We start from the raw sequence: 46,134 nt of genomic DNA on the forward strand, positions 1-46,134 counted from the left end.
ACGACAGCCTCACTGGCGGCTACGGTAATGACACCTACTTGTTTGCCAAAGGAGATGGCCAGGACCTGGTAGCCGATGCAGGCGGCAACGACACCCTTCTCTTCAGCGAAGGCATTTCCGCCAACGACATCTGGCTCCAACGCAACGGCAGCAACCTGGAACTGACCCTGCGTGACTCCCCCGACAAGGTCACCATCAGCAACTGGTACTCCAGCACCTCGAACCACATCGAGACCATCAAGTCCGGCGACGGCAAGACCCTGCTCGACAGCCAGGTGCAGAACCTGGTCAACTCCATGGCGGCCTTCGCGCCGCCTGCGGGTGGCAATTCCAACCTGACGCCCGAGCAGAGGGCGCAGCTGGAGGTGGTGATCGCCGCGAACTGGCAGTAACCGCTGAGTAAATGAACAAGGCCCCTCACGGGGCCTTGTTCATTTCCGGGGTTTGGAATTGTTCAGCGCACCATCCACCCATCCCCTCACCTGCTCGGCACTGGGGGCCTGTGGAGCGAAGAGGATGCGGTAGATCATCGGGGCGACCACGGCGTCGACCAGCTGATCAGCACTGGGGGCCGCTTCGCCGCGTTGGGCGGCGCGGTCGAGGATGAGTTGCAGCTGGCAGCGGACGAGGTCGGCGCATTGGCCGGGGTAGTCGCCGGCCAGATCTGAGACGACATCTCGAATCAGGGTGCGGCCGAGCTCGGAGCTCATCTCGTCGAGGTATTGCTCGGCCCAGGCGTGCAGGTCGCCGGCGAGGGTGCCGGTGTCCTGGGGCTCGCCAGGGAGCATGCGCTCCAGGGCGACGTCGGCGAGCAAAGCGGAGAGGTCGCCCCAGCGGCGGTAGATGGTGGAGGGCGTGACGCCCGCGCGGGCGGCGATCTGCGGGACGGTGAGGTCGGCGCGGTCACGCTCGTCGAGCAGTGCGCGCACGGCGGCGTGGATGGATTCCTGCACTCGGGCGCTGCGCCCACCGGTGCGACGGTTTTCTTTGATGGCCATGGCGGCGGACCTTAACACAAAGAATTTGCGTTAAGGAATTTCTGCGCGCAGACTGCGCAAACGCAATGTCTTAGCTTTAGTGAGCCCATCATGGTCCAGACCGCCGATACCTGCCTCGACCAACGCCACGCCCGCAGCGGCATCGCCTTGTTGGCGAGCACGCTGCTGAGTTTCCTGGCCGCGTCCAGCGCGCCCACCCCGCTCTACCCGGTGTACCAGGCACATTGGGCCTTCAGCCCGGCGATGCTGACGCTGGTCTTCGCCATCTATGCCTTCAGCCTGCTGGCGGCGCTGCTCACCCTGGGCAAGCTGTCCGATTACCTGGGCCGGCGGCCGGTGATCCTCTCTGCCTTGTTACTGGAGATGCTGGCGATGGCGCTGTTCATCGAGGCCGATGGCGTCGCCTGGCTGCTGGCGGCGCGGGTGATGCAGGGGTTCGCCACGGGGATGGCGACCAGCGTGCTGGGGGCGGCGCTGCTGGATCGCAACCCCGAGCGCGGGCCGCTGTTCAACAGCGTGGCGCCGCAGCTGGGCATGGCGTGCGGCGCGCTGGGTTGCGGAATGCTGGTGGAGTGGGCGCCCTGGCCGTTGCACCTGGTCTACCTGGTCCTGCTGCTGGTGTTCGCCGCCCAGGCATTGCTGGTGTGGTGGCTGCCGGAATCCATCTCGCGCCGCCCGGGTGCCATCGCCTCGCTGCGTCCGACCCTGAAGGTACCGCCCCAGGCCCGAGGCGCGCTGTGGCGCACGCTGCCGGTGAACGTCGCGGTCTGGTCCCTGGGCGGCTTCTACCTGTCGCTCGCGCCGTCGCTGATCCGCGCGGCCACCGATTCCAACTCGGCGCTGGTGGGCGGGCTGGCGGTAACGGCGCTGACCCTGAGCGGCGCCCTGTCGATCCTGTGGCTGCGCCAGCACACGGCGCAGCAGGTGCTGCGCATCGCCACCGCCCTGCTGCTGTTAGGAGTGAGCGCCATGCTGGTGGCCGTGCAGGCCGGCTGGCTGTGGCTGTTCCTGGTGGCCTCGCTGGTGGCCGGCGGTGGCTTCGGCTCGGGCTTCCTCGGCGCGCTGCGCAGCGTGATGCCATTGGCTCATGCCCATGAGCGCGCCGGGCTGATGGCCACCTACTACGTGATCAGCTACCTGGCGTTCTGCGTACCGGCGCTGCTGGCGGGGGTGTCGGCGCGCCACTTCGGATTGGTGGCGACCGCCACGGGGTTCGCGCTGGTCCTGATCGGCCTGATCCTCGTCGCATTGCAGGGCGTGTTGCGGCCCGAGCGCGCCTGAGGCAAGGCCCCCCGTCCAGCCGACGATTGGATTACACCCGTAATATACAAGCGTTTGAATTACGCATATCATCCTAAGCACGCGCCCCATCGGATCGCTCGAACCCCGGCGCTCCCGCCGGCTCCGCCCGGCCCAACCAGCAAGGACCCGAGATATGCAATCCATCGTCATCGCCGGTTTCGCCCGCTCGCCCTTCCACTTCGCCAAGAAGGGCGGGCTGATCAACATCCGCCCGGACGACCTCGCCGGCCAGGTCGTAAAAGGCTTGGTGGATCGCCTGGACATCGACCCCAACGAGATCGAGGACCTGATCCTCGGCTGCGCCTACCCCGAGGCCGAACAGGGCATGAACCTGGCACGCATCGTCGGCTTCCTCGCCGGCCTGCCGCAGAGCGTGGCCGGGGCGACGGTGAACCGCTTCTGCGGCTCGTCCATGACCGCTATCCACTTCGCCGCCGGGCAGATCCAGCTCGACGCCGGCGAGGCCTTCATCTGCTGCGGCGTGGAATCCATGACCCGCGTGCCCATGGGCGGCTTCAACATCTCGCCCAACCCGCGCCTGACCAGTGGCGAGATCCAGGCCTATATCCCCATGGGCCACACCGCCGAGATCGTCGCCGAGCGCTACGCCATCAGCCGCGTGGACCAAGAGGCGATGGCCATGCAGTCCCACGGGAAGGCTGCCGATGCGCGCCTGCGCGGCCTGCTGCAGGACGAAATCATCACCATCGAGACGCCCGACGGCCCGGTTACCGAAGACGGTTGCATCCGCCCCGGCACCAACGCCGAGGCCCTGGCCCAACTGAAGCCGGCGTTCGGTGGCAGCGTGACCGCCGGCACCGCCTCGCCGCTGACCGATGGCGCGGCGGCGGTGTTCGTCTGCACCGAGGCATTCGCCCGGCGCTGGAAGCTGGACATCCTCGCGCGCATCAAGGCGGTGGCTGTGGTCGGCTGCGCACCGGAGGTGATGGGCATGGGCCCGCTGCACGCCACCCGCAAGCTGCTGCAGCGCAGCGGCCTGTCGGTCAATGACATCGACCTGTTCGAGATCAACGAAGCCTTCGCCAGCCAGGCACTGGCCTGCATCCGCGAACTGGACATCGACATCGCCAAGGTCAACCTCGACGGCGGCGGCATGGCCATCGGGCACCCGCTGGGCGCCACCGGTGCACGCATCACCGGCAAGGCCGCCTCGCTGCTCAAGCGCACCGGCGGCCGCTACGCCATCGCCACCCAATGCATCGGTGGCGGCCAGGGCGTGGCCACGCTGCTGGAAAGCGTCGAGTGATGCGCCGGGGAGGTGCGAATGCGCCTCCCCTTTCGTCGGCCATCGGCATTGCTGCGACGGCAACTGCATACAGGCGGTGAATATGGAATTACAATCGCCATACTAACGCCCGGAATTTGAGGCCACTGCCATGCGCTACTCGGAAGACCACAAGGCCGAAACCCACAAACGCATCATCGCGGAAGCTTCCCGCCGCTTCCGCGCGGACGGCATCGACGCCACCGGCCTGCAGCCGCTGATGAAGGCATTGGGCCTGACCCACGGCGGCTTCTACGCCCACTTCAAGTCCAAGGATGCCCTGGTGCAGGAAGCCCTGCGCGCGGCGGCCAACGACGCCAGCGGCCAGTGGGCTAAGGTGCTCGCCAAGCCGGAGCCGCTCAAGACATTGTTCAAGCGCTACCTCTCGCCGGAACACCGCGACCACCCGGACGCCGGCTGCCCGCTGCCGACCATGTCGTCCGAACTGGGCCAGCGCGGCCAGGCCAGCCCCATCAGCGACGAGGTGGTGGGCAACCTGCTGAGGATGATCGAGAAGGAAACGGGTGACCCGCAGGAAGCGATGGCGATGGTCGCCACCATGGTCGGCGCACTGAGCCTGTCCCGCAGCGTCGCGGACGAGGCCCTGTCCAAGCGCATTCTCGACGACGCCTGCAGCAACCTGACCGCACGCCTGGAAGAGAAGAAAGGCGGCAAGGCCTGAGCCCGCCGCCAGGATGCCCATGAGCGGCCGCAAGGGCCGCTCCGTTCAACCCATCCAGCGCCGGAACAGCGCGCTGGCATTCACCCCGCCGAAACCGAAGCCGTTCGACAGCGCGTAGTTGATGGTCATCGGCCGCGCCGCGCCATGGACGATGTCCACGCCGGCGGCGTCTTCGTCCGGCTGTTCGAGGTTCAGGGTCGGTGGTGCCACCTGGTCGCGGATGGCCAGCACGGTGAAGATCGCCTCCAGCCCACCGGCAGCGCCAAGCAGGTGCCCGGTGGCGGATTTGGTGGCGGAAACCGCGATCCCACCCTCCGCGCCGAATACAGCCTTGATCGCCGCCAGCTCACCCTTGTCGCCCACCGGCGTGGAGGTGGCATGGGCGTTGAGGTGCTGGATCTGCCGCGGCTCGATGCCGGCCTGGGCGATGGCGGTGCGCATGGCACGCTGGGCGCCGCTGCCGTCCTCCGGCCCTGCGGTGAGGTGGTAGGCGTCGGCACTGGTGCCGTAGCCCACCAGTTCGGCAATGGGCGTGGCGCCACGTGCCAGGGCATGGTCGAGTGATTCGATCACCAGCATGCCGGCGCCCTCCCCCATGACGAAGCCATCGCGACGGCTGTCGAAGGGCCGGGATGCCTGCTCGGGATGGTCGTTGAAATCGGTGGACAGCGCACGGGCTGCCGCGAAGCCGGCCAGCGCCACGCGGTCGATCGACGCCTCGGCGCCGCCGCACAGGGCGATGTCCACCTCGCCGGAGCGGATCATCCGCGCCGCATCGCCGATGGCCTGCACGCTCGCGGCGCAGGCGGTCACCGGGGCGCCGATGGGGCCCTGGAAGCCATGACGGATGGACACGTGCCCGGCGGCCAGGTTGACCAGGAAGGAGGGAATGGTGAAAGGCGACAGGCGTCGCGGGCCACGGCCGTCGGTGGTGCGCACGGCGTCGGCGATGGCACCGAAGCCGCCGATGCCGGAGCCGATCACCGTGGCGGTACGGACCTTCTTCTCGTCGCTGTCGGCGACCCAGCCGGCCTGCTGCAAGGCTTCATCGGCGGCGGCCAGGGCGAAGAGGATGAAGCGGTCCATCTTCTTCTGCTCCTTGGGCGGGGCAGCACTGTCGGGGTCGAAGCCACCCTCGGGGTCTTCCTCCCGCGTCGGTACGCTGCCGCCGACCTTGGTCGCGAGATCCCGCACGGTGTCTTCGGGCAGGGCACGCAGGCCCGAACGCCCAGCCAGCAGGCGCTGCCAGGCGGTTTCCACGCCGCAGCCCAGGGGCGAAACCAGCCCCATGCCGGTGACGACGATTCGTTGCGAGTTCATCATTTCCCTCCAAGTATCAAGCAGGTCGTGGAGCCGGTGGCATAGAGCTTCCCGTCCACGTCATAGATGCGGCCCTCGGCCAGTGCGGTCGAGCGGCCCACGTGGATGATGCGCCCTTCCGCCCTCACCGGCCCGGTGTTCACGGTCATGGCCCGCACGTAGCTGATGCGCAGGTCGGTGGTGGTGTAGCCCTGCCCCGGCTTGACGTGCATATGGATGGCGCAGCCCATGCAGGAATCCAGCAGGGTCGCCGCATAGCCGCCATGCACGGTGCCCAGGGGATTGTAGTGACGGGCATCCGGAACGCCCTGGAACACGAAGCGCTCTTCTGACCATTCGATGGGCACGAAGCCCATCAGTTCACCTATCGGTGGCGAAGGCAGGTCGCCCCGGCCGATGCCGTCGAAGAACTCTCGCGGGCTCAGTTGCACCACCTCGGACATGCTCAGGGTGCCGGGCTTGAGCCGCGCGCACATGGCGCGCTCGGCTTCCAGCCAGGCCTGCAGCTTCTCTTCACGGCTCGATTCGCTCATGGCGCTTTTCCTTCTCGCTCGGCCCGCGGGCCCGATTTGAATTTCGATCATCATATAACGAGGCGCAGGGCCTCGCGCAAGGCCACCCGATGGGCGCCTCGCGCGGGCGGGATCAGAGCCCCATCTGCTTGCTGATGATCTCGTTCATGATCTCCCGCGAGCCACCGCCGATGGAGAGGATGCGGTTGTCGCGGTAGAGCCGTTCCACCAGGCTCTCGCGCATGTAGCCCATGCCACCGAGCAGCTGCACGGCGTCGTAGGTGACCCGGTCCGCCACGTCGGTGGCGAAGTTCTTGGCCATGGAGATTTCCTTGATCACGCTCTTGCCGGCGGCCATCTTCGCCGCCTGGCGGTAGGTGAACTCGCGGGAGACCTCGACCTGGGTGGCCATTTCCGCCAGGCGATGCTTGAGCACCTGGAACTTGCCGATGGGCTTGCCGAAGGCTTGCCGCTCGCGGGCCCAGCGCTCGGCTTCTTCCAGGGCCATCTGTGCGGTCATGTTGGCCATGATGGCCAGGGCCAGCCGCTCGGACTGGAAGTTGGCCATGATGCAGGCGAAGCCCATGTTCTCGACGCCGATGAGGTTGCCTGCCGGCACGAGGCAATCCTCGAAGAACAGTTCGGCGGTGTCGGAGGCCCACCAGCCCATCTTCTTCAGCTTGCGGCCCACGCTGAAGCCGGGGGTGCCCTTCTCGATCAGCAGCAGGCTGACGCCGCCGAAGCCGTCGCCGCCGGTGCGCACTGCCACGGTGTAGTAGTCGGCGCGCACGCCGCTGGTGATGAAGGTCTTGCTGCCATTGACGCGGTAGAAGTCCCCCTCGCGCACCGCGCGGGTCTTCAGGTTGGCCACATCCGAACCACCGGACGGCTCGGTGATGGCCAGGGCCATGATCTTCTCGCCGGCCAGCACCTGCGGGGCGATGCGCTCGCGCAGTTCGGGGCGGCCCCACTTGATCAGCGGGGGCAGGCCGATGTCCAGGGAGCCCAGCCCGGCCACCAGGCCGCCGGAGCCGCTGCGCATCAGCTCCTCGCTGGCCGCCACCTTGGCGAACAGGTCGCCCTCGTGGCTGCCGCCGTACTGCTCGGGGTAGCCGATGCCGAGGATGCCGGCGGCGCCGGCCTTGAGGTAGAGCTCACGGGGGAATTCCTCGGCCTCCTCCCAGTCGCCGATGTGCGGGAGGATCTCCCGCTCGACGAAGCGGCGCACCGAGTCGCGCACCAGTTGATGGGAGGGGTCGAAGTATTCCTGGCAAGCGGACATGGTGTGGCTCCCTGTTTGAGTCAGAGAAACTTACCGAGCGCTTGCTTGGTTTTCAAGGCGTGACATGCGCCATCGATCAGGACGTATGCGCCGCTCCGAAGCGCTCCCGATAGACCGAAGGCGGGAGCCCGACGGCGTTGCGGAAGGCCACGCGGAAGCTCTCCACCGAACGGAAGCCGCACAGCTCGGCGATACGCTCGCTGCCGTCGACACCGCTCTCCAGCAGCTCGCGGGCACGGGCCAGGCGTTCGTGCTGCAGCCAGGCCTTGGGCGTCATGCCGGTGGCCTCGCTGAAACGGCGCAGGAAGGTGCGCTCGCTCATGGCCACGCGGCGTGCCAGTTGGCTTACTTCCAGGGGCTCGTGCAGGTGCTGCCGGGCCCACTGCATCAACGCCGAAAGATCGTTTCGCGGAGCACGGGCCACGGGTGCGGGAATGAATTGCGCCTGCCCGCCGGCACGCTGGGGCGACATCACCAGGCGTCGCGCCACGGTATTGGCCACCTGGGTGCCGAAATCCCGCGCCACCAGGTGCAGGCAGGCGTCGATGCCGGCGGCGCTGCCCGCCGAGCTGATCAGTTGGCCGGCATCGACGTAGAGCACCTCGGGGTCCACCTCGATGGCGGGGAAGCGTCGCGCCAGCTCCTCGGCATAGCGCCAGTGGGTGGTGGCGCGCCGGCCATCCAGCAGGCCGCTGGCGGCGAGGACGAAAACGCCGGAGCAGATGGACACCAGCCGCGCGCCACGGGCATGGGCGTCGCGCAGTGCACTCAACAGCCGTTCGGGCGGTGCCTCGGCACGGTCGCGCCAGCCGGGAACGATGATGGTATGCGCCTCGGCCAGGCGCTCCAGGCCCGCATCGGCCAGCACCTGGATGCCGCCCATGGCGCGCATGGGGCCGTCGTCCAGGCCGACGATGCAGTGACGGTACCAGGGAAAATCGAACTCGGGCCGAGGCAGGCCGAAGATCTCCACGGCGATGCCGAATTCGAAGGTGCAGAGGCCGTCGTAGGCGAGGATGGCCACCAGGCCGGGGTCGTCGTTCAATTTGGCGGAAACCTACCAGTCACTGTCCTGCCCGCCACTGTAGAGCAGGAAGGCCGCTGGATACAGTGGCGCCATCAAACCAACCGATGGAGAACCACCATGCCCAGCCTCATCAGCCAGTTCCCCGCCGCCGCTCCCGATGCGGCCCTGGCCCACTTCACCCAGCGCCTGGCCTTCGAGACCGATTGCTCGGACGTACATGCCAGCCAGCAGGCCGGCGAGGTCGACTACGTGCTGGTCGATGTGCGTGGCGAAGCAGCCTACGCCGCCGGCCATGTGCCGGGCGCGATCAACATCCCCCATCGGCTGATGACCGCCGAATTCATGGCCCGCTACCCGCGTGACACGCTGTTCGTCGTCTACTGCGCAGGCCCCCACTGCAACGGCGTGCACCGCGCCGCCGTGCGCCTGGCCGGGCTGGACTTCGCGGTGAAGGAGATGCTCGGCGGCGTCACCGGCTGGCTGGACGAGGGGCTGAGCCTGATCACGGCGACTGACGCCGCTGCCATCGGTCAAGGCATCCCTTGTGCGTGTTGAGGTGGGAGCGCCGTAGCCGCGCGTCCCTCACTGGCTTGCGTGGGGCGGACCTGGAGGGGGCGCTCCGCCATGCACCCCCGCGCTCGGCCGCGCCCCTGGCGAGCGGATTCATGCGTACCAGAGACAGCCGATAGACAGTTTCCCCCCAGCCAATCACGTTCCTCTGACTCCACAAGCCGAGCTGCAGACGTTGCGATGGCTGGCAAGGCACCTGCAGTATCGGCTGGGTTACCGCGCTCGATACTGCCGATACCGCAGTCATGACAACGACAAGAGGTCAGCACGCGTATAGACGCCCATCCCCCGGCAGCACGCCGGAGGCCTGCCTTCGCCGCCTTCTTGCCGTCCCTGTCCCTCGTTGTGAGCTGCACCGGCGTTCCTGCGCGGCGGGTGATGTTCGCGCCTGCTCGTGGCCGGCCGACGTCGTCTAAGGTGTAGCTCTGCATAAATCCAACAACGACGGAGAGACCTCCATGCGACTGACCAAGAAACTCAGCCTGTTCGCTGCTGCCGCGGCCTTCACGGCCAGCACTGCGGCCTTGGCTGCGCCCACCTTCATCAACGTACTGACCGGCGGCACCAGCGGTGTGTACTACCCGATCGGCGTGGCGCTGTCCCAGCTGTACAGCAACGGCATCGCCGGGTCGAAGACGTCGGTGCAGGCGACCAAGGCGTCGGTGGAGAACCTCAACCTGCTGCAAGCCGGGCGTGACGAACTGGCCCTGGCGCTGGGGGACTCGGTCGCTGATGCCTGGAACGGCGTGGAGGATGCCGGCTTCAAGGCTCCGCTGAAGAAGATCCGCGCCATCGCCGGGACCTACCCCAACTACATCCAGATCGTTGCCAACGCCGAGTCGGGCATCCATTCGCTGGCGGACCTGAAGGGCAAGCGCATTTCCGTCGGCGCGCCGAAGTCCGGCACCGAGCTCAACGCCCGCGCCATCTTCAAGGCCGCCGGGCTGACCTACGAGGACATGGGCAAGGTGGAGTTCCTGCCCTACGCCGAGTCGGTGGAGCTGATCAAGAACCGCCAGCTCGATGCCACCCTGCAATCCTCCGGGCTGGGCATGGCGGCCATCCGCGACCTGGCCTCGACCATGAAGATCCGCTTCGTGGCCATCCCGCCGGAGGTCACGGCGAAGATCGACAACGCCGCCTACCAGGCGGCCACCATCCCGGCGGGCACCTACGACGGCCAGGACACGGACGTCCCCACCGTGGCCATCACCAACATCCTGGTCACCCACAACGGCGTGCCGGACGAGGTGGCCTACCAGATGACCAAGCTGATGTTCGAGAACCTGGATCGCCTGGGCAACGCCCACTCTGCGGCCAAGGACATCAAGCTGGAAAACGCCACCCAGAAGCTGCCCATCCCCCTGCACCCCGGTGCCGAGCGCTACTACAAGGAAGTGGGCGCCCTGTAGCCCGGACCGGACCCGGGCTGTCGCCCCTCCGCCTTCCCCGGCGCGCAGCGCTCCGGCATTGCCCTGAGCCGGAACGCGACGCGGACCGGGGCACGGCGTTGCGGCGCCGGCCCCTGCTTCTCGCATCGATGTCGTGATGAGGCTTCACCCCATGAGTGAACAAGACAACGGCCTGGCTGCCAGTCCTTCCGACTGGCCAAAGGCGCTTTTTGCCGTGGCGCTGCTGTTTTCCATCTTCCAGATCGTCACTGCCGCCTTTCACCCGGTCTCGACCCAGGTGCTGCGTGCCGTGCACGTCGGCTTCCTGTTGCTGCTGGTGTTCATCAGCTACCCGGGGCTCGGCAAGGGCCGCCCCTGGCAACCGCTGGCCTGGCTGCTGGGCCTGGCCGGCATGGCCACGGCGATCTACCAATGGGTGTTCGAGGCGGACCTGATCCAGCGCTCCGGGGACCTGACCACGGGCGACATGGTCGTCGGCCTGAGCCTGATCCTGCTGGTGTTCGAGGCCGCACGGCGGGTCATGGGCATCGCCTTGCCGATCATCTGTGCCCTGTTCCTGGCCTACGGCATGCTCGGCCAGTACCTGCCGGGGGACCTGATGCACCGGGGCTACGGCCTCGACCAGATCGTCAACCAGCTGTCGTTCGGCACCGAGGGCCTGTACGGCACACCGACCTATGTCTCGGCCACCTACATCTTCCTGTTCATCCTCTTCGGGGCCTTCCTCGAGCAGGCCGGGATGATCCGGCTGTTCACCGACTTCGCCATGGGCCTGTTCGGCCACAAGGTCGGCGGGCCGGCCAAGGTGTCGGTGGTGTCGTCCGCCCTGATGGGAACCATCACCGGCTCCGGCGTGGCCAACGTGGTTACCACGGGCCAGTTCACCATTCCGCTGATGAAGCGCTTCGGTTATCGCCCGGCCTTCGCCGGCGGGGTCGAGGCGACCGCGTCGATGGGCAGCCAGATCATGCCGCCGATCATGGGCGCCGTGGCCTTCATCATGGCCGAGACCATCAACGTGCCGTTCTTCGAGGTGGCCAAGGCGGCGCTGATCCCGGCGCTGCTGTATTTCGCCTCGGTGTTCTGGATGGTGCACCTCGAAGCCCGCCGTGCGGACCTTAGGGGCTTGCCGAAGGATGAATGCCCCAACCCCTGGAAGGCGGTGCGGGAGCGCTGGTTCCTGCTGATCCCGTTGCTGATCCTCATCTACCTGCTGTTCTCCGGCCGCACGCCGCTGTTCTCCGGCACCGTCGGCCTGGCGCTGACGGCCATGGTCATCCTCGGCTCGGCGATCATCCTGCGGGTATCGTCCAAGGCGCTGCGCTTCGCCTTCTGGATCGCCCTGGGCGTGCTCTGCGCCGGCTTCTTCCAGCTCGGCATCGGCGTGGTGTTCGGCGTCATCGGCCTGCTGGTGGCGGCGTGCTGGTTCGTCAAAGGCGGCCGCGAAACGCTGACCCTGTGCCTGCACGCCCTGGTGGAGGGTGCGCGCCACGCAGTCCCGGTCGGGATCGCCTGTGCCCTGGTCGGCGTGATCATCGGGGTGGTGTCGCTGACCGGAGTCGCGTCCACCTTTGCCGGCTACATCCTCGCCATCGGCCAGGACAACCTCTTCCTGTCGCTGGTGCTCACCATGCTGACCTGCCTGGTGCTGGGCATGGGCATCCCGACCATTCCCAACTACATCATCACCAGTTCGATCGCCGCCCCCGCCCTGCTGGACCTGGGCGTCCCGCTGGTGGTCTCGCACATGTTCGTCTTCTACTTCGGCATCATGGCCGACCTCACCCCGCCGGTGGCCCTGGCCTGCTTCGCCGCTGCGCCCATCGCCAAGGAGCGCGGCCTGAAGATCAGCCTGTGGGCCGTGCGCATCGCCGTGGCCGGCTTCGTCGTCCCCTACATGGCGGTGTACTCGCCCGCGCTGATGCTGCAGGGCGACAGCCTGCTGGCGACGCTGTATGTGGTGGCGAAGGCGGTGCTGGCCATCGGCATCTGGGGGGCGGCGTTCACCGGCTTCCTGCACGCCCGCCTGGCCTGGTGGGAACGCGGGCTGGGTTTCGCTGCCGGTGCCAGCCTGATCCTCGCCACGCCCATCAGCGATGAGGTGGGCTTCGCCCTCAGCGCCCTGTTCGTCGCCCAGCACCTCTGGCGTGCCCGGCGTGCCGGGGCGAGAACGACATGATCGGCTTGTGCCTGGGCATGGCCGGGGCGGTGTGGGCGGAGATGCCCGTGCCGTCCTTCACCCTGGCCTGGACCCACACCATCGAGAAGATCCGCTGGGAGGAGGACTACCGCGTCACCGCCGAGGGGTTGTTGCTCGGCGAAGCGCGGGTCAAGGGCTCCGGTGCCGGCATGGAGATTCCCGAGGGCGCCGTCCTGCGTGAGGGCAGCTGGCATTACCAACGGCAGATGCCACCCTTGCAGCCACTGCGCGTCGGTCGCACCCCAGAAGCGGGGGACTATCTGCTGTGCATCAACCAGCGCTGTCGCCCACTGAGTGACTGGCTCGGCCCACCAACGGCGAGCCAACCGGCGCTTGAACTGTGGAGCTGCGAGCAGTCCGCGGGCGATCCGGGGACGGGCTAGACGCCTCCCGCGCGAGGCCGGATCAGAGGCCGATGGGCCGGCGGCCGGCCAGGGCGTGGGTCAGGGTGCCGCCGTCCACCAGCTCCAGCTCGCCGCCCAGCGGTACACCGTGGGCGATGCGCGAGGCGATCAGGCCCTTGGGCGCCAGCAACTGGGCGATGTAATGGGCAGTGGCCTCACCTTCGACCGTGGGGTTGGTGGCGAGGATCACTTCGCTGAAGGCGCCGGCGTCGACCCGCGCCATCAGTTCGGGAATGCCGATGGCTTCCGGGCCCAGGCCATCGAGGGGCGAGAGGTGCCCCTTGAGCACGAAGAAACGCCCTCGGTAGCCGGTCTGTTCGACGGCGAACACGTCCAGCGGCCCTTCCACCACGCACAGCAACGAATCGTCGCGGCGCGGGTCGGCGCATTGCGGACAGAGGTCGTCCTCGCTGAGGGTGCGGCACTGCTTGCAATGCCCCACGCCTTCCATCGCCGAAGTCAGCGCCTGGGCCAGGCGCAGGCCGCCGCTGCGGTCACGCTCGAGCATCTGCAACGCCATGCGCTGGGCAGTCTTCTGCCCTACACCGGGCAGGATGCGCAGGGCGTCGATCAGTTGGCGGATCAGCGGACTGAAGCTCATCGAGAAGTCTCAAAGATGAAGGCTGGAAGCTGGAAAGAGTCGGGAAAATCGTGCCAGGCCACGCGCTTCTGCTTGAAGCTTGCGGCTTGGCACTTGGAGCTATTTGATCAGAAGGGCATCTTGAAGCCGGGCGGCAGTTGCATGCCGGCCGTCATGCCGGACATCTTTTCCTGGCTGTTCTGCTCGATCTTGCGCACGGCGTCGTTGACGGCGGCGGCGATCAGGTCTTCGAGGATTTCCTTGTCTTCCTGCATCAGGCTGTCGTCGAGGGTGACGCGCTTGACGTCATGGCGACCGGTCATCACCACGCTCACCAGGCCGGCACCGGACTGGCCGGTGACCTCGGCATTGGCCAGCTCTTCCTGCATCTTCTGCATCTTTTCCTGCATCTGTTGGGCCTGCTTCATCAGGCCTGCCATGCCACCCTTCATCATGATGGTTGTCCTCAGCGGTCAAGGGGTTCAATGGTGTCCGGGCGAACGCTCGCGCCGAACTGTTCGATCATCTTCTGTACCAGCGGGTCGAGCGCGATGGATTCCTCGGCGTCGCGCTGGCGGGCAGCGCGCTTGCGGGCGGCGGCCTGGGCGGGGGTTTCCTGCTCGGGCTTGCGCACCTCCACTTCCAGAACCAGGGTACGCCCGTGGTACTGGTTCAGCGCATCGTTGATACGACGCTGCTGGTTGGCGTTGAACAGGGCGCTCTGCGCCGGGTCGAGGTGCAGGCGCCAGACATCGCCCTCCACGGAGACCAGGGTGCAGTTGGCCGCGATGTTGCCGGTGAGGCCGCTGATGCCCAGGCGCGGGAACAGGTCCAGCCACTCGGCGGCGAGGCCGGTGGCGGGCTGCGCGGCGGGTACGACCTCAGGCTCCAGGACAGGCTCGGGGTCGGCGACCGGCAGCTCGTCCATGTAGGCGATGGAGTCGACATCGGCCTCGTAGTAGTCGTCATAGTCGCCGGGCGGCGGCTCGTCGTCGTCCGCATCGTCGATGGCGACGGGCTCGGGAAGCGCCTGGGCGGCAACGGGTTGTGACACGGCAGGTGATTCGGCAACAGGCTCGGCGAGGGGAGCGGCAATCTCCACCGCCGGAGCAGGCAGCTCGATGGGCTCCTCCACCGGTACAGGCTCGACGGTGGCAGTCGCGGCCTGCGCAGGTTCGGCCGGACGCTCTTCCCACGGCAGGTCGATCACTTCGGCCGGGGTGACAGCGGGCTGAGCGGCCTGGACCGGCTCGGCCACTGGCTGCGACGCAGTCTCCGCGACGGGAGCCGCCTCGACCACGGCGGGTGCAACCGGTGTTTCGACGACGGGAGCCGCAGCCACCGGCTCCGGCGCGACCGGGGCCGGTACGACGGCAGCAGGCGCGACCACGGGCTCGGCAACCGGCTGGGGAGCCGCTACCGTCGCGACGGGGGATACGGGAGCAACCGGCGCCACGATGCTGGCGCCGGCCACTGGGGTGTTCGAGGAATCAGCCGTGGCCTTGCTGATTCCCGGGTCCTTTAGCGTGACCCTCGGAGCGCCGTCCACATCCGCTGGACGGAAAGCCAGCATGCGCAGCAGCACCATCTCGAAGCCGCCGCGCGGGTCCGGCGCCAAGGGCAGGTCACGACGGCCGATCAGGCCCATCTGGTAATAGAACTGCACGTCTTCGGCAGGCAATGCCTCGGCCAGGGCCAGTACGCGATCACGGTCGCCCTGGCCGTTGTCCACCGCGTCCGGCAAGGCCTGGGCGATGGCGACACGGTGCAGCACGTTGAGGATCTCGGCGAGTACACCGCTCCAGTCCGGCCCCTGCTCGGCCAGGTGACGGATGGCCTCCAGCACGCCACGGGCATCGCCCTGCAGCAGCGCATGGAGCACGCCATAGACCTGGCCATGGTCGAGCGTGCCGAGCATGGCGCGTACGTCGGCAGCCAGGACCTTGCCTTCGCCAAAGGCGATGGCCTGGTCGGTGAGGCTCATGGCATCGCGCATCGAGCCGTCGGCGGCACGCCCCAGGAGCCACAGGGCATCGGGCTCGAACGGCACGTTCTCGGCTCCCAGGACGTGGGTCAGGTGCTCGACCACACGCTCCGGCGGCATGTTCTTCAGGGAGAACTGCAGGCAGCGCGAAAGGATGGTGACGGGCAGCTTCTGCGGGTCGGTGGTGGCCAGCAGGAACTTCACATGGGGCGGCGGCTCTTCGAGGGTCTTGAGCAGCGCGTTGAACGAGTGCGTGGAGAGCATGTGCACTTCGTCGATGAGGTAGACCTTGTAGCGACCACGGCTCGGCGCGTACTGCACGTTGTCCAGCAGTTCGCGGGTGTCCTCGACCTTGGTACGGCTCGCGGCGTCCACCTCGATCAGGTCGACGAAACGGCCTTCGTCGATCTCGCGGCACACCGAGCACTGGCCACAGGGCGTGGAACTGATGCCGGTCTCGCAGTTCAGGCACTTGGCCAGGATGCGCGCGATGGTGGTCTTGCCCACGCCACGGGTGCCGGTGAACAGGTAGGCATGGTGCAGGCGCTGGTTGTCCAGGGCGTTGATCAGGGCCTTCAGCACATGGGTCTGGCCGACCATTTCGCGGAACGAGCGCGGACGCCATTTACGTGCAAGAACCTGATAACTCATTGAAAACCGTCGCAGCTGGGAAATCGGAAGGGGCTAATGCTAGCGGAGCAAACCGCAAATTGCATCCGATGCGAAGTGCTCTATTTTCATCGGATGAGACTAGGGGCATTGTGAACGCTCCTCCACGCCCCTGCGAGGGAGCCCGATGCGTCCATTGCTCCTCCTCCCGCTGCTGGTTTCCAGCGCACTGGCCTTCGCCGAGCCGGCACCCTTGCGCTTTTCCGCGGTGGACAGCTGGGCCATGCCCGTGGCTCAGATCGAGGGCAACGAGCTGACCGGCGGCATCCTCTTCGACATCATCCAGGGGCTGAGCCAGCGCCTCGGCCGCCCCCTGGAAGTCGACGTGCTGCCGCGCACCCGCGTCCAGCTGGCGCTGGAGCACGGCGACATCGACGTGCGCTGCTACGTGAGCCCCAACTGGATGGGGGACCTGGGCGTGAATTACCTGTGGAGCGAGCCGATCCTGGTGCAGCGCGACCTGCTGGTGAGCGCTCCCGACAACGCGCTTCCCGTCGACCCGCAGCGCTTGCCGGCACAGAGCATCGGCACCGTGCTGGGCTATGCCTACCCGAGCCTGCAGCAGCGCTTCGATAACGGCACCCTGCAACGGGACGACGCGCGCAACCAGGGCCTGGTGCTGCAGAAGCTCGGCGCGGGCCGCTACGACTATGCGGTGAGCAGCGAGCTGGCGCTGAAATGGTTCAACCGCGGCATGCCGGCAAGCGAGCGCCTGGCGGTGGTGGCGGTATTGGAGGAGGAACCCGTGGCCTGCCTGGTGCGCAATGCACCCGAGATACCGGCGAACGAGATCGTGCGTGCACTGGCGCGCATGCGGACATCGGGGGAGATAGAGAGAATCGTGTCGCGCTACCGGTGAATCGCAGCGCTGGGAGATGGGGGTGACCCTACCAGCCACACCCCGGCACACAATGTTCCCGCTGTGGCTGCTTCCTTCCGGATCTGACCAGGTTCACGGGTAATCGTTGCGGGGGGACCGGCAGGGCCACCATAACGCAGCTCGCCAGATCGGCGAGCCGCGCCATTGTACCGGCTCTTCGCCAACTTACAACTGCTAAAAACATTTCCGTTACAAGCACTTGCGGCTCATACCCGGAAGCGCCCGACCAGTCTCGCGAGGCCACTGGAAAGCTCGGACAGGTGCCGGCTCGCCTGGGTGCTCTGCTCGGAGGTCTGCGCGGCTTCGTTGGACAGGTCGCGGATGTCGCTGATGTTGCGGGCGATCTCTTCGGTCACGCTGCTCTGCTCCTCGCAGGCGGTGGCGATCTGCGCGGCCATGTCGTTGATCCGCTGCACCGAGTCGCCGGTGTCCGAGAGCGCCTGGTCGACACCTGCGGCACGCTCGACGCTGTCACGGGCCTGGACGCTGCCCGAGTGCATGGCCTTCACCGCGTTCTGTACGCCGACCTGCAGGCGCTCGATCATCTGCTGGATGTCCTTGGTGGAGTCCTGGGTCCTTGCGGCCAGGGCGCGGACCTCATCGGCCACGACGGCGAAGCCCCTGCCCTGCTCGCCCGCCCTTGCTGCCTCGATGGCCGCGTTGAGCGCCAACAGGTTGGTCTGGTCGGCGATGCCCTTGATCACGGCCAGCACGGCGCCGATGTTGGCGGTCTCCTGCTCCAGCGTGCCGATGGTGGTGGAGGCGCTTTCCACTTCCTGGGCGAGCTGGCGGATCGCCTTGATCGTCGCGCCCACGACCTGCGCCCCCTCGCGGGACTGGTTCTCGGCGAAGCGCGCGGCATCGGCGGCGTTCTGCGCATTGCGCGCGACCTCATGGACGGCTGCGCTCATCTCGGTAGCGGCGGTGCTGACCTGGTCGACCGCGGCGTGCTCGCTGCTGATCAGCCGATCGTTGGCGGCCGCGAGCCCGGCCAGGCTTTGCGCCGAGTCGGCCACCTCGCCGGTCACCCGGCCGACCTCCCTGATCAAGGGCTGCAGCTTGTCGAGGAAACGGTTGAAGGCATGGCTCAGCTTGCCCAGCTCGTCACGCGAGGTGACATCGAGCCGTACCCGCAGGTCGCCGTCGCCATCGGCGATCTGCTCGATGCGCTCGAGCAGGCGGAGCAGCGGCCGGGTCACCAGGGTGGGGAAGCCGATCACCAGCACCAGGCAGATGCCCAGGCCGATGACGATGATCACGCCCTGCTGCCAGCTGCGCGCCTCGCCGATGGCGATCGCCCGCAGCCCTTCGGCGTTGGCCGCGCTGTCTTCGAGCTCGCCCAGCTTGTCGATGGCATCGCGCATGGCCTGGAACTGGCTTTCACTGTCGCCGAAGCTCAGGGCGCTGGCGGCATCCGGGTCGGACGCGGCGAGCTGGACCACCTTGAGTGAGGTGACCTTCCACTTCTCGAAGCCGCTGTCGAACTGAGCGATCAGTTGGCGCGCGTCGGCACCGGTACTCATTTCGGCGTACTTGTGCACGCGGTCATAGGCTTGCTGCAGGTTTTCCGCATGGTCGGCCTTGAGTTGGTCGATGTGCGCCCCGGCACTTTCATCCAGCAGGCTGCGCTCGGCAGTGAAGGCCTGGTAGAGGTCACGGTCGGCATTGAGCAACAGGCTGATGGCCGGCAGGTAGCGATTGGTCAGCTGCTTGCTGGAGTCCGCGACCTGGGACACGCCCTGCATGCCCAGGCCGCCCATGAGCACCAGGAGGACCACCAGGAGCAGGATCGGCAGGGCGATCTTCCAGCGAAACCCCAGATCGGCAAAGGCACGTAGCATGGTGGATCTCCGCGATGTCATGGCGATGTAACAGCAAGCGTAGACGGCCCGGAACGGCCTGTCGGCCCCGTCACGCCGCATCCTGGCGATGAGCGGAAACACTTCGTCGCCGGCCTGACACGGCTTTTGTGCTAGCGTGCCGCCGGCTTCGCCACCGGGCCCGCTACCATTGCACTTTCAGCGCAGGCGCGGGTCTCAATCCGCGCCGGCGATCCCGGCGCGGCAGCGAGCCGAACCCACACCCACTGGAGCTACACCATGGCAATCACCAAAGACCAACTGATCGCAGACATCGCCGAAGCCACCGACACCACCAAGGCCGCCGTGCGCGCCGTGCTGGAACAGCTGAGCGAGATCGTCAGCGATACGCTGGAGAACAGTGATGAAATCACCCTGCCGGGCATCGGCAAGCTGAAGATCACCGAGCGCCCGGCACGTACCGGCCGCAACCCGCAGACCGGCAAGAGCATCGAGATCGCGGCCAAGAAGGTCGTCAAGTTCGTGCCGGCCAAGGGCCTCAGCGACGCCGTGAACAAGTAAGGGATCGGCAACGAAAAGGCCGGGCAGATGCCCGGCCTTTTCATTTGCGCCTTAGGTACGCCCCGCGCTTGCGGGGAGCCCCGGCGGATCAGAGCGAGACGCCCATCCCCTTCAGCTCGGCCAGGAACGCCTCCTCGTCCAGCACGCGCACGCCCAGCTCGGTGGCCTTGGCCAGCTTCGAACCGGCGCCGGGGCCGGCCACCACGCAATGGGTACGGGCCGAGACCGAGCCGGCCACCTTGGCACCCAGGGCCTCCAGCTTCTCCTTGGCCACATCGCGGCTCATCACCTCCAGGGTGCCGGTCAGCACCCAGGTCTGCCCGGCCAGCGGCAGGCCTTCCACGACTTTCTTCTCACTCTGCCAGTGCATGCCGAAATCACGCAGCTGCGCCTCGATCAGCGTGGCGCGCTCGGCATTGGCAGGCTGGTCGAAGAAGTCGCGCAGGGATTTGGCCGCCTTCTCGTTGAGGCGCTCCACCTGGCGCAGGTCCAGCCAGTCGGCCTTGATCACGCCCTCCAGGCTGCCGAACCTGGCCGCCAGTTTCTCCGCGCCGGTGGCGGCGATGAAGGGAATGTTGAGCTTGTCGAGGAAGCCCGGGAGGCTGGCGCAGGCGGCGAACTCGGGGCTGAGCTCGCCCTCCTCCTGCAGCACCACACCCCGGGCCAGCAGGTCGTCGATGACCTTGAGGTTGTGCGCGTCGCTGAAGAAGTTGTGGATCTCGAAGGCGACCTCCAGGCCCACGTCAGGCAGGTAGGTGAGCACCTCCGGCAGCGCCTGGCGGATGCGCGCCAGGGAGCCGAGGGCGCGGGCCAGGAGCTTGGCGGTCTCTTCGCCCACATCGGGAATGCCCAGGGCGTAGATGAAGCGCGCCAGGGTCGGCCTGGCGCTGTCCTGGATCGCCGCCAGCAGGTTGCGGGTCGACAGGTCGGCGAAGCCCTCCAGCGCCACCACCTGGTCGTAGGTCAGGGTGAACAGGTCCGCCGGCGATGCGACCAGCCCGGTATCCACCAGTTGCTCGACGATCTTGTCGCCCAGGCCTTCGATATCCAGCGCACGGCGGGAGGCGAAGTGGATGATCGCCTGCTTCAGCTGGGCACCACAGGCCAGGCGGCCGACGCAACGGTAGACCGAGCCTTCGCTGGTGGTTTCCTTGCCCTTGGCACGCTTGACCAGCTGCGTGCGCTCCACGGCAGAGCCACACACCGGGCACTGCTCGGGTACATGCACCTCGCGGGCGTTCTCGGGGCGGCGCTCGAGCACGACCTGCATCACCTGGGGGATCACGTCACCCGCGCGGCGAATGATCACGGTGTCGCCGATCTTCAAGCCCAGGCGCGCGACCTCGTCCATGTTGTGCAGGGTGGCATTGGCCACGGTGACGCCGGCCACCTTGACCGGTTTCAGCCGTGCCACCGGAGTGACGGCACCGGTACGGCCGACCTGGAACTCCACGTCCAGCAGTTCGGTGAGTTCCTCCTGGGCGGGGAACTTGTGGGCCAGCGCCCAGTGCGGGGTGCGGGCGCGGAAACCCAGTTGCTGCTGGTCCTCGATGTTGTTGACCTTGAACACCACGCCGTCGATGTCATAGGCCAGGCCCATGCGGCGTTCGCCGATGTCGTGGTAGTAGGCCAGGCACGCCTCGACCCCCTTGGCCAGCTTCAGCTCGCGGCTGATGGGTACGCCCCAGGCCTTGAGCTGCTCGAGCATGCCGACCTGGGTGGCCGGCAGCTCGCCACTGGCCTGCCCGATGCCGTAGCAGCAGAACTCCAGCGGGCGGCTGGCGGTGATGCGCGGGTCCAGCTGGCGCAGGCTGCCGGCTGCGGCGTTGCGCGGGTTGGCGAAGGTCTTGCCGCCGCTTTCCGCCTGGCGCGCGTTGAGCTCCTCGAATCCGGCCTTGGGCATGTACACCTCGCCGCGCACTTCGAGCACGGCAGGCCAGCCCTCGCCCTTGAGCCTGAGCGGTACGTTGCGGATGGTGCGCACGTTGGCGCTGATGTCCTCACCGGTGCTGCCATCGCCCCGGGTGGCGCCGCGCACCAGTTGCCCGTCGCGATACAGCAGGCTGACCGCCAGGCCGTCGAGCTTGGGCTCGCAGCTGTATTCCACCTCGGCGCCACCGCCGAACAGGTCGCCGGAGGAAAGCCCCAGGCCGCTGCGCACGCTGCGGTCGAAGGCGCGCAGGTCTTCTTCCTCGAAGGCGTTGCCCAGGCTGAGCATGGGCACTTCGTGGCGCACCTCGCCGAAGGCGCTGAGGGCTTCACCGCCCACGCGCTGGGTGGGCGACTCCGGCGTCACCAGTTCGGGATGCTCGGCCTCCAGGGCCTGCAACTCGCGGAACAGGCGATCGTATTCGGCATCGGGCACGCTGGGTTCGTCCAGCACGTAGTAGCGGTAGTTGTGCTCATCCAGTTCGGCACGCAATTGGTGGATGCGCTGGGCGGCGGTCTGGGCGTCGGTCATGGTTCGTGCTCTTTTCTATGCAAACGAAAAGAGCAGCCTGAGCTGCTCTTTCGATGGATCCTGTGGTTCAGCGCTTGTGAGTCAGGCTGCGGCGTTCGAATTCGACGATGCGCTGGCGGTAATGCTCGATCGTCTGCGCGGTCATCACGCTGCGCTGGTCGTCCTTCAACTCGCCGTTCAGTTCCTGGGACAGCTTGCGGGCCGCGGCGACCATCACGTCGAAGGCCTGCTTCGGGTGGCGCGGGCCGGGCAGGCCGAGAAAGAAGCTGACCGCACGGGTGCTGAAATGGTCGATGTCGTCCAGGTCGAAGGTGCCGGGCTTGACGCCGTTGGCCATGGAGAACAGCACCTCGCCGTTGCCGGCCATGCTCTCGTGGCGATGGAAGATGTCCATCTCGCCGAAGCGCAGGCCGCTTTCGAGAATGTTCTGCAACAGGGCCGGGCCCTTGAAGCCGTCACCGTCGCGGGCCACCACGTTGATCACCAGCACCTCCTCCACCGGGGGCAGGTCCTGGGCGGGGGCGTGGGCCTTGCCGTTCTTGGCACCCTTGGCCGGGGCTACATCGTCGACCGGGGTCAGCAGGGTCGGCACCGGCTCGTCGAGATTGAGGTCACCCTGGTGCGGCTCGCTGCCACGGCGCTTGTTCAGCTCCTTGGCACTCATGGGCGGCAGGTCCTCCTCGTCCAGAGAGGGCTCCTGGTGACGCTCCTTGACGCGTACCGGACCGACCAGGGCGGGGTCCTCCTCGTCGTCAGGGAGGTTGGAGAAACTACGATCGAGCTTGAACTTGAGTTTTCCCTTGCCGCCGCTCATGCGGCGCCAGCCATCGAACAAAATGCCGGCGATTACGATGATGCCGATGACGATCAGCCACTCGCGCAGACCGATATCCATTAATCCTGTGTCCCCTGGTCAAAAATATTCTGATGATGATGAAGAAAGGACATCCGGTCCTCTGAAAACGTGGCGCCCAACTCCATGTTCTGAATGGCGTTTTCCACGTGCGACAAAATTGGGCATTAAGCTAGCACGGCCAGCCCAGCAGAGAAACCTCTGATAGAGGCTTCACGGCCCTCCGGGCGAAAAGGTTGCACCCCCGCCCGATCAGGCCTCTACGAGGGAAAGAGCCTCCTCGACGTCCACCGCGACCAGGCGCGAGCATCCCGGCTCGTGCATGGTCACGCCCATCAGCTGATCGGCCATTTCCATGGCGATCTTGTTGTGGGTGATATAGATGAACTGGACCTTCTCCGACATCTCCTTCACCAGCCTTGCGTAACGTCCGACGTTGGCATCGTCGAGTGGCGCGTCCACTTCGTCGAGCATGCAGAACGGCGCGGGATTGAGCTGGAAGATGGCGAATACCAGGGCCAGCGCGGTGAGCGCCTTTTCGCCACCGGAAAGCAGGTGGATGGTGCTGTTCTTCTTGCCCGGCGGCCGCGCCATGATGGCGACACCGGTATCCAGCAGGTCCTCCCCGGTCAGTTCCAGGTAGGCGTGGCCACCCCCGAAGACCTTGGGGAACAGCGCCTGCAGGCCGGAGTTGATCTGGTCGAAGGTCTCCTTGAAGCGGTTGCGCGTCTCCTTGTCGATCTTGCGGATGACGTTCTCCAGGGTCTCCAGCGCCTCCACCAGGTCGTCGTTCTGGGCGTCCAGGTAGCGCTTGCGCTCGGACTGCTGCTGGTACTCGTCGATGGCCGCGAGGTTGATCGGCCCGAGGCGCTGGATGCGCGCCGCGAGGCGTTCGAGTTCCTCTTCCCAGGCCGCTTCGCTGGCCTCCCCGGGGAGCGTGGCAAGCACGCCGTGGAGGTCGTAGCCGTCCTCGTGGAGCTGATCCTGCAGCGTCTTGCGACGCACGCTCAGGGCCTGCCACTCCATGCGCTGCTGCTCCAGCTGGCCGCGCAGCAGCTGCGATTGCTGCTCGGCCTGGGTGCGACGCTTCTCGGCATCGCGCAATTCGCGGTCGGCGTCCTCCAGGGCCAGGCGCGCGAGCTTGAGCTCTTCCTCCACGCCCATGCGCCGGTCGAGCAGTTCCTCAAGCTTCATGCGCAGCTCTTCCAGCGGAGCGGCGCCCTCCTCCAGGTTCAGGCTGAGCTGTTCGCGACGCTCTTCGAGGCGCTCGAACTGCAGGCTCAAACGCTCCAGCGCCTGGCGCGTGGAGTCGTGCTGCGCACGCAGCGAGCCGACGCGCACGGCCAGTTGGTGGGCATGGTCCTTGTGCTGACGGGCCTCCTGGCGGATACGGTCGAGGCGCTCGCGCAGGTTGTCGCGCTCGGCGAGCAGCTTCTCGCGCTGCTCGGTGTCGGTCTCCATCGCATCCAGTGCGTCCTGCAAGGTCAGGCGCGATTCGCCGAGCTGCTCGTGCTCGATGGCGCGCTGCTCGTCCAGCTCGGCCAGCTCGGCCTCCAGGCGGCGGCGACGCAGGGTGAGCTGCTCGACCTTGGCCTGCTGGGCGGACAATTGCGCCTTGAGCTCACCGAGACGACGGGATTCGTCCTGCGCACGGCGACGCTGCTGCTCGCGGCTTTCCTCCTGCTGGCGCTGGTGGTCGCGCAGCTGTTGCAGGCGCTCCTCGAGGGTTTCCAGGGCGGCCTGCTGCTCGTCGCGCTCGGCGTGCAGGCGCTCCAGCTCCTGGCCCCGGGCCAATACGCCGCTCTCGGCTTCGCTGGCACGGCGCACCCGCAGGAAATTGCGCCCGACCCAGTAGCCGTCACGGCTGATCAGGCTCTCGTCGGCAGCCAGCGTCGTGCGGGCCGCCAGGGCCTGATCGAGGTTGTCCACGGGCCGAACCCGCGCCAGCCAGGGCGTCAGGTCGACGGCGGATTCGACCTTGTCCAGCAGGCTTCCGGGGACGCGGGCAGCTCCGGTGCCGGCGCTTGCCAGGCGCAGGTCGCCCTGGGTGAAGCCACTCAGGTCGAGGGTGTTGAAATCATCCAGCAGCACGGCTTGCAGGTCGGCGCCGAGCACGGTCTCCACCGCCAGCTCCCAACCCGCTTCCACGCGCAAGCCCTCGGCCAGGCGCGGGCGCTGGTCGAGCCGCTGGCCGCGCAACCATTCGGCGGTGCCGGTACCGGGGTCGAGCGCAGCCTGCTGCAAGGCCTCGAGTGAGGCGATACGGCCGTTCAAGCGCTGCAGCTCGCCCTGGGCGCGCTGCTGGGCCTGGGTCGCCTGCTGCAGCTCCTCACGCAGCTGCTCCAGGCGTTCGACCTGGGCCTCTTCGGCGGCCTGCAGCTCTTCCAGTTGCAGCTCACCGGCGGCGAGCTGTTCGCTCAACTCGAGAATGGCGGCGTCTTCCGGATCGGCCGCGAGCTGGGCGCGCTCGTCGTTGAGGCGGCGCTCGCGCTCCATCAGGCGCTCCAGGCTCTGCTCCAGCTGCTGGATGCGCGCCTGCTGCACTTCGGCCTGGCGGCGCGGCTCGGCGCTGCGCTGGTTGAAGCCGTCCCATTGCTCCTGCCAGGCGTGCATGCCGGTCTCGGCTTCCTCCAGCTGGGCGGCGGCTTCCTCGGCGGCGGCGGCGCTGACTTCCTGTTCGGGCGCGAGCATTTCCAGCTCCTCGCCCAGGGTCGCCAGCAAGGTGCGATCGTGGCCGAGGTGGGATTCGGTTTCCTGGCGCGCACGTTCGGCGTCACGCAGGTCGTCCTGCAACTGGCGCAGGCGCTGCTGGCCGTGCTGGATGCTCTGCTCGACCCGGGCGATATCGCCGCCCACGGAATAGAAACGACCCTGGACCAGGTTGAAGCGCTCGGACAACTCATGGTGGCCGTCGCGCAGGCGCTCGATGCTGGCGTCGGCGCTGCGCTGCTCGGCCACCAGCGCCTCGAAGCTGACTTCCTGGCTGCCGATCACCGCTTCGCGCTGGCCCACCTGCTCGTTCAGCGCCTGCCACTTGAGGGCGGCGAGCTGGGCGCGCAACTGGCGCTCCTCGGCCTTGTATTCCTGGTACTTCTCGGCGGCCTGGGCCTGGCGGTGCAGGCGTTCGAGCTGGCGCTCCAACTCTTCGCGCAGGTCGGTGAGGCGCGCGAGGTTCTCGTGGGTGCGGCGGATGCGGCTCTCGGTCTCGCGGCGGCGTTCCTTGTACTTGGAGATGCCGGCGGCTTCCTCGATGAAGTTGCGCAGATCCTCGGGCTTGGCCTCGATCAGCTTGGAGATCATCCCCTGCTCGATGATCGAGTAGCTGCGCGGGCCCAGGCCAGTGCCGAGGAAGATGTCGGTGATGTCGCGACGGCGGCACTTGGTGCCGTTGAGGAAATAGGTGTTCTGCCCGTCACGGCTGACCCGGCGGCGGATGGAAATCTCGGCGAAGGCCGCGTACTCGCCCACCAGGGTGTTGTCGGAGTTGTCGAAGATCAGCTCGATGCTGGCCTGGGCCACCGGCTTGCGGGTGTTGGAGCCGTTGAAGATGACGTCGGTCATCGACTCGCCGCGCAGGTTCTTCGCCGAGCTTTCGCCCATCACCCAGCGCACGGCGTCGATGATGTTGGACTTGCCGCAGCCGTTGGGGCCGACGACTGCGGCCATGTTGCTGGGGAAGCTGACCGTGGTCGGGTCGACGAAGGATTTGAACCCCGCCAGTTTGATGCACTTGAGCCGCATCCCTGCCTCCCTCGGTCAGTGAACGATCAGCGCCCGGCCAGCGCGGCGAGCACCAGCTGGCAGTTGTGCTGGCCGTAGGCGAGCAGTACCTCGCGGATACGCGCCGGCTCGCGTGCGATCACCGCCTGCAGCAGCTCGGCGAAGGCGAGCATGAACTGGGCCATCTCGCCTTTGCGCTGCTCCAGCGCCAGGTGGTAGGTGCGGCTGATGGCCGGCAGCAGATTCTCCACCGTCTCTTCCAGGTAGGGGTTGTCGGCGAAGGGATAGGCGGCGCGCATGATGTCGAAGCTGGCATCGACGAAGTTGCCGATATCGTGCTCCTTCAGGCACTCCTCCAGGCGCAGCTGGATGGCACGGAAGGGTACGAGGTCGTCATCGGTCCGCCAGCGCTGGGCCACGGCATTGGCCAGCAGGATGTACATCTCCATCATCAACGCATAAAGGCTCTGCACGTGATGAGGGGTGAGTTCGGAGACCTGCGCCCCGCGGCGCGGGAGGATGTTGATCAGGTGGCGACGCTCGAGGATCAGCAGTGCCTCGCGCACCGAGCCGCGGCTGACGTTGAGGGACTGGGTGACCTTCTGTTCCTGAATCCGTTCGCGGGCCTTCATCTCACCGCGGATGATGCGCTCGGCGAGGTGGTGGGCGATCTGTTCGGCGAGGCTGTCCGGTGCCTTGAACGTCATGGTTTTCCTTCGGTCATGGAGGCTGGGGATGTCCGTAAGGCGCCCTCGGCGATAGCTCCGGCGTTGGCGAAAGCCCGGGAACGCAGCAACTACAAGGGTTTGCGGCCCGCAGCGGAACGCTGCAGGGGGCGAAGTGTAACACAGGGTGTTACCCCGCAAAGGTGACAACAAGCGGGCATTCAGACCTAAAGGTCGGTCGCCGGGCGAGGCTGGGAGGCGCACGATTGTCTGACAATCTTACAAGAACCCACCCACCTCGACGCGGAGACCACCCATGTTCGAACGCCTGCCTTCCAACTGGATGCTCGCCCTGAAAAAGGTCGGCTACTGGATCTGGCTGATCCCGATTGCCGGGATCCCCATGAGCTTCTACTGGTCGCTGGACAGCAGCCATCCCAATGCGTGGCCCTGGCTGGTGATCACCGTGGTCTTCGGGGTGATCCCGATCCTCGACGCCATCGTCGGCCGCGACCCGGCCAACCCGGACGAAGCCGAGCAGGTGCCGGAGATGGAGCGCCAGGACTACTACCAGGTACTGAGCCTGGCCACCGTGCCGCTGCTGCTGGGCATGCTGGCCTGGAGCGGCTGGGTCTTCATCCACCACGAGGACTGGAACTGGGTCGGCCGCCTCGGCTGGCTGCTCTCGGTGGGCACAGTGATGGGCGCCATCGGCATCACCGTCTCCCATGAACTGATCCACAAGGACCCGAAGATCGAGCAGAACGCCGGCGGCCTGCTGCTGGCGGCGGTCTGCTACGGGGGCTTCAAGGTCGAGCATGTGCGTGGCCACCACGTCCATGTGTCGACGCCCGAGGACGCCTCCTCCTCCCGCTACGGCCAGAGCCTCTATGCCTTCCTGCCCCATGCCTATAAGCACAACTTCCTCAATGCCTGGCACCTGGAGGCCGAGCGCCTCAAGCGCAAGGGCCTGCCTGCACTGCATTGGCGCAACGAGCTGATCTGGTGGTACGCCATCAGTGCAGCCTTCACCGCAGGTTTCGGCCTGGCGTTCGGCTGGCTCGGCGTGCTGTTCTTCCTCGGCCAGTCGGCCATGGCCTTCACCCTGCTGGAGATCGTCAACTACGTGGAGCACTACGGCCTGCACCGGCGCAAGCTGGAGAACGGCCGCTACGAGCGGACCAGCCCGGCGCACTCCTGGAACAGCAACTTCCTGCTCACCAACCTGTTCCTCTTCCACCTGCAGCGCCATTCGGACCACCACGCCTACGCCAAGCGCCGCTACCAGGTGCTGCGCCACTTCGACGACAGCCCGCAACTGCCCAACGGCTACGCGGGGATGATCGTCCTGGCGCTGATCCCCCCGCTCTGGCGCGCGGTGATGGACCCCCGCGTACGCGCTTACTACGCCGGCGAGGAGCACCAGCTGACGGAGTCGCAGCAGGCCGCCTGACCTCTGTCCCGCCCGACCTTTCGACCGACGCCCCCGCATGGGGGCGTCGGCGTTTCTACACTTGCAGATGACTGGCACGGATTAAGCAACTTTGCCGTGCCAGAGCGGGCGCGCCGGCTTCATAGCCCATTGGCGTGAAGATTTTCTGACTTTTGGGTCAAATATTTATTGACCAGAAAGTCAGGGGATTCTAAATTCGCCGCCATACGAGCCCTCGTAAAAACAATAAAGTGCCTGGAGGTCGTCCTTGATCCAGTTTTTAGTCAATCGGGAGCTGCGCACCGAGCGCGATCTCGATCCCAACGTCACCGTGCTCAACTACTTGCGTGAACACCTGGCCAAACCCGGAACCAAAGAGGGCTGTGCCTCGGGCGACTGCGGCGCCTGCACGGTCGTCGTCGGCGAGCTGCAGGGGGATCGCATCCGCTATCGCACCCTCAACTCCTGCCTGACCTTCGTCTCGTCCCTGCACGGCAAGCAGCTGATCACCGTGGAAGACCTCAAGCACAAGGGCCAGTTGCACTCCGTGCAGCAGGCCATGGTCGACTGCCATGGCTCCCAGTGCGGCTTCTGCACCCCCGGCTTCGTCATGTCGCTGTTCGCCCTGCAGAAGAACAGCGATGGCTACGACAAGGCCCAGACCCTGGAAGCCCTGGCCGGCAACCTGTGCCGGTGCACCGGCTACCGCCCCATCATCGACGCCGCCGAGCAGGCCTGCTGCCAGAAGCAGCCGGACCAGTTCGACGCCTTCGAGGCCCAGACCGTCGCCCAGCTCCAGGCCATCGCCCCGCGCGAGACCGCCGAGCTCAACAGCGGTGACAAGCGCTGCCTGGTGCCGCTGACCGTCGCCGACCTGGCCGACTTCTACACCGCCAACCCGCAGGCCCGCCTGCTGGCCGGCGGCACCGACCTGGCCCTGGAGGTCACCCAGTTCCACCGCGAGCTGCCGGTGATGATCTACGTCGGCCACATCGACGCCATGAAGCGCGTCGAGATCGGCCCCGACTTCATCGAGATCGGCGCCGCCACCGCGCTTTCCGACTGCTACGACGCCCTGGCCCGCGAGTACCCGGACTTCGGCGAACTGCTGCACCGCTTCGCCTCGCTGCAGATCCGCAACCAGGGCACCCTCGGCGGCAACATCGGCAACGCCTCGCCCATCGGCGATGCCCCGCCGCTGCTGATCGCCCTCGGCGCCAGGATCGTCCTGCGCAAGGGCAACCAGACCCGCACCCTGCCCCTGGACGAGTACTTCCTCGACTACAAGGTCACCGTGCGCCAGGAAGCCGAGTTCATCGAGAAGATCCTCGTGCCGCGCGCCCGCACCAACCAGGCGTTCCGCGCGTACAAGGTGTCCAAGCGCCTGGACGACGACATCTCCGCCGTCTGCGCCGCCTTCAACCTGGTGATCGAGGACGGCGTGGTGCGTGAAGCCCGCATCGCCTTCGGCGGCATGGCCGGCATTCCCAAGCGCGCCGCCGCCTGCGAAGCCGCGCTGGTGGGCGCCGCCTGGTACCCCGGCGTGATCGAACGTGCCTGCGAGGCCCTGGCCCAGGACTTCACCCCGCTGACCGACTTCCGTGCCAGCAAGGAATACCGCCTGCTGGCCGCGCAGAACCTGCTGCGCAAATTCTTCCTCGAACTGCAGGCCCCCGAGGTCGAAACCCGGGTGACTGCCTATGTGTGATCTCAAGCATGTCGCGCACCAAGCGCCGATCCCGGCAATTGCTGGCCAGGAAGCGCAGCACCGCAGGCTTAATCTGCACATCGCGCCCATCACCGTTCACGCGGGCGCAGCAGACGTTGGAGGCACAGAGCATGTCTAACCACCACAAGATCAAATCCCAGGAAGAACTGGCCGCGCTGTTCCGCGCCGACATCACCACCGGCGTCGGCAAGAGCGTCAAGCACGAGAGCGCGCCCAAGCACGTCACCGGCGAAGCGGTGTACGTCGACGACCGCCTGGAATTCCCCAACCAGCTGCACGTCTATGCCCGCATGAGCGACCGCGCCCATGCCCGCATCCTGCGCATCGACACCACCCCCTGCTACGCCTTCCCCGGCGTGGCCATCGCCATCACCGCCGAGGACGTTCCCGGCCAGCTGGACATCGGCCCGGTCGTGGCCGGCGACCCGCTGCTGGCGGACGGCAAGGTCGAGTACGTCGGCCAGGTCGTTCTCGCGGTCGGCGCCGACAGCCTGGAAACCGCCCGCAAGGCCGCCATGGCCGCGATCATCGAGTACGAGGACCTGGAGCCGGTGCTCGATGTGGTCGACGCGCTGCGCAAGAAGCACTTCGTCCTCGACAGCCACCAGCACAAGCGCGGCGACTCGGCCAGCGCCCTGGCGCGCTCGAAGAACCGCCTGCAGGGCAACCTGCACATCGGCGGCCAGGAGCACTTCTACCTGGAAACCCAGATCTCCTCGGTGATGCCCACCGAGGACGGCGGCATGATCGTCTACACCTCCACGCAGAACGCCACCGAAGTGCAGAAACTGGTGGCCGAGGTGCTGGGCGTGCACATGCACAAGATCGTCATCGACATGCGCCGCATGGGTGGCGGCTTCGGCGGCAAGGAAACCCAGGCGGCCGGCCCGGCGTGCCTGTGCGCGGTGATCGCGCACCTCACGGGTCGCCCGACCAAGATGCGCCTGCCGCGCATGGAAGACATGACCATCACCGGCAAGCGCCACCCGTTCTATGCCGAGTACGACATCGGCTTCGACGACAACGGCCTGCTCACCGGCATCGAGCTGGAGCTGGCGGGCAACTGCGGCTATTCGCCGGACCTCTCCGGCTCCATCGTCGACCGCGCGATGTTCCACTCGGACAACGCCTACTTCCTCGAACACGCCACCATCAACGGCCACCGCTGCAAGACCAACACCGCCTCGAACACCGCCTACCGCGGCTTCGGCGGGCCGCAGGGCATGGTGGTGATCGAAGAGATCATGGACGTGATCGCGCGCCACCTGGGCAAGGACCCGCTGGAGGTGCGCAAGACCAACTACTACGGCAAGGACGAGCGCAACGTCACCCACTACTACCAGCCCGTCGAGCACAACATTCTCGAGGAGATGACCGCCGAGCTGGAGGCCAGCAGCGAATACGCCCGGCGCCGTGAAGAAATCCGCGCCTTCAACGCCAGGAGCCCGGTGCTGAAGAAGGGCCTGGCGCTGACCCCGGTCAAGTTCGGCATCAGCTTCACCGCCACCTTCCTCAACCAGGCGGGCGCGCTGGTGCACATCTACACCGACGGTTCGATCCACCTGAACCACGGCGGCACCGAGATGGGCCAGGGTCTGAACACCAAGGTCGCCCAGGTGGTGGCCGAGGTCTTCCAGGTGGACATCGGCCGCATCCAGATCACCGCGACCAACACCGACAAGGTGCCCAACACCTCGCCGACCGCTGCCTCCAGCGGCACCGACCTGAACGGCAAGGCCGCCCAGAACGCCGCCGAGACCATCAAGAAGCGCCTGGTGGACTTCCTCGCCAACCACTTCAAGGTGACCGACGAAGACATCGAGTTCCGCAACGAGCAGGTGCGCGTGCGCGATCACTTCCTCTCCTTCGAGGAGATGATCCAGCTCGCCTACTTCAACCAGATCTCGCTCTCCAGCACCGGTTTCTACCGCACGCCGAAGATCTTCTATGACCGCGAGAAGGCCGCCGGCCGCCCCTTCTACTACTTCGCCTACGGCGCTGCCTGTGCGGAAGTGCTGGTGGACACCCTGACCGGCGAATACAAGATGCTGCGCACCGATATCCTGCATGACGTCGGCGCCTCGCTGAACCCGGCCATCGACATCGGCCAGGTGGAGGGCGCGTTCGTCCAGGGCATGGGCTGGCTGACCATGGAAGAGCTGGTGTGGAACGCCAAGGGCAAGCTGATGACCAGCGGCCCGGCGAGCTACAAGATCCCCGCCATCGCCGACATGCCGCTGGACCTGCGGGTCAAGCTGGTGGAGAACCGCAAGAACCCCGAGCAGACCGTGTTCCACTCCAAGGCCGTGGGCGAGCCGCCGTTCATGCTCGGCATCGCCGTGTGGTGTGCGCTCAAGGACGCCGTGGCCAGCCTGGCGGACTACAAGGCGCAGCCGGCCATAGACGCACCGGCCACGCCGGAGCGCGTGCTCTGGGGCGTGGAGCAGATGAAGAAGCTGCAGCAGGCGGCCAACAAGCCCGCTGCCAGCCAGGTAGAGCCCGCCTGACGGCGGGCCGGGAGCCGAGATGAACAGCCAACCCGCCTTCAGCCGCGAAACCCCGGAACAGCAGGCCGCACCGGCCCAGCCGACCGACGCCTTGCGCCGCCCGGAGCAGGATGTCTGGCGCCTGTCGCGCTCCGCCAAGCCCCTGCGTACCTGGAGGTTGAGCAAATGAGCTGGATCAGCGCCCTGGCCGAACTCCAGCAACGCGGGGACGCCTGCGTGCTGGTGACCATCATCGAAGAGCGCGGGTCCACCCCGCGCAATTCCGGCTCGAAGATGGTGGTCAGCGATGACCGCATCTACGAGACCATCGGTGGCGGCCACCTGGAATTCAAGGCGATGGAGATCGCCCGCGAAATGCTGCGGAGCCGTTCCCAGGACACCCGCCTGGAGCGCTTCAGCCTGGGCGCCAGCCTCGGCCAGTGCTGCGGCGGTGCCACGGTGCTGCTGTTCGAGCCCATGGGCCAGCCCCAGGCACATATCGCCCTGTTCGGGGCCGGCCACGTCGGCCGTGCCCTGGCTCCGCTGCTCGCCAGCCTGCCCTGCAAGGTGCGCTGGATCGACTCGCGGGAGAACGAGTTCCCGGCGTCCATTCCCACCGGTGTCGAGAAGGTGATCAATGACGAGGTGGTCGATGAGGTCGAGCGCATGCCCGCCGGCAGCTACTTCATCGTCATGACCCACAACCACCAGCTCGACCTGGAGCTCACTGCGGCCATCCTCAAGCGCAATGACTTCGCCTACTACGGCCTGATCGGCTCGAAGACCAAGCGGGTGAAGTTCGAACACCGCCTGCGCGACCGCGGCTTCGCCCCGGAAACCGTGCAGCGCATGCGTTGCCCCATGGGCATCGCCGAGGTGAAGGGCAAGCTGCCTGCGGAGATCGCCATCTCCATCGCCGGCGAGATCATCGCCACCTACAACGCCACCTTCGGTCAGAAGGAAGAAGGCCAGGACGTGAAGAAAAGGGAAACAGTCGCCAAACTGGTGCCCTCTTCCCGCCGCGAACAGGCCTGACACCAGGATTCATGCAGGAGGACACCGGGCCACCTCGGCTCGGTGCTCGCCTGCGCGGAGCCCCGACACGGGGCATCAAGATCACGAAAGAACGAGATTCAACATGACCAGCCCTGCAAAAGCCTATCGCGCCGCCATCCTGCACAGCATCGCCGACCCCGCCGAGGTGGGTGTCGAGCAGTCCTACGAGTATTTCGAGGACGGCGTGCTGGTGATCGAGGACGGCAAGGTCGCCCGCGTCGGCCATGCCGCCGACCTGCTGCCCGGCCTCAAGGGCGTGGAAGTGCGCGAATACCGCGACGCCCTGATCACCCCCGGCTTCATCGACACCCACATCCACTACCCGCAGACCGGCATGATCGCCTCCTACGGCGAACAGCTGCTGGACTGGCTGAACACCTACACCTTCCCCACCGAGAAGGCCTTCGCCGACAAGGCCCACGCGGCCGACGTGGCGGCCATCTTCCTCAAGGAACTGCTGCGCAGCGGCACCACCACCGCCCTGGTGTTCGGCACCGTGCACAAGCAGTCGGTCGACGCCTTCTTCGAAGCCGCCGAGGCCTTGGACCTGCGCATGATCGCCGGCAAGGTGCTGATGGACCGCAACGCCCCCGACTACCTGGCCGACACCCCGGAAAGCGGCTACGCCGACAGCCGGGAGCTGATCGAGCGCTGGCACGGCAAGGGCCGCCTGCACTACGCGGTGACTCCGCGCTTCGCGCCGACCAGCACCCCGGAGCAGCTGACCCTGGCCGGCCAGCTGTTCGGCGAGTTCCCGGGCCTGTACATGCACACCCACCTCTCCGAGAACAAGGCGGAGATCGAATGGGTGAAGGCGCTGTTCCCGGAGCGCAAGGGCTACCTGGACGTGTACGACCACTACAAGCTGATCGGCCCGCGCGCGGTCTTCGCCCATGGCGTCCACGTCTGCGACGACGAGTGCAAGCGCCTGGCGGAAACCGGCTCGGCCGTGGCCTTCTGCCCCACTTCCAACCTGTTCCTGGGCAGCGGCCTGTTCGACCTGCAGAAGCTGGAAGAGCACGGCGTGCGCGTGGGCCTGGGCACCGACGTCGGCGCCGGCACCAGCTTCTCCCAGCTGCAGTCGCTGAACGAGGCCTACAAGGTCATGCAGCTGCAGGGCAAGAAGCTCGACCCGTTCAAGTCCCTGTACCTGGCCACCCTGGGCGGCGCCCGCGCGCTGTACCTGGACGACAAGATCGGTAACTTCGCCAGCGGCAAGGACGCGGACTTCGTGGTCCTCGACTACCAGGCCACCCCGCTGATCGCCTACCGCATGCAGCAGGCCAGGACCATCGAGGAGAAGCTCTTCGCCCTGACCATCCTCGGCGACGACCGCAGCGTGAAGGAAACCTTCGCCGCCGGCCGCTCCGTGCACCGCCGCGACTGATCCAACGCTGCCCCCGAAAGCCCCGCCCATGCGGGGCTTTTCTTTGTGCACCACCTCTACGCGGCCCCGTGGGGGCGAATTCACTCGATGGGACATCCGGCCACGCGCAACCCCGTGGCGGCGGATCTTTTGCGGCTGAAGCCGCTCCCACGTGAAGCACCTGCAACGCCGCCCAGCATCGCTGCGTTGGGCCTCGCTACGCTCGGCGCCAACCTGCGGCGCCGTGCCGTGGCAGGCCGGGTGCAATCCGGGCTCTTGCTTGGAGCCACGCGGGTTTCACCCACCCTACGGAGCTGACCGGTGTGCAGGGTGGATGGCGCTCTTTTCATCCACCAAGCGACCTTCCAGCCCACACGCATGCCCACCTCGTGGGAGCGAATTCATTCGCGATGAAGCCAGCAACCTGTCCCCTGTTTCGCGGCTGAAGCCGCTCTCACAGAAGCCGGGTGCCGCCGTGCCAAACCGTCGAGTTGCACCCGACCTACCCAACCACCCGCCCACAAAAAAGCCCCGCATTCGCGGGGCTTCTTCATCACACCCTGCTCAGGCGCTGCGTGAGGAAGCGCGGGTGCTTTTCTTCTTGCTCTGCAGCAGGTGCGAGAACACCGCGTGCAGGTCATCGGAGGCGGTTTCGCCTTCGAGGTTGAGCTTGGCGTCGACGCTGTCCATGTGGCGCATCATCAGGTCGACGGCGACCTCGACGTTATGCGACTCGATGGCGTCGATGACCTTGTCGTGCTCCTCGTCCGAGCAATGGGTGCGGCTGTTGCTCTCGTACAGGGCGATGATCAGCGAGGTCTGCGAAATCAGGCTGCGCAGGAAACCCAGCAGGGTGAAGTTGCCAGCGGCCTCGGCCAGCTTCAGGTGGAACTCGCCGGACAGGCGGATGCCCATGCCGCGGTCACCACGGGCGAAGCACTCGCGCTCCTCGATGACCATCTGGCGCAGGCCGGCGATCTGTTCGGGGGTGGCGTTGACGCAAGCCAGCTCGGTGATGGCGCGCTCGATCATGCGACGTGCGTAGAAGATCTGCCGCGCTTCCTCGGCCCCCGGGCTGGCCACGACGGCACCACGGTTGGGACGCAGCAGCACCACGCCCTCGTGGGCGAGGCGCGACAGGGCACGGCGGATGATGGTGCGGCTGACACCGAAGATCTCGCCCAGGGCCTCTTCGCTCAACTTGGTGGCCGGAGCCAGGCGCTGTTCGAGGATGGCTTCGAAGATATGTGCGTAGACGACTTCATCCTGGGTGCCATTGCGCGTGCCTTTGGCGGCACGCGGCGGCTTCTTCAAACTGTGTTCAACGTCGTTCATGGGGGCCCACGTAGAAGGATTCGAAAGCGGGAATAGGGCTGACACTACGCTGAGTCGGCATCGTATTGCCAGCGTCCAACGGGGAAAGCCTCGGAAAAATGTGCGCATTGTACACAATCCGCCCGAACAAAGGCACTGCCACCCCGCCCAGACTCCCGCCTACAGGGCCCTAGAACCCTCCGGCAGCTCCAGGCGCAACCCCATCCGGCGACCCTCGGCGACCAGGTGGTCACGCATCAGCGAGGAGGCCAGCAGGCTGTCGCGCCGGCGGATGGCCTGTACCAGGGCCTCGTGCTCGCGCACCCGTTCCTGCAATTCGTCACCGCGCTGGCGCAGCAGTGCATCGCTGCGGGCCAACGCAGCCCCCGCCTGCGTGACCAGGGACTGGAAGATGGGGTTGGTGGTCAGCGAACCGAGCAATTGATGGAAGCCTATATAGGCCTCGACGAAGGCATCCATGTCGTCGTCCTCCGCGGCATCGCGCAGGTCCATCAGACGCAGGCGCAGGCGGTCGAGATCGCTCGATGCGATCGATTGCGCCACCAGGCCGACGATGAAGGGCTCCAGGGCATAACGCAGCTGGATCACATCCTCGATGCTGTGGTCGCGGGGCGCCGTGATGGCGAGTTCCGCAGCCTCGCGCCCCATCACCTGGACGCCCTTGCCGGGCAGCGAGCGGACCATGCCGAGGGTTTCCAGCACCGTCACCGCCTCGCGCAGGCAGGGGCGGCTGATGCCCAGCTGCTCGGCCAGTTCGCGCTGGCCCGGGAGCATCTCGCCGACGGCCCAGCGCCCCTGCTCGATGGACTCGCGCAGCGACTGGACGATGGACCCCACCAGGGTCGATGAGCTGTTCACTGTTCCTTCCTCCTTGTGAAGCCGGACCAGGCAGGCCGGGCCGCAGCATGATGCAGCCCGGCGACACCCTTCTCAATCCGCCGTCGGCTTGGCGCCGAGGCGGTCCTTGAACGCAAAGCCCTGCTCGCCCGCCAGCACGCTGCGGGCGCGACCCAGGTCGATGTCCTTTTCCCAACGGGCGATGGCCACAGTGGCGATGCAGTTGCCGATCAGGTTGGTCAGTGCGCGGCCGATGCCCATGAACCAGTCCACGGAGAGCACCAGCACCAGGCCCACGACGGGGATCGCCGGCACGGCCGCGAGCGTGGCGGCGAGGATCACCAGGGCCGAGCCGGGAATGCCGTGGGCGCCCTTGGAGGTGACCAGCGACACCAGCAGGATGGTGACCAGATCATTCATCGCCAGCGGCGTGCCGGTGGCATGGGCGATGAAGACGATGGCCAGGGTCAGGTAGATGGAGAAGCCGTCCAGGTTGAACGAGTAGCCGGTGGGGATCACCAGGCCAACCGTGGAACTGCGGATGCCCAGGTGCTCCAGCTTGCGCATGATCTGCGGCAGCACGGCGTCCGAAGAAGCGGTGCCGAGCACGATCAGCAGCTCCTCGCGCAGGTAGCCGAGGAACGGCCACAGGCGCAGCCCGGCAACCCGCAGCACGGTCCCCAGCACCAGCAGCACGAACACCGCACAGGTGGCATAGAACACCACCACCAGGCCGCCCAGGTGGCGCAGCGAGTCGACCCCGTACTTGCTGGTGGTGAAGGCGATGGCACCGAACACGCCGATGGGCGCCAGGCGCACGATCATGCCCATGATGCGGAAGATCACATGGCTCATCTCGTTGATCAGCCGGGCCACGCCCGACGCCGCCTCGCCCACCTGGTTCAGCGCACAGCCGAACAGCACCGAGAACAGCAGCACCTGGAGAATGTCGTTGCTGGCGAAGGCGCCGATCACGGACGCCGGGATCAGCCCCATGACGAAGTCCACCGGCCCGTGCAGGTCGCCGGTGCGCGAGGTGTAGAGCGCAGCATCGCCGGCCGGCAACTGGCCGAGGTCGATGTTGGCGCCCACCCCCAGCCCGCCGCCATAGGCCACCAGCAGGCCGATCAGCAGCGCCACCGTGGTCAGTACCTCGAAATACACCACCGCCTTGAAGCCGATGCGACCGACCTTCTTCAGGTCCCCCGCGCCGGAAATGCCGCTCACCACCACGCAGAACACGATCAGCGCGATGAGCATCTTGATCAGCTTGATGAAACCGTCGCCCAGGGGCTTGAGCTGCGCCGAGAACTCGGGGAAGCCGATACCGCAGAGGATGCCGATGACCAGGCCGATGACGACCTGCAGGAATATCGAGCGCGAGCACCACTTGAGCATGGGGGGAATCTCCGTTGCGGTGCCCCCGGAGCGCTGGCGCGGCTACGCCCTTGTGCGAGATCCGGAGGCTTTGTTGTTGTGGTCTTACCGGTCAGTCCAGCTCGCGCAGTCTATGCCCCCAAAAAGCTGCACACAAGCCGACAAACATTAATTGACTTTTTTGTACACAAACACATAATCCGACTGCGTACTTTTTGACCCAAAAGTCAGAAAACTCGCACTGCCCCGTGAGGCACCAAACCTCAGGCTTTTCGCTGCGCAAGGGACCCAGGTAACCAGCCGGCCGAACAGCTAAAAACAACTAAATGAGAGGTACCTGCTGTGGAAAGCACCAAACAACAAGAACAAGGAACGTACGCTGCGAGCCCTCCCGCCAAAGGCCTGCTTGAACGCCTCTTCAAGCTGACCGAACACCGCACCACCGTGAGAACCGAACTGGCCGCCGGCCTCACCACCTTCATCACCATGGCCTACATCATCTTCGTAAACCCCAACATCATGGCGGATGCCGGCATCGATCACGGTGCGGCCTTCGTGGCCACCTGCCTGGCCGCCGCCTTCGGCTGCTTCCTGATGGGCCTGTACGCCAACTGGCCGGTCGGCCTGGCACCGGGCATGGGCCTCAACGCCTTCTTCACCTACACCGTGGTCAACACCATGGGCTACAGCTGGCAGATCGCCCTCGGCGCGGTGTTCCTGTCCGGCGTGCTGTTCATGATCCTGACCTTCTCGCGCATCCGCGAATGGCTGCTCAACAGCATCCCCAGCAGCCTGCGCTTCGCCATGGGCGCGGGGGTCGGATTGTTCCTCGGGCTCATCGGCCTGAAGACCGCCGGCATCGTGGTACCGAACTCCAGCACCCTGGTGCACATCGGTGACCTGACCTCCCCCGCCCCGCTGCTGGCCGCGATCTGCTTCCTGATGATCGCCGTGCTGGAATACCGCCGCGTGTTCGGCGGCATCCTGATCAGCATCCTCACCGTCACCCTGATCGGCGTCGGCCTGGGCATCGTCAAGTTCGGCGGCGTCTTCTCCATGCCGCCGAGCCTGGCGCCCACCTTCATGGCCATGGACATCACCGGTGCGTTCGACGTGACCATGATCAGCGTGATCCTGGCCTTCCTCTTCGTGCACATGTTCGACACCGCCGGCACCCTGATGGGCGTGGCCCAGCGCGCGAACCTGGTGAAGGAAGACGGCCGCATCGAGAACCTGTCGAAGGCCATGAAGGCCGATAGCGCCTCCAGCGTGTTCGGCGGCGTGCTCGGCGTACCGCCGGTCACCAGCTACGTGGAAAGCGCCGCGGGCGTCGCCGCCGGTGGCCGCACCGGTCTGACCGCCGTCACCGTCGGCATCCTCTTCGTCGCTGCGATGTTCTTCGCCCCGCTGGCCGGCATGATCCCCGCCTATGCCACCTCCGGCGCGCTGATCTACGTCGCCATGCTGATGATGGGCGGCATGGCCCACATCGACTGGGACGAGCACACCGAAACCATCCCCGCGATCGTCACCGTCATCATGATGCCGCTGACCTTCTCGGTCGCCGACGGCATCGCCCTGGGCTTCGTGACCTACGTGGTGATGAAGGCCTGCACCGGCAAATACCGCGAGGTATCGCCCAGCCTGTATGCACTTTGCGCCATCTTCGTCGCCAAGTTCATTTTCCTGTAAGCTCGCTCCGCAACACCCCAAGGCCCTGGCGCTGAAGCGCCAGGGCCTTTTCATTTCCCGGAGACGAGCGAATGAGCCTGGAAACCTGGCTGCTGTTCAGCAGCGCCGCGCTGGTGGTGATCCTGATCCCCGGCCCCCTGTCCCTGCTGATGGTCAGCAACAGCCTCAACTACGGCATCCGCCGCTCGCTGCCTGCGTTCCTCGGTGGCGTCAGCGCCGCCACCGGCCTGCTCGCCGCCTCCGCGCTCGGCCTCGGCGCCCTGCTGCTGGCCTCCGAGCAACTGTTCAGCGCACTCAAGCTGGTGGGCGCGCTCTACCTCTTCTACCTCGCCTGGCAGAGCTGGAAGCAATCGCGCAACGCCGCCAAACCGGTGGCGGCCGAGGAGCAACCGGTCAACCCGGGCTTCCGCGCCCTCTACTGGAAAGCCTTCGGCCTCGCCGCCAGCAACCCCAAGGACATCCTCTTCTTCGCCGCCTTCCTGCCCCAGTTCATCAGCGCCGACCGCCCGCTGCTGGGCCAGCTCTCGGTGATGATCGCCACCTGGGCCGTGCTGGACCTCGCCTGCAAACTCTTCTACGGCCTCAGCGCCCACGCCGCCGCCCGCTACCTGCGCTCCGGCCAGGGCCAGACCTGGTTCAACCGCGTCAGCGCCGGGCTGTTCGGTGCGGCGGGAACGGCGGCGTTGATATCTCGCTGAAACGGTTCCTCTGAAATGACGAAGCCCGGCGGATGCCGGGCTTTTTTATGATGAGGCAAGAGGGCTTAGCTGCAGGCGCTCAAACGAGCTCGTCGAACTACTCAGCGAAACAGACACAAGAACCCAGCAGCAGATTGACCGTACTGGCCAAGCCGCAGCCACTCACCCCGCTATCAGAGTGGAGGACAGGGAAAGCTGATCCACCTGCTCAACGCATACCACTGTAGGGATCCGCAATCGTTGAGGACATCTCAGTTTCTGCCTCCTCAATTGCCTCTCGACTGGCAATGGACATCACCTGCCTATCAAGCCCTAGAAGAAATTCCCAGGCTTCTACCAGTCCTAATTTAGATACGATCGACAAGGCATAATCGGTTACTTCTGGCTGGTCTCGCCAACATAAGATGATCAACTGTTCGACACGAGATTTCAGCGGCTCTGGCAATAAAGAATATGTATGCCATTGGCGATCAGCCAACTCGTCAAGCGCCTCCATGAACGGGAGCACTTCCATATCACCTTGTGTCTGTAGAAGCGTTTCGATTTCATGACGAACAGCTTCAGGTGCCATTCCCTCGGGTAACAACCGGTAATATTCAGAATTTTTCATGATCAAAAATCTACTGGTATGTGCGTTTCATTGGAGGCTTTTCTGTAAAGCCTCCCGTCTTGCCCCAAAAGCTTCCCACCAATTTTTATTTGTGCAGTCCAGCCAGATCCCGAGTTTGAACCTGGAAATTTGACGGCAGCATTCGCATCCGGAGAATGCCATTTTATCTCAACTTTCTGCCCTCCAATCATATAGTTAAATTTACTACCATCTGAGATGGTCGCCGATGGCTTAAAGCCATCAGGTGAGCCTGGCGGGACCAAACTCTTCAAATCATTTATATGAATCCGCCCATTACTCAGAGCCCCGATTGCCGACTGCTGCGGGTTGAAAAACGCAGGAACCTTTGTGCTTTTCGATGGCTGGTTTATTGGGCCGAAGTCCCCATCCGCCCGTGAAACTGCATTATCCCACTTCGGAGTCGTTGATCCTACTGAAGCCTTGGAGCCGGATGGCTCGACGATATCGGCCTTGGTTCCGGCGGTACTACCTTTACTCAGTCCCTTAAGCGCAAGGGGATTGATCCCAAATGGGTTGAAGCCAGTTTGTTCTGTAAATTTCGAAGCCTCTCCCATCCATCGAGGATCATTAGAGAAATAGAGTTGAGAAATATAGTCTAGGTGCAACTGACCAGCGAGAGTCCAATCATTAAGATTATCCCCCCCAATGAACGTATAAGACCGAAGAATTTTACTAGCAGCACCGTCTGGCAACTGGCTCTCCAAGCTATCTATAGCCTTAGAGCCGGCATCTATCTCTGCTCGAACTTCAGCACAATTTCCTACACTTGTGCATTCCAGCAAACGCTTATGATTAACCAGACTGCGCTCGCGAGCCTCACGATCCAACTCACCACACGAATTGTCACCATCACAAGCCCCAGCTTTCTCCTTAAGCTCCTCTACATCCTTATGATTGAGGAAATTATACTGCGTCGCGTTCTGTGCCACCCAGGCACCTTTCTCAAGATCTCCCCCAACAGCTGCCGCTGCAAACACACCGACGAGCTGGGATGACATTGCCAGCAGCTTGGGATCACTATTCACCAAAGCATCAAGCTGAACTACCAGAGCCTCATTGGCGCCAGCCGCAATTGCGCCAGTCTTGAAGTCGCCGCCAGTCGCCTTACTAAGCAAGCCACCTACAACAGCGTGAATAGCAATCTTCTGCGGTGAGCCGTCAGCTATTTTTCCCTTGGTGTAGTCCCCTAAAGCGTTGAACGAGGCTGCGGCCAATGTATTGTAGAGAGCGGTCTGTAAAGCGTCCTTGAACGAGGCATCACGCCCCATTAGTTTATTGAGCCCTGCTGCGGTAGTGCTCTGGGCTAGCTGATTACCTGCAAAGTTTCCAATCCCTTCTAGGGTTCCCAGATCAACATTATTGACCTTATTAGTGAAAGGGTTTGTCTCGGTACCAAACAGCTTATCGAAGAGGCCTGAAGTCAGACCTGCCGTCGCCCCGGCAACTGCATAATCCTTAAGGCTTTCCTTTGATGTGACATCTTTGAGTGTAGCCCCCAGATTGCCTCGATTGTTGATGATGCCTACGGTTCCCTTGGTAGCTGCTGAGGAGGCAACCGCACCCACGGCAGCCCCACCAACCCCCCCCCCAACAGCTGAGGCAGCAGCCGGCCCAACAACTACTGCCATAACGATCGCGATTACTAGCTGGGCTCCTGCCCCAAGCCCCGAGTTGCTGTATTTGAAGGAGTCATGGATTTCTTTGACCTGCCGCCAATCGATATCTCCACGCTGTTCAGCCGCTTTAATCCATGCCAATTGCGGGTCGGCAGCCACCATCGCATCGACGGTCTGGCTGACGCTCTGCTGGTTGATCTCCTTGATATCGATCTTCAGTCCATCGACAGCCTTGATGGCGATCTCGCCCTGAGCGATCAGTTGGCTCTGCAGGACCGTTTCATCCGTCTTGCCTTTGCCCTCCATGGAGTTCCACACGAAGCTGCTCTTGCTCTTCTCATGGCTCTCCTGGTGCATGTCCTTCACCGCTTCGAAGGTGATGGCACCGCCACTTTCAAGGGTCAGGTTGCCGCCGCTTTCCAGGTGAGCGCGCTGGTAAAGCTGGTCACCTTCGCTGGCGAGGGTGAGGTCGCCGCCGGTGATGATGCTGGTGCCGACATTGCGGACATCGGTGACTTCGTCGCGCTGGGTCTTCTTGGCGCCGAAGGCCCCCTTCTTCTTCATGTCGTAGAGGTGGTAGTCGCTGTCCTGCCCTGCGGTCAGGGCCAGCTGTTCGCCGGCGTACAGGTAGGCTTCATCGCCGGCCTTGAGCTTGCTGGCGCTGAGCAGCAGGTTGCCACCCGCCTCAATATCGAGATCGCCACCTGCTTCGATCACCGCCGCCTGCTGGCGGATGGTGCTGTCTTCCTTGTTGATCTTCTTGCCGCTGCGCTTGTAGCGGTATTCGCTGCTGCTCTCATCGGCTGCCGCAGCGATGGTGATGTCGCGCTCGGCCTCCAGGCTGACATTGCCCCCGGCCTTGACGGTGCTGGCAATCACGGCGAGATCCTGCCCGGCGCTGGCCTGCAGGTTGCCGCCGATCTGCACATCGCTGCCATGCTGGGTGGTGCTGGTATTGCTCCAGAAATGGCGCTTGTCCTGGCGCATGCTGCCGTTTTCCTCGGCAGCAGAGGCGATGACCAGGTCGTTGCCGGCCTTCAGGGTGGCGTTGCCGCCGGCCTTGAGGGTGCCGCCGATGTTCTGGAGGTCCTTCCCGGCGGTGAGGCTCAGGCTGTTGCTCGCCTCAATCCCGGCGGCCTTGTCCACCACGCTGGTGAGCTGGCTGAAGTTCTTGCCGCTGCGGGCGTCCTGGCTGATGGTGCGCTCGTTGATGATGTCACCGGTGAGGGCGATGGCGCTGACGTCCTTGCCGTTGATGATGCCGCCACGGGCGTTGCGGATGCTGTCGGTGGCCAGCAGGGACAGGCGATCGCCCGCCTGCATCAGGCCACGGTTGTCGATGTTCAGGGCGGACGCCTGCAGCTGGTTGCTGGCGCGCAGGGTGCCGCTGTTGCTGAGGCTGCTGCCGCTGATGAGGGCGACGTCCTGGCCCTGGATCAGTGCGCCGCTTGGCGCCAAGCGGTCCTTGGCCTGGGCCAGGTAGAGCACCGGCACCAGCACCTTCTCGCCATTCACGTCCTGCTCCTGCATCCACACGATGTCGTGGGTCAGGGCGGCCACCTGTTCGGCGCTCAGGGCCACGCCCGGGGCGAGGTTGAGGGCTTCCTTGCTGGCGATGGCGTTGTCCATCAGGTACTTGAACTGGGCCTCGTCCGAAGCCAGCCCATCGATGAAGCGTTTGCCGGTACGGGCGACCACCGCTTCGCGGATCAGGCGCTGTTCGTACAGGCCGTCCCCCAGGCGTTTCTGCGCCTGGTCGGCGTCGAAGCCGAGGCGGCTCAGCATGTAGTCGGAGCTGAGGAAGCTCTTGAGGTTGGCGAACTCGGCGCGGGTCTCGACCAGGTAGCGATGGCCGGGGCCGTCATTGACATGGAACAGGCCGTTCTGCCCCTGGGGCAGGCCGAAGCCCGGCAGTGTCAGCGGGTTGACCGCCTGCTGGTTGGCGTCCGGAGCCAGCTGTGCGTTGAGCTGCACCACCAGCGGTTGGCTGGTGAGGCCCACCTGGCTGTCCAGGCTCTGGGCGTTGCCGCCCTGGGGCGCCTGGTTGGCCAGGACCGAGTCGTTGGTGATGGGCTGGGTGGCCTGAATGCTGACGTTGCCACCGGCCTGGATGATGGCCGGCGAGCCGACACCGGTGGGCGTGCGCGTCTCGACGTCGCTGGTCAGCGCCCAGCTGTAGAGCGCGCTGGGCACTTCCTTGGGCATCGGCTGGGCGTTGTAGGGGTTGATGTAGTTGGCGCGGAAACGCTCGTCGGTACCGTCGGTGACGCGGCCGGTGTTGAAGCGGCGTACACGTTCGATGATGCCGCTGGCGGCACCCGTGTTCTCCAGGCTGGTGCCCTGGATGCCGATGTTGCCGGTGGCGCTCAGGCTGCTGTAGCGGTTGGCGATCACGCCGCCCTGGATATCGAGGTTGCCGCCGCTGTGGATGCGCGAGGCGGCGGAGTCTTCCAGCACCGAGCTTTCGAAGCGCTCGGTGGCGACGTAGTCGACGTTGTGGTGGTCGCCGCTGCAGTCGTAGCAAACCACGCTGATGGAGCCGGCAACCAGCGTCTTGCCGGGGGTGAACAGCTCCTTGCGGTTGGTCAGGGTGGCGGCGCGCAGGGTCATGTCGCCCGTGGACTCGATGCCGCCGGAACGGTTCTCCAGCAACGCCATCTGCCCATTCGCATCGTCCTTCGCCACGCTCAGT

General features: G+C 65.7%; 36 protein-coding genes, 1 other RNA gene and 1 pseudogene. 18 read left to right on the forward strand and 20 right to left on the reverse strand.

What is annotated here, in order from left to right; genetic code table 11:
* Positions 1 to 392, forward strand: a 392-nt coding sequence (locus ACYJSS_RS29500) for a calcium-binding protein (protein ID WP_459481182.1), incomplete at its 5' end; no start/stop codon positions are given.
* Between the two features lie 39 nt (positions 393 to 431).
* Here ACYJSS_RS29500 and ACYJSS_RS29505 read toward each other — a convergent pair.
* On the reverse strand, positions 432 to 998 hold the full coding sequence (locus ACYJSS_RS29505; protein ID WP_111263441.1) for a TetR/AcrR family transcriptional regulator: 567 nt from the start codon (positions 996 to 998) through the stop codon (positions 432 to 434).
* Between the two features lie 90 nt (positions 999 to 1,088).
* Here ACYJSS_RS29505 and ACYJSS_RS29510 point away from each other — a divergent pair, with 90 nt between their 5' ends.
* From ACYJSS_RS29510 to ACYJSS_RS29520, 3 genes are all read left to right on the forward strand, one after another.
* The gene (locus ACYJSS_RS29510) at positions 1,089 to 2,279 is read left to right on the forward strand and encodes an MFS transporter (protein WP_111263440.1); all 1,191 of its coding nucleotides are present in this window, start codon (positions 1,089 to 1,091) and stop codon (positions 2,277 to 2,279) included.
* A 154-nt stretch (positions 2,280 to 2,433) separates the two neighbouring features.
* Positions 2,434 to 3,567 carry a thiolase family protein gene (locus tag ACYJSS_RS29515; RefSeq protein ID WP_111263439.1) on the forward strand — a complete coding sequence of 378 codons (1,134 nt, stop codon included), beginning with the start codon at positions 2,434 to 2,436 and terminating at the stop codon, positions 3,565 to 3,567.
* A 130-nt stretch (positions 3,568 to 3,697) separates the two neighbouring features.
* Entirely contained in the window at positions 3,698 to 4,267 is a 570-nt protein-coding gene (locus ACYJSS_RS29520) for a TetR/AcrR family transcriptional regulator (protein ID WP_111263438.1), read from the forward strand.
* 45 nt (positions 4,268 to 4,312) lie between these two features.
* Here ACYJSS_RS29520 and fabF read toward each other — a convergent pair whose 3' ends face one another.
* The 4 genes from fabF to ftrA all read right to left on the reverse strand — a co-directional run bounded on the left by fabF (position 4,313) and on the right by ftrA (position 8,426).
* On the reverse strand, positions 4,313 to 5,587 hold the full coding sequence (gene fabF, locus ACYJSS_RS29525; RefSeq protein ID WP_236206515.1) for a beta-ketoacyl-ACP synthase II: 1,275 nt from the start codon (positions 5,585 to 5,587) through the stop codon (positions 4,313 to 4,315).
* Positions 5,587 to 6,120, reverse strand: coding sequence for a PaaI family thioesterase (locus ACYJSS_RS29530; protein ID WP_111263436.1), 534 nt, complete (start codon positions 6,118 to 6,120; stop codon positions 5,587 to 5,589). Before ACYJSS_RS29530 ends, fabF begins: the two co-directional genes overlap by 1 nt.
* 112 nt (positions 6,121 to 6,232) lie before the next feature.
* Complete coding sequence (locus ACYJSS_RS29535; protein ID WP_111263435.1) at positions 6,233 to 7,381, reverse strand: acyl-CoA dehydrogenase family protein; 1,149 nt, start codon at positions 7,379 to 7,381, stop codon at positions 6,233 to 6,235.
* A 76-nt stretch (positions 7,382 to 7,457) separates the two neighbouring features.
* The gene (gene ftrA, locus ACYJSS_RS29540) at positions 7,458 to 8,426 is read right to left on the reverse strand and encodes a transcriptional regulator FtrA (protein WP_111263434.1); all 969 of its coding nucleotides are present in this window, start codon (positions 8,424 to 8,426) and stop codon (positions 7,458 to 7,460) included.
* Positions 8,427 to 8,525: 99 nt separating this feature from the next.
* Here ftrA and ACYJSS_RS29545 point away from each other — a divergent pair, with 99 nt between their 5' ends.
* From ACYJSS_RS29545 to ACYJSS_RS29560, 4 genes are all read left to right on the forward strand, one after another.
* Complete coding sequence (locus ACYJSS_RS29545; protein ID WP_111263433.1) at positions 8,526 to 8,963, forward strand: rhodanese-like domain-containing protein; 438 nt, start codon at positions 8,526 to 8,528, stop codon at positions 8,961 to 8,963.
* Positions 8,964 to 9,436: 473 nt separating this feature from the next.
* Positions 9,437 to 10,390, forward strand: coding sequence for a TAXI family TRAP transporter solute-binding subunit (locus ACYJSS_RS29550; protein WP_236206514.1), 954 nt, complete (start codon positions 9,437 to 9,439; stop codon positions 10,388 to 10,390).
* Between the two features lie 151 nt (positions 10,391 to 10,541).
* Complete coding sequence (locus ACYJSS_RS29555) at positions 10,542 to 12,569, forward strand: TRAP transporter permease (RefSeq protein WP_236206513.1); 2,028 nt, start codon at positions 10,542 to 10,544, stop codon at positions 12,567 to 12,569.
* Positions 12,566 to 12,973, forward strand: coding sequence for a DUF1850 domain-containing protein (locus ACYJSS_RS29560; RefSeq protein ID WP_111263430.1), 408 nt, complete (start codon positions 12,566 to 12,568; stop codon positions 12,971 to 12,973). The genes ACYJSS_RS29555 and ACYJSS_RS29560 overlap by 4 nt, the downstream gene beginning before the upstream one ends.
* 22 nt (positions 12,974 to 12,995) lie before the next feature.
* On the opposite strand, the gene recR is transcribed toward ACYJSS_RS29560, so the two are convergent.
* The 3 genes from recR to dnaX form a co-directional block, all read right to left on the reverse strand.
* The gene (recR, locus tag ACYJSS_RS29565; RefSeq protein ID WP_111263429.1) at positions 12,996 to 13,595 is read right to left on the reverse strand and encodes a recombination mediator RecR; all 600 of its coding nucleotides are present in this window, start codon (positions 13,593 to 13,595) and stop codon (positions 12,996 to 12,998) included.
* A 107-nt stretch (positions 13,596 to 13,702) separates the two neighbouring features.
* A complete protein-coding gene (locus ACYJSS_RS29570) occupies positions 13,703 to 14,029 on the reverse strand; it encodes a YbaB/EbfC family nucleoid-associated protein (RefSeq protein ID WP_111263428.1) in 327 nt (108 codons plus the stop codon).
* Between the two features lie 11 nt (positions 14,030 to 14,040).
* Positions 14,041 to 16,209, reverse strand: coding sequence for a DNA polymerase III subunit gamma/tau (gene dnaX, locus ACYJSS_RS29575; protein ID WP_111263427.1), 2,169 nt, complete (start codon positions 16,207 to 16,209; stop codon positions 14,041 to 14,043).
* A 145-nt stretch (positions 16,210 to 16,354) separates the two neighbouring features.
* On the opposite strand from dnaX, the gene ACYJSS_RS29580 reads away from it, so the two are divergent.
* Positions 16,355 to 17,086, forward strand: a complete 732-nt coding sequence (locus ACYJSS_RS29580; RefSeq protein ID WP_111263426.1) for a substrate-binding periplasmic protein — start codon at positions 16,355 to 16,357, stop codon at positions 17,084 to 17,086.
* 26 nt (positions 17,087 to 17,112) lie between these two features.
* On the opposite strand, the gene ffs is transcribed toward ACYJSS_RS29580, so the two are convergent.
* The 3 genes and pseudogenes from ffs to ACYJSS_RS29595 all read right to left on the reverse strand — a co-directional run.
* Positions 17,113 to 17,209, reverse strand: an RNA gene (gene ffs, locus ACYJSS_RS29585) — signal recognition particle sRNA small type.
* A gap of 104 nt (positions 17,210 to 17,313) precedes the next feature.
* Positions 17,314 to 18,018: a methyl-accepting chemotaxis protein gene (locus ACYJSS_RS29590; RefSeq protein WP_412071731.1), complete on the reverse strand. Its 705-nt coding sequence runs from the start codon at positions 18,016 to 18,018 to the stop codon at positions 17,314 to 17,316.
* A 153-nt stretch (positions 18,019 to 18,171) separates the two neighbouring features.
* Positions 18,172 to 19,029, reverse strand: a pseudogene (locus tag ACYJSS_RS29595) (MCP four helix bundle domain-containing protein); the annotation flags it as partial.
* A 117-nt stretch (positions 19,030 to 19,146) separates the two neighbouring features.
* Between ACYJSS_RS29595 and ACYJSS_RS29600 the strand changes: the two are divergent.
* Positions 19,147 to 19,488, forward strand: coding sequence for an HU family DNA-binding protein (locus ACYJSS_RS29600; protein WP_256604854.1), 342 nt, complete (start codon positions 19,147 to 19,149; stop codon positions 19,486 to 19,488).
* 88 nt (positions 19,489 to 19,576) lie between these two features.
* Here ACYJSS_RS29600 and ligA read toward each other — a convergent pair whose 3' ends face one another.
* The 4 genes from ligA to ACYJSS_RS29620 all read right to left on the reverse strand — a co-directional run bounded on the left by ligA (position 19,577) and on the right by ACYJSS_RS29620 (position 27,229).
* On the reverse strand, positions 19,577 to 21,949 hold the full coding sequence (gene ligA / locus ACYJSS_RS29605; RefSeq protein ID WP_111263423.1) for an NAD-dependent DNA ligase LigA: 2,373 nt from the start codon (positions 21,947 to 21,949) through the stop codon (positions 19,577 to 19,579).
* Between the two features lie 67 nt (positions 21,950 to 22,016).
* The gene (gene zipA, locus ACYJSS_RS29610) at positions 22,017 to 22,844 is read right to left on the reverse strand and encodes a cell division protein ZipA (protein WP_111263422.1); all 828 of its coding nucleotides are present in this window, start codon (positions 22,842 to 22,844) and stop codon (positions 22,017 to 22,019) included.
* 210 nt (positions 22,845 to 23,054) lie between these two features.
* Positions 23,055 to 26,543, reverse strand: coding sequence for a chromosome segregation protein SMC (gene smc, locus ACYJSS_RS29615; protein WP_111263421.1), 3,489 nt, complete (start codon positions 26,541 to 26,543; stop codon positions 23,055 to 23,057).
* 26 nt (positions 26,544 to 26,569) lie between these two features.
* Positions 26,570 to 27,229 (reverse strand): GntR family transcriptional regulator, encoded by a 660-nt coding sequence (locus ACYJSS_RS29620; protein ID WP_111263420.1) that lies wholly within the window; start codon positions 27,227 to 27,229, stop codon positions 26,570 to 26,572.
* Between the two features lie 274 nt (positions 27,230 to 27,503).
* Here ACYJSS_RS29620 and ACYJSS_RS29625 point away from each other — a divergent pair, with 274 nt between their 5' ends.
* From ACYJSS_RS29625 to guaD, 6 genes are all read left to right on the forward strand, one after another.
* Positions 27,504 to 28,640, forward strand: a complete 1,137-nt coding sequence (locus ACYJSS_RS29625; protein ID WP_111263419.1) for an alkane 1-monooxygenase — start codon at positions 27,504 to 27,506, stop codon at positions 28,638 to 28,640.
* A 247-nt stretch (positions 28,641 to 28,887) separates the two neighbouring features.
* A complete protein-coding gene (gene xdhA, locus ACYJSS_RS29630) occupies positions 28,888 to 30,327 on the forward strand; it encodes a xanthine dehydrogenase small subunit (RefSeq protein WP_111263418.1) in 1,440 nt (479 codons plus the stop codon).
* A 131-nt stretch (positions 30,328 to 30,458) separates the two neighbouring features.
* Positions 30,459 to 32,855, forward strand: coding sequence for a xanthine dehydrogenase molybdopterin binding subunit (gene xdhB, locus ACYJSS_RS29635; RefSeq protein WP_111263417.1), 2,397 nt, complete (start codon positions 30,459 to 30,461; stop codon positions 32,853 to 32,855).
* A gap of 19 nt (positions 32,856 to 32,874) precedes the next feature.
* Positions 32,875 to 33,024: a hypothetical protein gene (locus ACYJSS_RS29640; RefSeq protein WP_158545624.1), complete on the forward strand. Its 150-nt coding sequence runs from the start codon at positions 32,875 to 32,877 to the stop codon at positions 33,022 to 33,024.
* On the forward strand, positions 33,021 to 33,869 hold the full coding sequence (gene xdhC / locus ACYJSS_RS29645; RefSeq protein WP_111263416.1) for a xanthine dehydrogenase accessory protein XdhC: 849 nt from the start codon (positions 33,021 to 33,023) through the stop codon (positions 33,867 to 33,869). The genes ACYJSS_RS29640 and xdhC overlap by 4 nt, the downstream gene beginning before the upstream one ends.
* Before the next feature lie 103 nt (positions 33,870 to 33,972).
* A complete protein-coding gene (gene guaD / locus ACYJSS_RS29650; protein ID WP_236206512.1) occupies positions 33,973 to 35,277 on the forward strand; it encodes a guanine deaminase in 1,305 nt (434 codons plus the stop codon).
* Between the two features lie 543 nt (positions 35,278 to 35,820).
* Here the strand turns inward: guaD and ACYJSS_RS29655 are convergent.
* The 3 genes from ACYJSS_RS29655 to ACYJSS_RS29665 all read right to left on the reverse strand — a co-directional run bounded on the left by ACYJSS_RS29655 (position 35,821) and on the right by ACYJSS_RS29665 (position 38,826).
* Complete coding sequence (locus ACYJSS_RS29655; RefSeq protein ID WP_111263414.1) at positions 35,821 to 36,591, reverse strand: GntR family transcriptional regulator; 771 nt, start codon at positions 36,589 to 36,591, stop codon at positions 35,821 to 35,823.
* A gap of 159 nt (positions 36,592 to 36,750) precedes the next feature.
* A complete protein-coding gene (locus ACYJSS_RS29660; RefSeq protein ID WP_111263413.1) occupies positions 36,751 to 37,449 on the reverse strand; it encodes a FadR/GntR family transcriptional regulator in 699 nt (232 codons plus the stop codon).
* A gap of 72 nt (positions 37,450 to 37,521) precedes the next feature.
* Positions 37,522 to 38,826, reverse strand: a complete 1,305-nt coding sequence (locus ACYJSS_RS29665; protein WP_111263412.1) for a C4-dicarboxylate transporter DctA — start codon at positions 38,824 to 38,826, stop codon at positions 37,522 to 37,524.
* 321 nt (positions 38,827 to 39,147) lie between these two features.
* Here ACYJSS_RS29665 and ACYJSS_RS29670 point away from each other — a divergent pair, with 321 nt between their 5' ends.
* Together ACYJSS_RS29670 and ACYJSS_RS29675 are read left to right on the forward strand one after the other, a co-directional pair.
* The gene (locus tag ACYJSS_RS29670; protein WP_043243483.1) at positions 39,148 to 40,497 is read left to right on the forward strand and encodes an NCS2 family permease; all 1,350 of its coding nucleotides are present in this window, start codon (positions 39,148 to 39,150) and stop codon (positions 40,495 to 40,497) included.
* Positions 40,498 to 40,568: 71 nt separating this feature from the next.
* A complete protein-coding gene (locus tag ACYJSS_RS29675) occupies positions 40,569 to 41,195 on the forward strand; it encodes a LysE family translocator (RefSeq protein WP_111263411.1) in 627 nt (208 codons plus the stop codon).
* Between the two features lie 208 nt (positions 41,196 to 41,403).
* Here ACYJSS_RS29675 and ACYJSS_RS29680 read toward each other — a convergent pair whose 3' ends face one another.
* Positions 41,404 to 41,805 (reverse strand): hypothetical protein, encoded by a 402-nt coding sequence (locus tag ACYJSS_RS29680; RefSeq protein ID WP_146603056.1) that lies wholly within the window; start codon positions 41,803 to 41,805, stop codon positions 41,404 to 41,406.
* A 2-nt stretch (positions 41,806 to 41,807) separates the two neighbouring features.
* Positions 41,808 to 46,100, reverse strand: coding sequence for a DUF637 domain-containing protein (locus tag ACYJSS_RS29685; RefSeq protein ID WP_459481193.1), 4,293 nt, complete (start codon positions 46,098 to 46,100; stop codon positions 41,808 to 41,810).
* Positions 46,101 to 46,134: the final 34 nt, after the last annotated feature.

It is taken from the genome of Pseudomonas sp. No.21, from assembly GCF_054558415.1.

Coding starts and splice junctions, on each gene's coding strand:
- ACYJSS_RS29555 (WP_236206513.1), top strand. CDS start 10,542: ATGAGTGAACAAGACAACGGCCTGGCTGCCAGTCCTTCCGACTGGCCA.
- recR (WP_111263429.1), bottom strand. CDS start 13,595: ATGAGCTTCAGTCCGCTGATCCGCCAACTGATCGACGCCCTGCGCATC.
- fabF (WP_236206515.1), bottom strand. CDS start 5,587: ATGAACTCGCAACGAATCGTCGTCACCGGCATGGGGCTGGTTTCGCCC.
- ACYJSS_RS29640 (WP_158545624.1), top strand. CDS start 32,875: ATGAACAGCCAACCCGCCTTCAGCCGCGAAACCCCGGAACAGCAGGCC.
- ACYJSS_RS29535 (WP_111263435.1), bottom strand. CDS start 7,381: ATGTCCGCTTGCCAGGAATACTTCGACCCCTCCCATCAACTGGTGCGC.
- ligA (WP_111263423.1), bottom strand. CDS start 21,949: ATGACCGACGCCCAGACCGCCGCCCAGCGCATCCACCAATTGCGTGCC.
- ACYJSS_RS29620 (WP_111263420.1), bottom strand. CDS start 27,229: ATGACGTTCAAGGCACCGGACAGCCTCGCCGAACAGATCGCCCACCAC.
- ACYJSS_RS29520 (WP_111263438.1), top strand. CDS start 3,698: ATGCGCTACTCGGAAGACCACAAGGCCGAAACCCACAAACGCATCATC.
- ACYJSS_RS29665 (WP_111263412.1), bottom strand. CDS start 38,826: ATGCTCAAGTGGTGCTCGCGCTCGATATTCCTGCAGGTCGTCATCGGC.
- ACYJSS_RS29550 (WP_236206514.1), top strand. CDS start 9,437: ATGCGACTGACCAAGAAACTCAGCCTGTTCGCTGCTGCCGCGGCCTTC.
- ACYJSS_RS29590 (WP_412071731.1), bottom strand. CDS start 18,018: ATGAGCGCAGCCGTCCATGAGGTCGCGCGCAATGCGCAGAACGCCGCC.
- ACYJSS_RS29515 (WP_111263439.1), top strand. CDS start 2,434: ATGCAATCCATCGTCATCGCCGGTTTCGCCCGCTCGCCCTTCCACTTC.
- ACYJSS_RS29675 (WP_111263411.1), top strand. CDS start 40,569: ATGAGCCTGGAAACCTGGCTGCTGTTCAGCAGCGCCGCGCTGGTGGTG.
- xdhC (WP_111263416.1), top strand. CDS start 33,021: ATGAGCTGGATCAGCGCCCTGGCCGAACTCCAGCAACGCGGGGACGCC.
- ACYJSS_RS29510 (WP_111263440.1), top strand. CDS start 1,089: ATGGTCCAGACCGCCGATACCTGCCTCGACCAACGCCACGCCCGCAGC.
- ACYJSS_RS29530 (WP_111263436.1), bottom strand. CDS start 6,120: ATGAGCGAATCGAGCCGTGAAGAGAAGCTGCAGGCCTGGCTGGAAGCC.
- ACYJSS_RS29560 (WP_111263430.1), top strand. CDS start 12,566: ATGATCGGCTTGTGCCTGGGCATGGCCGGGGCGGTGTGGGCGGAGATG.
- ACYJSS_RS29685 (WP_459481193.1), bottom strand. CDS start 46,100: ATGGCGTTGCTGGAGAACCGTTCCGGCGGCATCGAGTCCACGGGCGAC.
- ACYJSS_RS29680 (WP_146603056.1), bottom strand. CDS start 41,805: ATGAAAAATTCTGAATATTACCGGTTGTTACCCGAGGGAATGGCACCT.
- ACYJSS_RS29580 (WP_111263426.1), top strand. CDS start 16,355: ATGCGTCCATTGCTCCTCCTCCCGCTGCTGGTTTCCAGCGCACTGGCC.
- smc (WP_111263421.1), bottom strand. CDS start 26,543: ATGCGGCTCAAGTGCATCAAACTGGCGGGGTTCAAATCCTTCGTCGAC.
- ACYJSS_RS29505 (WP_111263441.1), bottom strand. CDS start 998: ATGGCCATCAAAGAAAACCGTCGCACCGGTGGGCGCAGCGCCCGAGTG.
- ACYJSS_RS29625 (WP_111263419.1), top strand. CDS start 27,504: ATGTTCGAACGCCTGCCTTCCAACTGGATGCTCGCCCTGAAAAAGGTC.
- ACYJSS_RS29545 (WP_111263433.1), top strand. CDS start 8,526: ATGCCCAGCCTCATCAGCCAGTTCCCCGCCGCCGCTCCCGATGCGGCC.
- ACYJSS_RS29655 (WP_111263414.1), bottom strand. CDS start 36,591: ATGAACGACGTTGAACACAGTTTGAAGAAGCCGCCGCGTGCCGCCAAA.
- dnaX (WP_111263427.1), bottom strand. CDS start 16,209: ATGAGTTATCAGGTTCTTGCACGTAAATGGCGTCCGCGCTCGTTCCGC.
- zipA (WP_111263422.1), bottom strand. CDS start 22,844: ATGGATATCGGTCTGCGCGAGTGGCTGATCGTCATCGGCATCATCGTA.
- xdhB (WP_111263417.1), top strand. CDS start 30,459: ATGTCTAACCACCACAAGATCAAATCCCAGGAAGAACTGGCCGCGCTG.
- guaD (WP_236206512.1), top strand. CDS start 33,973: ATGACCAGCCCTGCAAAAGCCTATCGCGCCGCCATCCTGCACAGCATC.
- ACYJSS_RS29570 (WP_111263428.1), bottom strand. CDS start 14,029: ATGATGAAGGGTGGCATGGCAGGCCTGATGAAGCAGGCCCAACAGATG.